The organism is Schaedlerella sp., from assembly GCF_056796775.1.
Genome location: NZ_JBQIKP010000015.1, coordinates 1 through 57,671, shown reverse-complemented (window position 1 = coordinate 57,671; position 57,671 = coordinate 1). Strand labels below are relative to the sequence as shown.

The window sequence follows — 57,671 nt, the reverse complement described above, 5'->3', positions numbered from 1 at the left end:
TTTACGAATGGATAAGTGGGTTGGATGCTCCAAGGAGCATCCAACCGCACAGATGGAAAGGTTTTCCGGCCCCGTGCTTTCAAGGTCTCGACGGCATCTGGAACCCGGCAAGCGCCTTGTTCAAATAGTCATTAAAAGGCTTCATGATCCGAAAAAGCTCTGCCGCTTTTGCGACAACCCCTTCCGCATCCTTCCATTCCTCGTCCTTCAGCGGATATTCCAGATACCAGCTCTTATACTTTAAATATTCCGCCTGGGGATGCTCCTTCTCATATCCCGCGGGAACCCTCTTCAACACCGTTCCCTTTACCGTAAAATGCTGTTCAAATTCCGGCTCATGGATCACCCGTTCCCATTCCCCGCCGTTTTGCGCGATATAATCCCGTACCATTGCGGTCGCGTCCTTAAACATATCCGCAAACAGCCCGCCGCCTAAAAAGGATTGATCACCGGGCTTGATCATCAGATAATACCCGACCGGAACCGGCAGCTTGCCCTTAGAGGAGATATGGGCGCGGAACGCAGGGTTATAAGGCGATTTGTCATGGCTGAAACGGGTATCCCTGACAAGCTTAAACGTCAGGTCCTTGGGATCATTCTGTAAAATGCTGCTGTCAAACTTTCCGATCTCCAGCATCAATGCCTGCAGGAAATGTTCAAATTCGGCATTGGCCTTTTTATAGTCGTCCTTGTTCGCGTGATACCATTCACGGTTGTTATTCATGCTCAATGCCGATAAGTAATCCATGATCAACTGTGTATTCATCATCTTTCGTCTCCTTTATAAGCTATGTATCTGTATTTTTTTATGGTTTCTGGACCACGGAAAGCTGTGTGGAATCTAAAAATTCCTGTATTAGATTTCTCGTGCGTTCCGGAGAACGGTAGGGCTTGCAGAATGAAAAATCCTGAGACAGGCCGTCAATTTCTTCCATCGCATTTTTTACGTCCACGATAGTCTGGACAGGGATTTCCGAGGCTGCCGTATAATCCAGCTGCAGCGGGTGGATCCGGTGGTTTTGGATCGCGTAATTCACCCGGTCTTTGCATTTGCATCTGCCGCCGCCGTATTCTCCGCAATACTGCCCAAGAAAGTCCGCCATTTTTCTGCGCGCCCGGGAAAGCCGCTGGCGATACGCCTCCGGGGTCATTTCCAGAATCTCCCCCGCAATGCGGCTGTCCAGCTGGAACATGGTCCCCAATATGAAAATGCATCTGCTTTCCGGATCAAGGCACTGCAGCATTACATTGGTACAGGACATTTTCAGCTCCTCCGCCAGCAGTTCTTTTTCCACATTCTGCGTCAGATCCGGCACATCCTGTAATTTTCCGTTTTCGATATCATCTCCATAATACTCGAAGCTCAGCGGAAAACGGGCGAACATGTGCTTTTTATAATTTTTCAGATGATTCACCGCGATGCGGAACACCCAAGTTGTAAATGCGCTGTCACCCCGAAAAGAAGACAGATGCGTGATCATTTTCAGCAGAATGTCCTGCGCGGCATCCTCCGCGTCCGCAAAGGTGCCGAGCATCCGCAGGGATAGATTAAATACCATGTCCTGTACGCCCGCAACAAGCGTTTCCAGGGCTTTCTTATCACCGGCAGTCGCCTGACCGACCAATGCCTGCATTTCCTGATTCGTTTTTTTATCCATAGATTTTTACCTCCTCTTTCATTAGACAACGCACGTTCTCCTGTGTGACAAAAAATATGAAAAAACTTAAAAATGATTCCAAACGTACAGTTAGAATTTATTTGACATGAGTATATTTTAACATAGGATTCAGATTTTTTCCTGACAAATATTCCGTTCGTTCCCGCAAAGCTGATGTTTCGTTCCATTTGTCTTAAAAACACATCTGTCCGGCCGATACCATAATTGAGAGATCAAAAAAGAAAGGAGAAGTTTTGAAATGGGTTATTTTGAAATGGATTATTCAGGTGTAGGCAGTGTTTTGCCGAATCTTGCCCGGAATACCGGCGGAACGCGGGGAACACAAGAATATGGAGCCAGTATCACGGGACTGCCGCATGGCACGGCCGTGCCTGTACAAAGCTTTTCGGATATGCTTCAAACGGCAGGAGAGACAAAAGAGGCGTCAAGGTCAGACATGTATCAGCAGTATCTAAAACAGAGGTACGGCAATGTAATGATCCAAAGTGTTGGGAAAGACCAGAGCAGCATGGACAAGATCGGGGCGGCTACGTCAGGGACCGGGAACGTCGTGATCGCGCCGAATATCCTGGAGCAGATGGCAGATGATCCGAAAAAGGCATCCTACTATGAAGCACAGATCCGGCATTATTTTGATTCGCTGCCTCAGTGCAAAGCGCAGCTTTCACTTATGGGACATGAGATTCATTCCTCCGGTATCGTGATCCACCCGGACGGCACCGTAACGCACTATGTCAGCGGCGATCTGAAACCGGAGGTAAGGGCCAGGATCGAGGCTCAGATGAAAGCCGAGGCGGAGGAGAAGGCCAAACGTAAGCGGATGTACCAGAAACGCAGTGAGGAAACGGCCGGGCTGCGCCGCCAGGAAATGGAACTGGCTTACAGGAAACAGAGTATGCTGGGAGATATTTTGATATAAGAGAAATGCCGTTACATGTCACATTTCGGCTGATCAGATCTGCGAAGCGCTTATTTTTTTACAGATTGATATGCCTTCGTTTTTCTGTTATGATAGAGACGATCCGCTTGCCCAAAGAGTTCATTTCCTTTTGACGGTTGGATCATACATGGAAATAGCAATGCGGAACCGCAGTGAAATCAACGGAGGTATGCCATGGAATTATACGGACGAAAAAATAAGAGAGAACCGCTTTCCCAGATCAAATTGTCAGATTCGCAGAAAGAAAAGCTGAAAGCTGAGATCCGGACGTTTTATCTGGATGAGCGGGGGGAAGAGATCGGCATGATCGAGCAGATGCAGCTGCTGGAATTATTCGAGCGGAACATGGCGCCGATCATCTACAACAAAGCCCTTGACGACGCAAAAGTGTGGTATACCCAGATGATGGATAATCTGGATTCAGATTACTATGCATTGTATAAGGAAGAATAAGTACTGCGGGCCGGATGCCTGTGAAATATCAAAAAGGGAGACACTATGGAAACAGAATTGGAAACAGAATTGGAAAAAGAACTGATTTTACAGCATGGCCGTCCCGCCGATTGCGGAGGCAGGACAGAGCGGGAGACGGCGGTGTACGACCTGCTGGATTCTCTGCAGATTGAGTACGACAGAGTAGACCACGAGGCAGCATTTACGATGGAAGCATGCGAGGCGATCGACCGGGTCCTGGAACCAGCCGCAATCTGCAAAAACCTTTTCCTGTGCAATGCGCAGAAAACAAAATTCTACCTGCTGATGATCCTGGGAGATAAAAAATTTAAGACCAAGGACATTTCCCATCAGATCAACAGCTCGCGGCTTTCCTTCGCGCCGGAGGAATATATGGAAAAATATCTCGGCATTACGCCAGGTTCCGTCAGCGTGATGGGATTGATGAACGACCAGGACAACCAGGTGTCGCTCCTGATTGATGAGGATGTGATCCGGGAAGAATATGTGGGATGCCATCCCTGCATCAATACGTCCAGCATTCGGATGAAGACGGGGGAGCTTCTGGAAAAAATTCTGCCGGCGGTTCATCATGAGTATAGGGTGGTGAAATTATGACCAGAGCCAGCTTATTTCCGGAAACAGCAGATGGATCACAAAGGTGACTGCCATGAATAGCAGCAGAACAGCCACGCCGTAATTCACGATTTTGGAGCATTTCCTCAAGAAACTTTTTGCATTTTCCAGATCAGAATAAATGGAAGATACCTTTTCATCTGTCAGGTTTTTCTCTCTTACATCCTGAACATCAATATCCTTCACCAGTTCATCCAGAGACATGCCAAAATAGTCGCTTAACAGGACCAGCCTTTGAAAATCAGGATAAGACTGGCCTGCCTCCCATTTCGAGATCGTTTGCCGTGAAACCTGCAGCTCCAGCCCAAGCTCCTCCTGGGATAAGCCCTGTTTTTTTCTCATAGCCAACAGCTTTTCATTAAATTTCATTCTGAAAAATCCTCCTTCATTTTTGGACAGCCTTCCATAAAGCATGACCGGGAGGCTGACTGATGACGTGAGTATATCGTACTTCATGTCAGATGGCAACCAACTATTGTTGGCAATCTGTCAATTCAGGCTGACAAATGTTACTGTGAGCGCCCAGTCAGGGTGTGAACAGTTACTGACATATCGATATAGACTCCTTCCGTACTGTGAATAAATAGTAATAATCTGATTTTCATGTTATAATTTTATTCATACGGAGGAAAATCAAAAGATGAAAACACTATTTAAAATGGATATGAAAAATTACGCGGATTCCGACACCCGCATCCGCAGGCCGTCAGCCCGGGCGGTCATACGGGTGGCGGACGGAAGGCTGGCATTGGTTTACAGCAGAAAACATCAATATTATAAATTCCCGGGCGGCGGAATCCGGGACGGCGAGGACCATGCGGAAGCACTGGCGAGAGAGGTACGGGAGGAAACCGGCCTTCGTATAAGGAGAGATTCCATTCGGGAATACGGCAGCGTGCTCCGTCTTCAAAAAAGCGGAAGGCAGGAAGATACTGTATTTGAGCAGGAAAATTTTTATTATACCTGCTCGGCAGAGACAGCGGCGGGACGACAGAACCTGAATGCATATGAAAAGGAATCCGGATTTGAACTGCAGTATGTACACGCCCGGGAGGCGGCAGCGATGAATAAGGCATGCAAAGTTCAAGATGATTTTGACCTGGTCATGATCGCCAGGGATACGGCCACGTTGGAGATTGTCAGCGGCCTGACCCCGGAGCCTTCCGTTTCCATGGCGGAATTTCTGCTGAAAACCACTGTAAAAACCAATCCGGGCCCGTGGGAGCAGCACAGCAGATATGCGGCAGAGAGCGCCGGACGGATTGCCGAACGCTGTCCGGGGCTGGATCCGGAACGGGCGTATATTTACGGACTGCTCCATGACATTGGCCGCAAATTCGGAATCAGCGGGCTGGCCCATGTATACGACGGGTATCACTATCTGATGGAGCTGGGATATGCAAACGCCGCCCGGATTGCGCTGACACATTCGTTTAATCTGAAAGACATCCGGGATTATATTGGAAAATTCGATATCAACGAATCTGAGCAGGAGGAGATCAGGGCGCTTCTGGCTGGGATAGAATACAATGACTACGACTTTCTGATCCAGCTGTGCGATGCCATTGCGAAGGCCGACGGGATTGTTTCGCTGGAAGAAAGAATGAACGATGTGAAAAGCAGGTACGGATATTACCCGCAGAAAAAATGGGACAGGAACATTTGGCTGAAAACATATTTTGAAGAGAAAATGCAGGAAGAGTTATACCAGGTTGTGGGAGCAGGAGTGTAACTCATGTCACACATTGACGAAGCGTACCCTTTTGTTAAGAATCCGTGCAAAATTGCAAGCGGAAACTGGTAGATATTTTCCGCATTGGATTCTATACTTGTCTGTATGAAGAGCAAACCCGCGCGGCAGGAAAATTTCCCGGCCATACGGCCTGATTTTCAGAAACTGCAAAATTACATTCCCGGCAGAAAGGGTGGATTTCTATGAATTTAGGAAACAGTTTATTTCATGCAAGAAAAAAATGCGGACTCTCCCAGGAGGATGTGGCGGAGAAGCTGGGGGTCAGCCGGCAGACCATCTCAAAATGGGAAACCGGCGAGACGCTCCCCGACATCCGCCAGTCAAAGCAGATGTCGATTTTGTATCACGTGTCACTGGACGACCTGATCGAGTTCGACATGGACGTAAAGGAGATCCAGGATATCATCGACCGGACCAGCGAGGAGACGGAGAAAAAGATTGACTGGACGAAGGCATGGGGAAAGAAATACCCCATTCTGGTCAGATACCAGAAGGAGGTGAACACCCCCAACTACGTCGTCAGACTTGGCACCATGGTAGACGAGCTGAAAGAGGAATACCATTACTCAGACCTGGATGCCTTTCTCGTGTTAAAGGACATTCTGGCCAAGGTATGGCAGAGCAGGAAAAAATAACCAGACAGGAAAAAAATGGCAGGAACAGGAGAAATCTGTTCCTGCTATTTTTTTCTACCGAAAACCTAGGATATGTGTTATAATATAATGAATTGCGCTGAAGCGCAAGCAGGTCATACCCCCTGATTCATGAGAGGAGTTAACATACCCATGTTTAAGAGAACATTTGAAGCCGATATGGAGACTGGAAAACTGCGGCATAAGATATGTAATGTACTGGAAATGGCGGCATTTTTTGGCATCTGCTGTCTCGGCCTGCCTGCATGCGGCCGTAAGGCAGACACGGAAGTCAGGCAGATCCCGGATGAGGCGCCGGCCCTCAATGACCAGAACAGCAAGAGCGGCAGCATGACGGAGATCGTGCGCTTTGACGATGAGCTGGACGGCTACCGGCCTGCAAAGGAAAAGTATAATTTTTATTTTACATATAAAATGGATCATCCCTGGTGGGACGCGGTGGCCATTGGAATTGAGGACGCGGCGAAGCAGTATGAGGCGCAGGGGATCACCATTGATTACGAGTATCTGGCTCCGAGTAACGTTTCTGCTCAGGATCAGATCCAGCGTCTGTCTGACGCTTCCGAGCGGAACTTTGACGTGATCGGCGTGGATGTCGCGGATGTGGATCAGGTCACGCCTGCCATCAACGAGCTGATTAAAGACGGCCGGAAGGTGATGACATTTTCCAGCTCGGACGCGGCAAAGGAGGACGGCTGCGAACGGATCGCCTATGTGGGAAATACGCACAACTATGAGGACGGCTCTGACCTGACAGAAGCCCTCTGCGAAAAGCTGGGATATCAGGGAAAGGTTGCGCTCCTGGTAGGCACTAAGGGCGCTCCCTGCCATGAGGACAGGGCTTTAGGCGCGCAGAATGTGATCGCGAAATACCAGAATATGGAAATTGCGGAAATAGAGTATGATGAAGATTCTGTGGAAAAATCATATCAGTTTGCGCAGAAGATTCTCAAGGAGCATCCGGATCTTGCCGGGTTCATCTGCTGCAATATGTGCAATCCGGTGGGAGCCGCAAGGGCTGTCATCGAAGCCGGGCGGGAGAAGGAGATCGCTATCGTGGGGATGGACCACGACCAGGAAGCCCTGGGATATCTCAGAGACGGGATCATTTACGCGCTGGGAGTTCAGGACTGCTACTCCATCGGTTTTGATACCGTTCAGGTAGCGGTCAAGATCGCGGACGGACATCTTCCCGGGGACGTCTATCCCGAAAAAACAGAGGAGACTACGAAGATCGTTTACCAGGACAGTGCCGCGGCGGTGCTGCAGTCGCTGTATGGAGAGGTTGAGTAAAGGGAATGCATAGAGCGGGACTGCGCACAGACCCGTGCCGATCTGCAGAGGAACGGAACAGGATTTAAGGAGCTTAAGGATGGAACAACAGCGAAAAAAAATGAAGGAGAAACAAAAAAAGCAGACAATTACATTTGCTGTACGGGGAGGCGTATTCATTGCGGCGGTCCTTCTCGTTACGACGTTGTGGGTGTCAAACGGCGCAAGGGTGGGGACCAGTCAGGCCGTCAACCGGGTCAGCGAATTTTATCTGGAAGAGCTGGCGGGACGGAGGGCCCAGGTGGTTTCTGAGGAATTGAAAAGAAATGTGGCCTATATGGAAAATGCGCTCAGTATCATAGAAGACTACAATCTGGAATCCCAGGAGTCTCTGCGCAGCTTTCTCGGAAAGGTCAGAAAGCTTTACGGCGTGGACAAATTTGCCCTGGTAGATCAAAACGGGATCGTTTATACGCAGCACAGCACCACCTCCGGCCTCAGCAGGTACAGCTTTCTCTCGGAAGAACTGACAGAGCCGGTGATCAGCACATTGAATCTTTACGGCGCAAGGAAGCAGGTGGTCCTTGCGATCCCTGCGGAAGGGATTTCTTTCCAGGGAACAGAGATCACCACATGCTTTATCCAGATCAATATCGACCAAATGCTGAGTTCCCTGACATTGCAGTCCCACGGAAATGAGACCTACTGCAACATCTACCACCGCAGCGGAGAGAGCCTGACAAATGACGTATTCGGAAATGAACAGGCAGGGAGCAACCTTTTTTCCGAGGTCATGGATGCGGAAATGACAGAGGAAACCGACTATAAACAGCTGCGGGATGATTTCGAAAACGGCAGGTCGGGGCAGATTTCATTCAACTATCAGGGGCTCACGGAGGATCTCTGCTATGTCCCGGTAGAGGGGACGAACTGGATGCTGACGATCCTGATCCGGGATAATGTCATCAGCGATCAGATCAGCTCCATCAGTTCCGGAATGCTGATGCGCGGCGTGGTGCAGATTGTCATGACCATTCTCTCAATGCTCATATTGTTCCATGTGCTGGCCAGACAGTCCAGAAAGCACGCAAGGATCCTGCTGGAACAGGAAAAGGAAGACGGAAACCGGATCCGGGCGGCCTATGCCCAGATCGAGAGGGAACAGGCGGCTATGGAAAATATCCAGGCCGCAATGGGGTCAGGGCTCTGGAGCATGGAATTTAATGAAAAGGCAGAGATCATTTCCTGCATTTGGTCGGAAAAATTTCGGAACATGCTGGGGTATCAAAATGAGGAGGATTTTCCGAACTGCCTGGAATCCTGGTCAGATCTGCTCCATGAGGAAAATAAGGAAAGCGTACTTAGAGAATACTGGGATACCGTTCTGGATTATACCGGTGAAAAGACCTACGACGTGGAGTACCGCCTTCTAACCCGCCATGCCGGGTGGAGGTGGTTCCATGCGGCGGGCCGTTTGTCAAGACGGGAGGACGGCTCTCCTATCACATTTGTAGGATTATTTGTGGATATTGAAGATGAGAAAAAAATGGAAGAGCGGTTGGAGAAGCAGACTATCGACCTTCAGGACGCGCTTGCGGCGGCCCAGCATGCGAACCGGGCAAAGACCACATTCCTCAATAATATGTCCCACGATATCCGGACGCCGATGAATGCCATCATCGGATTTACGTCCCTTGCCGCGGCGCATATTGACAACATCGAACAGGTCCAGGATTATCTGGCCAAGATCACCACCTCCAGCAACCATTTGCTGAGCCTGATCAATGACGTCCTGGATATGAGCCGGATCGAGAGCGGAAAGGTCAAGATCGAGGAAAAGGAAACCTCCCTTCCGGAGATCATGCACGACCTGAAAACCATCGTACAGGCAGATATTTCATCCAAGCAGCTGGAATTTTTCATTGATACCGCGGATGTGGTCAATGAGCATGTGCTGTGCGACAAGCTCCGGCTGAATCAGGTCCTTCTGAACCTTCTGAGCAATGCCATGAAATTCACGAAGCCCGGCGGTATCGTGAGCGTCCGCATCCTGCAGAAGGGAAATGCGCCCGAGGGATGCGCGTGCTACGAGTTCCAGGTCAAGGATACCGGGATCGGGATGAGCAAAGAATTTCTGGAGCATGTATTTGAGCCGTTTGAGCGGGAGCAGACGAGTACGGTCAGCGGAATCCAGGGCACCGGCCTTGGCATGGCCATCACGAAAAATATCGTGGATATGATGGGCGGGACGATTTCCGTGGACAGCGAGGTGGGAAAAGGCTCCACCTTCTATGTGGATCTGCAGTTCAAGATCTGCTCCGGTTCTGTCAGACAGGAGATTATTCCGGAGCTGAACGGTCTTCGCGCGCTTGTGGTTGACGACGATTTCAATACCTGCTCCAGCGTGACCAAGATGCTGGCAACCATCGGCATGCGTCCGGACTGGACCACCTCCGGCAAGGAGGCCGTGCTCCGCACCCGGCTGGCGGAGGAGCAGAATGACGTGTACTCCGCCTACATCATCGACTGGCTGATGCCGGACATGAACGGAATTGAGGTCGTGCGCCGCATCCGCGGAATTATAGGCGAGGAGACCCCGATCATCATCCTGACCGCTTACGACTGGTCGGATATTGAGGAAGAAGCAAGAAACGCGGGCGTCACTGCCTTCTGCTCCAAGCCGATCTTCCTGTCCGAGCTTCGGGAGGTCCTGGAGTCGCCGTTTACAAACCGGGATGCCGAAGACGCGGCTCCGGAAGAAACGATTTCCTTCGAAGGAAAGAAGATCCTGCTGGTAGAGGACAACGAACTGAATCAGGAGATCGCTGTGGAGATCCTGCAGGAAGCGGGCTTTGTTATGGATGTGGCCGACGACGGCGCGGTGGCGGTTGAAAAGATGAAGTCAGCCGAACCCGGCCGGTACGACCTGATCTTGATGGATATCCAGATGCCGATCATGGACGGGTACGAGGCGACCAGGCGGATCCGCGGGCTGGAAGCCCCGGAGATTGCCGGGATTCCGATCATCGCAATGACAGCGAATGCATTTGAAGAAGATAAGAAGGCTGCGGTGGATGCCGGGATGAACGGGCATATTGCAAAGCCGATCGATGTACCGAAGCTGCTGGAGGCGCTGGGGGAGACATTGAAGTAGAAGATTGAGGATGTGCTGTGCGGAGGCGCAAAAGAATCCTCCAAACAGCAATTTTGACTTTATCGGATTGCCAAAACCAAAAGCGTTTCAGCACATCAGAAAGGAAAACAATCCAAATGAACCAGGAAATCCTATATTTTTTCGACACCCACCCAGGCGCCCTGCCGCTGTACGAGCTTTTTGAACAGAGAATTCTCTCCGAGATTGAAAACGTAAACATTAAAGTACAAAAAACACAGATTTCCTTTTCGAATAAGCACAATTTTGCCTTCGTCTCCTTCCTTCCCGTCCGGAAGGCAAAGGAGCGTCCAAAGGACTATATTGTGATCACCTTCGGTCTGGGTTGCCGCGCGGAATCCATGCGGATCGACGTTGCTTCGGAGCCCTACCCGAACCGCTGGACGCACCACGTCCTCATTTCCGATCCGGAGGAGATTGACGAGGAACTGATGGGCTGGGTGAAGGAAGCCGCCGCTTTTTCCGCCCGCAAGCGCCGGTGAATACACCGGCAGATCAGTTTGACATGGAAAATCTTGCGGAGGTGAAGTGACTATGATATCAGAAAAAAACTGCGGACTAAATCGTGACACGATCAAGTATATTGCGATGCTTACGATGCTGCTGAACCATCTTTCGACGATCTTTTTAGACCGTGGGACATTTCTGGGGGAGCTGTTCCTGGATGTGGGCTATTTTACGGCGCCTGTCATGTGCTGGTTTTTAGCGGAGGGATACCAATACACCCGCTCCAAAAAGAACTATGCGGTCCGGCTCTTTCTGTTTGCTCTTTTATCTGAAATCCCATTCTGCCTTGCGTTTTCCTCTGAGGGCGAGTTCCGATTTGTGGGATTGAACATGCTGTTTACATTATTTTTCTGCTTTTTAATTCTGGCTGCAGAAGAAAAAATTGCAAATCACTTTTTCAGGCTGCTCATACAGATACTGCTTGTTCTGGCTACCGTGATATGCGACTGGCCTCTCCTGGCCGCGATTTATACGATCATGTTTTCCCATGCGCGGCAGTCGAAGAAAAAGGCTGCGGTTTCTTTTGGAGTTGCCGCATTGATCTTCGCAGGCTTCAAGTATGGAAACAACAGCTTTTTGTATCCGGCTGCCGAGGCGGTTTTGCGGACATTTTGCTCCAGTCTGGGCGTGATCGCCGCCGGGGTTGTACTGCTGTGCTTTTACAATGGAAAACGCGCGGAACGAGGACGCACATTTTCAAAATGGTTCTTTTATCTGTTTTACCCTGTGCATCTGCTGATTTTAGCGCTGATCAAACTCTGTTTCGCAGGCTGAAAAAGGTTAGGAAATGGACTCTTCTTCCGATATATAAGTATACACGAAACCACTCAGAGCCAGGAAGCCTCATCTGAAAACGCAGGCTTTCATTACTTTTGCGCCGCCTGCTTGGCGGAGGAATGGAGAGGACTATGCAGAGAACGATTGACTATACTTATTTACTGCAGAATATGCTCGGGACGCCGAAGACAAATCTGGTAAATAACATCCAGCTTTCCCAGATCAACAGCAAGCCGGTTCAGGCACAGCTCAAGGCTGCGGGCATTGATACCAACAGCAAGCAGTACAAAGCCGTGATGAGCCAGATGATGAAGGACGGAAACGGCGCAATGTTTACCAATGTCCACGCGATCAAGAACCTGATGCGCCAGTATGACAAGAACGGCGACTGGATCGATCCGACCACAGGCCTGACCGGACTGCTTCTGACGGATGAAAATATCAACAGCCGGAAGCGCGTCATCCCCATACCGGAGAGCAGCCGGGAGGAGATGTTTGAGTCCACGAAGCGGGAATTTCTGCGGGAAAACGGTGTGCATAACGGGGACACCACAAGGCGGTCGGAGGTGTATACGAACCTGTACCGGAAGATGAAAAAGGATGACCGCCTGGCAGCGGGCTGGACCATGCAGCAGTTTGAACGTCAGTGCAGCCGCGTCTTTGTCGCGGCGGTAAAGGCGGCGGATCCGACCTGGACAGCAGGAAAGCAGATTCCGGCCGGCGCATTGGACGGCATCACGCGACAGGACGTGGAGAATGCCCTGAGATCTGTGGATACGAAAGTATAAGCTGCAATGCAGATTCATCAGCATCAGACGTTTCAATCTCCAGAAATATACCCATTGTTACAGTTCACGGCCTGACCGGCCGCAAACTGTAACGCATACAGCCAGTAACTACCCATTCACATCAAAATTCCTCCCGTTCAGCCAATCGGCTTGTATCCGTATCTTTTTTTTATTATAATAAAATAAAAACCGTAACGGTTCAGAACAGAATAACGTATTCGTCACGTACAAATAAGCGGAGGTATTTTCCAATGATCCGAATTGCGATCTGCGAGGACGAGCAGACTCTGTCAGCCCGGCTGTCCGGCTGGGTATCGTCGATTTTAGACAGACATTCCATAGCATATAGCATAGAAACCTACCAAAACGGCAGTGCCCTTTTGGTGCGGGAACCCTATGACATCCTGCTGCTGGACATCGAGATGGAACCCATGAACGGTCTGGAGCTGGCTGGGAAGCTGCGCGCGCGGGGGGATGAGAGCCGCCTGGTATTCATCACGGCGCACGCACAGTACGCGGTTGACGCATACGATGTACACCCGTTTCATTATCTGATAAAACCTGTAGATATCGAAAAGCTGGAGAAGATACTCCTGCAGCTTCACGCTTCCCTATGCGAAGAGCGCAGCCGCGCGGTCATCGTCCGTCAGGGAACGGCTGTCCGGCGGGTTCCCCTGGAGCAGATCCTGTATTTAGAAGTCCTGGACCGAAAGATCTATCTGCACACTTCGGAAGAAACCGTCCCGTTTTACGGAAAGCTGGAAGACCTGGAACCGGCGCTGACCAGCCCGTCGCCGGCATCCGGCTCCACAGCCTTTACACTGCAGTACAGCAAAGCGCCGAATACTGCAGAAGCAATACCGCAACCAGGCAGTACGGTATCCGGCTTTGCGGCTTCCGCGAAGCACGCATCCTCAAAGGCCGCCGCGGTTCCCGCTCTCCCCGGAACATTTTTCCGATGCCATCGCAGCTACATTGTAAATCTGCGCCATGTCCAGTATTATGACAAAAACGAGATCCGCTTGGACAGCGAGGAACGCATCCCCTTATCCAAGCGCAGATACAAATCTTTCGGTCTGGCGTTTATGCATTATTTAAAAGAAAGCGGTGATGTACTTTGAGCGCATGGATCTGGCCTCTCGCCTGGACTTACTCATTGGGACTCCTGGATATTTTTCTGGAATACCGTTTCCTGAAAAATATGTTCGGCGCGAAATACCGTTTTGCATTTGTGTGGCTTTACCTGGGTTCGTTCCTTTACGGTCATTTGAATCAGACCTTTGTGCTGGCGGGCACCACCCTGGAAAATTTCATTTATCTTTCTCTCTGCGGGCTTGTGCTGAATATGCTGCTGTTCCATGGGAATACGGTCAAAAAGATTTTTTTCACGATATGGATGTACTGTGCTCCGGAGCTGGCGTTCTGCGCGATCTTTCCATTGCTCCACGCGGCGGCGGTGATAAACGGAGCAGGGTATTGTTCGGACGCGGCATTGGATTTTGCCGGCTTTGCCGCCCGCCTGGCGCAGTACCTGATGATGGAAATCCTGCTGCGGAGGATCCACCTGCTCCGCCGGGATTTTTCAGAGCGGGATGCTTTTTACCTCATGTATATCATCCTATTCATCTATGCGGCGGTAATCATGATACTGGATATATTTACCGGAATCGGGGAATGGAAGGAAGGAACCCTTTTACCGACGGCGGTGTGCTGCAGCCTGATCGCCGCGGCAGGGACGGGTCTCCATCTGTTCTGCGTCATTATGCTGGAACGCCGCCTTCTGGAACGGCTGGCACAGCAGCAATATGAAATGCTGAGCCGGCATCTGGAGAACTCCGGGGAACAGTACGACCAGATGATCAAAATGAGGCACGACATGAAAAATCATGGGCTATGTCTTGCGCAGCTTCTGGAAGACGGAAAAGCAGAGGAAGCGCTGCATTACCTCACGGAGCTGGACATCCGGATGGAGGAGGGAGAAGCCCTTGTGCGGACCGGATCCGTTTATGCGGACGCGCTGCTGAATCCCAAATACCGCCAGGCACGGAAGCTGGGAATCGACATTTCCATCCGAATGTCCGTGCCGGGGGAGGAGCAGATCCGGGCCGCGGATCTCTGCTGCATTCTGGCAAACGCACTGGATAACGCGGTGGAAGCCTGCCAGCGCGGGATCCGGGCGGGAGCGCCTGCCGGATGGATCCGAATGCGGTCGCAGATGCATCCCAACTACTGGGTGCTGGAGATCCGCAACAGCATCCACGAACCGGTGCCTGTGGAGCACGGAAAAATACGGTCCTCCAAGCGGCTGCACTTCACGCGCAGGCCGGTGTATGGGGTGGGTCTGCAGAACATCAGGGAGGCTGTGGAGCGGTATGAGGGCGTGATGGAAGTAGAGAGCGGGACGGAATTTTCGCTGAATATCATGCTGCCTGTGTAACGGTTAAATTTTATATCGTGTAATTGCTTTCCAATTCTTTGGAAAACCCATCATATCAAGCAAAAGAGATTCGCTGATTCTTTGGCTGCCCTTTAGATATTTTTCGATCTGTATGATCAATTGCCTTTTAAATATTGCCCCAGTTCGTGTTCATTTACATGTGAAAAGCAGCGGCTGATTTTTCCTTGAATCTGTGTATTCCCTGTTGATTCTTGCGTGAGCAGTTATAGTTTAAAACATTCAGATAGCTGCTCTGCAATTCACCGTGTTGTTCGCAAAATGCATAGGATAGCAGGCTTCGTACTTTCATTTCAATCTGGCAAAGATATTTGAGAAAAAGTTCACGAAGTTGATCATCAAACTGATACAACGCATATACATCCTCAAATGTGGTGTTTTTTATATAGACACGGGTCATTTTATCACGGAATGGATGCTTATATCCTCCGATCAAATTGAAATATCCTAAATCTTGCAGCTTTTCCTATACGATAGTAATAAAAAAAGAGGGCCCGCAGGTCCTCTCTCGGTCTCAGTCCTCGCAAGTATCTGAAACCTAATCGCTGATTGTATTTTACTACTCAGCCTATGCTCTGCCAAGAACAAACTGCATTTTGCATATGATCTTGAACATGAGTGAAATGGCTGTGGATAGTTAACAATCAATATTTAACTTTTTGATGATTTCTATCTTTTCCCATGTCAGGTCAATCCATCTCACTGCCCCGCTACCTCATTCAAAAATGTCTGTACAAATGGAAGCGCGGCCCCAATCGTGACATTATGCCGGGGCATCTTGCTGATACGGAGAAAATCCTGGGCCTCTGCAAACGGCGTCAGCTTCCGGATCCTTTCATACAGCGCTTCCAGATCTTCCTCCCGCAGATACTGCGCCAGATATCCCCCCAGGATAAAATCCGTATCATAGATCAGATGGAGCAGGTTCACCGCCTGCGCCAGATTGTCAAGAAATCCGTCCCACCGTTCCAGGAAGGAAGGCTCCTTTCTTCTGACCCCTTCAAAAAATTCATCCGGACTTTCCGGGCCTCTTAAAAGCGCGCTCAGAGAACAGAGCGTATCCATACACCCCCGTCTGCCGCAGTAGCAGAGCGCCCCGCCGGGATCGAGCTGAATGTGCTCGATGGTGGAGTTGTGCCCGTGCTTCCCGGTCAGAATTTCTCCTTTGGAAATGATCGCCGCTCCGAGATGTCTGCTCAGAGAGAGGTAAAACGCGTCTGTCAGCTCCCGCGACACCCACATTTCCGATACGGCAGCGCTGTCCGCGTCGTGGATAAATGCGCAGGGATAAGGAAGATATCGTGTAAAGTTCTCAATAGAAAGCCCGGTGCAGGAGAGAATCTCACCGTACAGGACAGTCTGCCGGTCCGGAGAGATCAATGCCTGCATGGCAAATCCGATCCCAAGGAGCTGTTCATCCGCCGCACCGATGGAATCCTTAAATTCCAGTATTTTATCACATACCGTCTTAAAATAAGACTCTTCATATTCATACGTAATCTCATAAACGGTCCGGTCAAGCTTTTCACCGTACAGATCGACCGCGATCATCTTCACTTCTTCTTTCAAGATTTCCACACCAATGCTGACCCGGTAGTCAGCCGTAATGGAATAGGCGGCGGCCTTTCTTCCTACATATTCGGTATCGATCTGACCGCTCTTGCAGATCAGCCCTTCCTGCTCCATGGCATTCAGGTTGGTCGTGACCGTTGGCCGGCTCAGCCGCAGGTCATAGGAAATGTCCTGCTGAGATACCTTATGATTCTGATAAATATAATGATAGATCAGGCTTCGGTTGTTCTGCTTGATCTGATTGGGGGTAATGCTCTTTTTCATGATGGAACCTCTAAACAATAATTAACTGTACGGTTGAATGATCTAAAGATCATCCAACCTGCGCATCCATTCGCAAAATCCGTGCTATCGCACTTTTGCGTCTGCTGATGCAGCCGCATTTTGCTCATTCATGCGTAGGTTGCTGATCCCAAATATCGGTTTTATTGCAATGAATTGCATAAAACCGATATTTCGAACCGCAACCGTACAGTTGAAAAATAATACAGATCGGTTATAAATTTAATTTGTAAACCGATTTAACAAAATAACATTATAGCACAGAATGATATAAAAAAGCTACTGTGCATCTTGCATAATTTTAGGGTCAAAAAGTTGTGAACTATCACGAGTTGACTTTTGGAAATTTGAGGATTATTATGTAACTACAATTTGATAAATCATTTTACAAAATTAATTAAAAGAAAAGGAGAAGAATCATGGGAATTATTGAAAAAATGAAACTGGACGGGAAAAAAGGATTTGTAACAGGAGCGGCAAGAGGGATTGGAAAGAGTACGGCAACGGCATTTGCAGAAGCAGGCGCAGACGTGGCGATCGTGGATCTGGATATTGCGGAGGCAGAAAAGACCGCAGCAGAGCTGGCGGAAAAGACGGGCCGTAAGGTCATCGCGATCCGCACGGACTGCACGGATCCGGAGCAGGTGGACGCCATGGTAGAGCAGGTTGCGCGGGAATTGGGAGGACTGGATTTCTGCCACAACAATGCGGGCATCTGTATCAACGCGCCGGCGGAGGAAATGACCTATGCGCAGTGGAGCAAGGTGATCAACATCAACCTGAACGGAATCTTCCTGACCGATATCGCGGCAGGAAAATACATGCTGGCTCATGGCGGCGGCTCCATCATCAATACGGCGTCTATGTCCGCCCATATCGTCAATGTACCTCAGCCCCAGTGTGCGTATAACGCATCCAAGGCAGCAGTGATCCAGCTGACAAAATCCCTTGCCATTGAATGGGCGAAGCGGGGCGTGCGGGTCAACAGCATCAGCCCGGGATACATCGGGACAGAGCTGACCCTGAACTCACCGACCCTGATCCCTCTGATCGAAAAGTGGAATGAGATGGCGCCCCTGGGAAGGCTGGGAACTCCGGATGAACTGCAGTCCATCTGCGTATACCTGGCAGGCGACACCAGCACCTTTACAACCGGCTCTGATTTCGTGATCGACGGAGCGTTCACCTGCTTCTAAATACGAAGGAGTGATATGGATTTCCGGAAGCGGACGGCAGAACAGAAGCGGACGGGCAACGGGCATGCAGTACATCCGCTTCCGGAATCATATATTGGAAAGTGAGGAAAACATGGATAAAAAAGAAATGATCATTCGCGGAAAAACCGCATTGGGCATTGAACTGGGCTCTACCAGGATCAAAGGTGTCCTGATAGACCTGCAGGGAAATGTCCTTGCGGTCGGCATCCACGACTGGGAAAATTCCTTCATCGACAACATCTGGACTTACAGCCTGGAAGAGATTCACGCAGGGGCGCGAAAATGCTACAGCTCTTTACGGAAAGCTGTAGAAGACGCATACGGTGTTGTCCCGGAGACATACGGCGCCATTGGAGTCAGCGCCATGATGCACGGGTACATGGCTCTGGATAAGGACGGGAATCAGATCGCGCCCTTCCAGACCTGGAGAAATACCAATACACAGCAGGCGGCGGACGAGCTGACAGAGCTGTTTGATTTTAACATCCCGCTTCGCTGGAGTGTGGCCCATCTGTACCAGAGGATCCTAGATGGAGAAGAGCATGTGAAAGCTCTGGATTATGTAGGAACCTTAAGCGCCTACATCCATTGGAAACTGACAGGGAAAAAAGTGATCGGCATCGGCGACGCGTCCGGAATGTTCCCGATCGATTCAGATACCCGCACATATGACAACTCCATGGTGGAAAAATTCAATCGGCTGGTGGAGCCGCACGGGTATTCCTGGAAGCTTGAGGACATTTTCCCAAAAGTCCTCGTTGCCGGAGAAAATGCCGGAGAGCTGACAGAAGAGGGCGCCGCGTTCTTAGATGAATCCGGTAGCTTAAAGGCAGGGATTATGCTGTGCCCGCCGGAAGGAGATGCCGGAACAGGTATGACAGCGACCAACTCTGTTGCGCCCCGTACCGGAAATGTATCCGCAGGCACCAGTACATTTGCCATGATCGTATTGGAAAAGAAGCTTCGCAAAGTATACCGCGAGATTGATATGGTCACCACTCCCACCGGATTTCCCTGTGCCATGTCCCATGCGAATAACGGCACATCCGACTTAAATGCCTGGGTAGGACTGTTCGGGGAATTTGCGGAGCTGATGGGGATCCAGACAAGCACCAGAGAGCTGTTTGAAAAGCTGTACACGGAATCCCTGAAAGGAGACCCGATCTGCGGCGGGCTTCTGGCCTACGGCTATTATTCCGGAGAAAATATCACCATGCTGAATGAAGGAAGGCTGGCATTCCTACGTACCGCGGAAAGCAATTTTAACCTGGCGAACTTTATGAGGGTTCATCTGTACACCTCGCTGGGAGCCGTAAAAATGGGCCTGGATATCCTGATGGAGGATGAAAAGGTCAAGGTGGAACGGATCATGGGCCACGGCGGATTTTTTAAGACAAAAGGAGTCGGCCAGCGGTATCTGGCGGCAGCGGTAGGCGCCCCGGTCACGGTGATGGATACGGCAAGCGAAGGCGGCGCCTGGGGGATCGCTCTGCTGGCGGCATACCTGGCGGATAAAAGACCCGGAGAAAAGCTGGAGGATTACCTGGAAAACCGGATTTTCAAGGAATTGTCCGGAGAAACGATAGCACCGTATGCAAGAGACGCGGCAGGCTTTGAGCTCTTTATGGAACGGTACAAAGCGGGGCTTGCGGTGGAGAAGGCAGCCATCGAAGCTATAGACTGGTAAGCCATTACAAAACAGGAGGAAAAACCATGGGAAAATGGGGAAAGCGTATTGGATACGGTATCGGGGATCTGGGGTGTAATCTGGTGTTCAGCACCATGGCCTCGTATCTGATGGTATTTTATACGGATGTATTTGGGATTTCGGCAGCAGCGGCGGGCACGATGATGCTCGTTACAAAATTTATAGATGCATTTACAGACACCGGTATGGGCCTGATCGTGGACCGGACTCATACAAAATGGGGACAGGGAAGGCCGTACTTTCTGTTTGGGGCAGTGCCCTTTGCAATATTTACATTTATGACCTTTCTGATCCCGGACTTCGGGAGCAGCGGAAAATTGATCTGGGCCTATGTGACCTACTGTCTGCTCTGTACTGCGTACACGGTGGTCAATATCCCGCTGAATACTATCGTGCCGAGGCTGACTTCGGATATCCATGAAAGGGATATTCTGGTATCCACAAGAATGGTGTGCGCCATGCTGGGAACTGCGGTGGTCATGACCATCACTGCCCCGCTGGTAGAATTTTTTGGAAATGGAGACCAGGCCAGGGGATATCTGGTAACAATGACTGTCTACGGGATTGCTGCAATGTGCATTTTCTTCATGACCTTTGCAAGCACAAAGGAGGTGGTTCCGCCGACTGTTACCCAGCAGCATTCCTCCCTGAAAGAAGATTTCAAAGGCTTGACCGGGCAGGCGTGGATCCTGTTTTTACTGAACCTGTTTTACTTCTCGCTCTATGTAGTCAGGAGCACCACAGTGATCTACTATTTCCAGTATAACCTGAACCGTCCGGAATGGCTGTCCCTGGTGGGCATCCTGGGAATCCTCTCGGGCCTGCCCATGCTGCTGGTCCTTCCGGCTCTGGAAAAGCGGTTCAGCAAACGGAACCTGATGTTTTTCAGTATTTTTCTGTACATTGCAGGCGACATGCTGATCTTCGCGGGAAGAAATTCTGCTGCCTGCCTGCTGATCGGACTGGTGATCACCGGGCTTGGGATCTACGGCATTTTCGGGATCACATTTGCCATGCAGCCGGACGTGATCGACTACTCGGAGTATCAAAAGAACGCCAGTGTTGCGGGACTGATCGCCGCCTTCCAGGGATTTTTTGTGAAGGGCGGAATGGGGCTGACCAGCTTTGTTATCGGGGCATTTCTGGATAAGGGCGGCTATGTCGCGAATGCGGTCCAGACGGAAAAGGCGCTCTCATACATCGAAATCTGTTTTATCTGGATTCCGATCGTCCTGTGCGTGCTGATCGCGGTGCTTACATATTACTATAAGCTGGACGGCCTGCGGGATGAAATGACACGGGAACTGGAATCACGGCGGGAAAAAGCGCGTTAAATAAATCAATGCGGCTATGGGAAAGTTCTGGATTTTTGTGTGGCTGTTTGTTATAGTTAGAATGTACGAAGTGCTGTGATATGAGAGAACTCAGTGAAATATATGGAGGAAAGACAAAATGGACCATGCAGGCGCGATTTTCGATATGGACGGAGTGCTGTTTGACACGGAACGGGTCTATCAGCAGACCTGGCATGAACTGGCCGGAGAACGGCAGATCAATCTTGGCAGCGGATTTTTAAAGGCGATCACAGGCACGAATGGGGAACGTATGCGCAGGGTAGTGGAGGAATACTATCAGGTTTCGGACGGACTTGCCGTGATGGAAGAATGCATGAAAAGAATGCGTGAAAAGCTGGCGGCCCACATTCCTGTCAAGGACGGGGTGCCTGAGATCCTACATTTTTTCCGGGAGCAGGGCGTGCGCATGGCGGTGGCCAGCAGCAGCCTCCCCGGGCAGATCGAAGCCAACCTGCGGGGAGCGGGGATCCGGGATTACTTCGATGCAGTGGTCAGCGGGACGGAGGTGGAGTGCGGAAAGCCGGCTCCGGATATCTTCCTGCGCGCGGCGGAACGGATCGGGTGCAGAGCAGAGGACTGCTTTGCATTCGAGGACAGCGAAAACGGAGTCCGGGCAGGACACGCGGCAGGCTGCATCACGGTCATGGTTCCCGACATGATCGACCCCTCCGAAACGATCCGGCCATATTGCGCCTGGATCTGCAGAGATTTTTTTGAAGTACGCGGGAAAATAGACAGGATCCGCAGTCATTTCTCCGTATAGTTACAGGTCACACCTTGACCAGGCGTGCCCTGTAACTCAGGCCGTCATTTAAAATTGCCTACGGCAATGGACGGCCTGAATCCCAGCTTTTATGTGCATCCTCCTGACCAATCAGCGTAGTGATTGGTCAGTGTGTGACATGTAACTCCGTATAACCAAAAAATGAAGAGAAACCAGAATATTCCTTGACAACTTGTACTGCATTTGCTAGTATTAGTCTAAAGAAATATTCGACTGGGTTGTTACTCAAGGCAGGCAAAACCAGATTTTAAAGAGATAAATTTGTTTTATGTCTTTAAAATCTGGTTTTATTTTTCCTAAAAAGCGACGGTGCAAAGAACCATCGGAATCGTTTGGGGATGAGGGAAGAATGAGAGGGAAGGATCATGAAAAACTGGATCAAAAAGCACCCGCGGGCGGCATTTTGGACAGGGGCGGTTTTATTTTGCCTGATGTTTCTGATGTACTGGATGCGGCAGAACAGTATCGCGGCAGCGGTGGAAGGAACGCTGACGGATGAGCCCAGGGATGGCGCCTCGGTCATCTCTGATTTTTATACGATGCAGCTCACCGGAAAAGAGGCGGAGGCATACGGACTGCTCCGGGAACGGCTGGATCAAAAGCAGGGCGGCATCGTGGAGTTTCCCGAGAAGCTCAGCGGCGAAGAATATCTGCGCGTGACAACGGCCCTGGAGGATGAGGGTTACGATTATTTTTACGGATTTGTGGATATCCCCATGACGGAAAATGGTGTTTACGTCAAACATGGCGGGACAGACCTGGCGAATGTCACGGAAAAAAAGATTGCCAAGGCGATCCTCTTCCTCTCCTGCGCGGAGGGGATCCAGATGTCCGGGGAATATGCGGACGATGGCAGGGTCATGAACCTGGAAGAGGTGGGGCAGGCTCTGGCGGTGAACGAGAAGGCAGAGGAGGAAAAGATCGAAGAGATCCGGCAGCAGACAGAGGAGATCCTTTCCAAGGCGATGGAAGATCTCCCGGAAGAATACGGGGAAAAGCGGACCGCCGATTATTTTCTGGACTGGCTGGATGAAAACCTGACCGTTACCTCCGGGACAGACGGGGAAACGGCCAGCTATTCCGGGATGAAGGATGTATTCGAGGGCATTTACATATACAATAATCTGTCTGCGGTCACAAGGGACAAGGCGACGGCGCTTGGATCCGCGAAAATATTGTCGGAGCTTTTCAACCGTGCCGGGATGGAATCCCACATTGTGCGGGGAATCTGGGGCAGAAGCCAGTTCCGCCAGGAGGGATATGTGCTCACGGCTGTGGAGATGAACGGACAGACCATTTATATCGATGCCAGCGGCGCAAAGAGAGGGGAGCTGGGCGATCAGCGTTATCTGAGGGAGCAGGAGGCGAAAAACCATATGAAATTCGTGGAATATTTCGACTATACCCCCTGATGCGGGCGGATGGCCATAGCAGGATGCCCCTGGGCGAGCTCCGTGAAAACGCGAATGGCTATAATGGGATTTTGTTGAAATGAAAATTTGTAATAATTGCACAAAGCATTAAGAAAATATAAAAAGAATAATTAAAAAATAAAGCAAAAATAACCAAAAGATAAATAAAAAATAAAAAAAGATTGACATTCTGCACAAAGGTGTTATAATAGACTAAGAAATTAAACATAGACAGCAGATGGATTGTTACTGTTTGGCAGGCAAAACCAGATTTTATAAACGAGGATTTCAGGGCGTTTTATAAAATCTGGTTTTTTTGTTTCCTGAGAGCATCTGTGGTCTATTCAAATTCATAGAAAGGTTCAGAGCCGTGGTCTGTTTTTGCTTGGTGGTTTTACAAGGGGGAGCAAGGAGCGCATGATTATTGAAAAGATTATAAATAACAATATTATTTCGTCCTATGACGATACGGGGACAGAGCTGGTGATCATGGGGCGCGGGATTGGGTTCGGCACGAAGCCGGGAAAGAAAGTGCCGGAGTCCAAGATCGAAAAGGTCTTTGAGATTAAAAGCGCGAGCGTGGCGAAAAAGCTGAAAGAGCTGCTTGCCAATATGCCGATGGAGCATGTGGAAATATCCAACGATATCATTTCCTATGCGAAGAACAATTTAAAGCTGAAGCTGAACCAGAGCATTTATGTCACACTTACGGATCACATTAATTTTACACTGGAAAGGTATATGCAGAAAATTCAGCCGAAAAACGCGCTGCTGTGGGAGATTAAGCGTTTTTACCCGCAGGAGTTTCAGCTCGGGCAGTATGCGGTACAGCTGATCGGATTGAAGCTGGGGATCCACCTTCCGGAGGATGAAGCGGGATTTATCGCGCTGCATTTTGTTAATGCGGAATATGGTACGGATATTCGGGACGCCCTGAAATTTCCGAACCTTTTGAAAGAAATCCTGGATATCGTGAAAGCAGAAATGAACATTGAGCTGGACGAGGATTCCCTCCATTATGAGCGGTTTGTTACACATGTCAAGTTTTTACTGCAGCGTATCTACAGAAAAGAACTGCTTTCGGACGAGGAGCAGGAGCTTGAGTTCATGATGCGGAAAAAATATCCGAAAGAATATATCTGCAGTGAGATGGTGGCAGAATATATAGAAAAGGCAACAGGCAGTAAAATATCCGGTGAGGAGGTCATGTACCTGTCCATCCATATCCGGAGGGTTACAATGTCAGAAGAAGAGGAGGAAAAAGATGTTTGATTTTTTGAAGAAGAAAACAGAGACATTTACACTTGGGGCGCCTGTAAAAGGAAAAGCAGTTCCTCTGCAGGAGGTCAATGACCCCACGTTCAGCGACGGGCTGCTGGGAAAAGGCGTGGCAGTCGTTCCGGCTGAGGGAAAGGTATTTGCTCCGGCAGACGGCGAGATCGCGATAGTATTCGAGACGCTGCATGCGGTGAGTATGAACGCTGATTTCGGGGCGGAGATTTTGATCCATGTGGGGCTGGACACCGTTACAATGAAGGGCGAAGGCTTTACGGGCCATGTGAAGGCCGGGGATAAGGTGAAAAAAGGAGACCTTCTCCTGGAAATGGATCTGGAAAAGATTCAAGCAGCCGGATACGATACGGTGACGCCCATGCTGATCTGCAATACGGATGCATACGCAGATGTGGAAGGGCTTTCCGGAAAGGATGTGAATCCGGGAGACGACATTCTTGTGATCAAGAAGAATTAATATAAGAACTGTCCAGAAGAGGACAGAGGCATGGTATTTTTGCCGGCGGAAATGCCGGTATAAAATAGATAAAGGGATTTCATAAGGAATATGAGGTAGAAGGAGGATAATGTATGAAGTATTTACAGAGATTAGGAAAATCCTTGATGCTCCCGGTAGCGTGTCTCCCGGTAGCGGCGATCCTGCAGGGGTTTGGTTACTGGATCGACCCCACAGGCTGGGGCGCAAACAGTGTGATTGCGGCATTCCTGCTGAAAGCCGGCGGTGTATTGATTGACCAGATGGCAATCCTGTTCGCGATCGGTGTCGCGGTAGGTATGGCGGATGACAATGACGGAACAGCAGGTCTTGCAGGTCTCGTATCCTGGCTGATGGTTACGACGATCCTGTCACCGGGCGTGATCTCGATGCTGACCAAGGTAGCGGTAGAGGAAGTCGATCCGGCATTTTCCAAGACTCAGACACAGTTTATCGGTATCATGTGCGGCTTGATCGCGGCATCATGCTACAATAAGTTCAAGAGCACGAAGCTTCCGGACGCGTTTTCATTCTTCAGCGGAAAGCGCTGTGTGGCGATCATAACATCGGCAGTGTCCATTTTTGCTTCATTGATTCTGTTCTTTGTATGGCCGGTCATTTACAATGCGCTGATCGCGTTCGGTGAATTTATCATGAGCCTGGGAGCAGTAGGCGCAGGTCTGTACGGATTCTTCAACAGACTGTTGATTCCATTCGGTCTGCACCATGCGCTGAACTCCGTATTCTGGTTTGACGTGGCGGGCATCAACGACATCGGCAAGTTCTGGGGAAGCATCGAAGGCGGTGTGATCGGACAGACAGGTATGTATATGTCCGGTTTCTTCCCGGTTATGATGTTTGGTCTTCCGGCAGCGGCACTGGCAATGTATCATACAGCAAAAGACAGCAAGAAGCAGATCGCTGCAGGTTTGTTATTCTCCGCGGCGCTGGCATCGTTCTTTAACGGCGTTACGGAACCGTTGGAATTTTCCTTCATGTTCCTTGCACCGGTTCTGTATTTGATCCATGCTGTATTGACAGGTATTTCCCTGGCAGTTGTATCTCTGCTTCCGGCACGCGCGGGCTTTAACTTCAGTGCAGGTCTGATTGACTGGATTTTGAGCTTTAAGGCTCCGTTCGCTGTAAATCCGCTGTTACTGCCGGCAATCGGCCTGGTAGTTGCTGTGATTTACTATGTACTGTTCCGGATCGTGATCGTGAAGTTTGACCTGAAGACACCCGGAAGAGAAGAAGATGATGACGAGACAGCCGTTCAGCTTGCAAACGACGATTTTACAGAAGTAGCAAGGATCGTCCTGGAAGGCGTAGGCGGAAAAGGCAATGTAGCCAGCATTGATAACTGTATCACAAGACTTCGTCTGGAAATCAAAGACTACACGGCAGTGGACGAAAAGAAGATCAAATCCGCAGGTGTAGCAGGAGTGATCCGGCCGAGCAAGACAGCGGTACAGGTTATCATCGGTACGAAGGTACAGTTCGTAGCAGACGAATTTAAGAAGCTTTGCAAATAAAACAGTATCATTTCACTAAGAATCCCTTTTTCAAAAAAGGCCGCGCGAGAGCGCGGTCTTTTTTGGTTGACATCTGTACACCGCGAATGTAGGATATAGGATATGGAAGACGGCGGACAGCCGTTTGCGGTGCAGGCCGTTTCAAGAGGTATACCCAAGGGCACCCCATCATGGCCATTCGGCCGTTTTACAAGGTATACCCAAGGGCACCCCATCATGGCCATTCGGCCGTTTCAAGAGGTATAGCTCCTTACATTTCGGAGGGAAAAGCATGGAGAGAAAAAAGAGAACGAAGCGGAAAAACAGAGGGAAAAGGTTTTCGCGTGCCGCTGCCATCGGACTGACGTTTGCCGTAACAGGCATTGCGGCCTGCGCGGGTGTATATTTCGTAAAAAAGGACGGCAGGGAGACTCCGGAGGAGCTCCTTAGCCGATATATGGCTCTGATCGGGAAGCAGGATTATGAGGGAATGTATGAGATGACAGACCCTGAAAATTCCGCATATAAGGATCAGGAAGCTTTTATTCAGCGCAATTCCGCAATTTATGAAGGCATAGAAGCTGAAAACATCCAGGTTGAGATCCAGGATTATGACGGGGAAAAGAATGCGGTCATGTACGAGATGTCCCTGGATACGGCTGCGGGTAAGATCCGCTTTGAAAATGAAATGCACTTTACGGATACAGAGGACGGATATCAGATCCTCTGGCACGACGGTCTGATCTTCCCGGGACTTTCGGATTCGGACAAGGTGCGGATCGATACTGCTCCTGCGGCGCGGGGAAAGATCTTTGACCGCAATGACCGGATGCTTGCAGGGCCGGGAACCGCGTCGTCGGTGGGCATCGTGCCGGGGAAGCTGGAAAATGAAGAGAGCGCCCTGCGGCAGCTATCCGAGCTTCTGGATACCGATCCGGAGACGATCCAAAACCGCCTGGGAGCGGCCTGGGTAAAGGAGGATTCCTTTGTTCCTGTCAAAACCATCCCGAAGGTCAGCGAGCTTGACCTGATGGCCCTGGAGCCAGACGAAAAGGCGCTTCAGGAAAAGGCGCGGCAGGATGCTCTGCTTGCGGTCCCGGGGGTGATGATCACTGATACGGAGGTGCGGACATACCCCTTTGGCCCCGCCGCCGGACATCTGACAGGCTATGTGGGCAATGTGACTGCCGAGGATCTGGAGGAGCATGCGGGCGAGGGCTACAATGAAAACAGTGTGATCGGCAGGAGCGGGCTGGAAGGATTGTTTGAAAAGGAGTTAAAAGGCCGGGACGGATGCAGCATTTATATAGAAGACAAGGACGGCGCGCAGAAGTCCGTGCTGGCAAGCCGCCCGGTGGAGCATGGCCGGGACATCACCCTGACCATCGACGCGCATCTCCAGGAATCTTTGTACCGGCAGTTCCAGGAGGATCCGGGCTGTTCCGCTGCCATGAATCCGTATACCGGGGAGGTTCTGGCGCTGGTGAGTACACCGTCCTTCGACAGCAATGATTTTATTCTGGGACTGTCGGACGCGCAGTGGAACGCGCTCAACGAAGAAGAACGGAAACCGCTGCTGAACCGTTTCCGGCAGGTCTGGTGTCCCGGCTCCACGTTCAAACCGGTCATTGCGGCCATCGGCTTGAAGTCCGGTACGGTGGATCCGCAGGAGGATTTTGGAAATGTAGGGCTGAGCTGGCAGAAGGATACTTCCTGGGGGGACTATTTTGTGACGACCCTTCATGCATACGAACCGGTGACCATGGAAAACGCGCTGATCTATTCGGACAACATTTATTTTGCCAAGGCCGCTTTGAAGATCAGCGCCCAGACACTGGAAGCTTCCTTGAAGGAGCTGGGATTCGGCGAGGAGCTGCCTTTCGAGATCGTGATGCCTTCTTCGCGGTTTTCCAATACGGAGCATATTGAGAGTGAGATCCAGCTGGCGGACAGCGGCTACGGACAGGGGCAGATCCTGGTCAATCCGCTGCACCTGGCCAGTCTGTATACGGCATTTTGCAATGGAGGAAATGCGTTGAAGCCATATCTGGCGCGCAGCGGGGAAAGCGGGACGGAGTTCTGGCTGCCCGGGATTTTTCCGGCGGATACTGCGGCGCAGGTTCTGGAGGGTATGAAAAAGGCCGTGAACAGCCCCGAGGGAACAGGCTATGCGGCGCATCGGGAGGACATTGTGCTGGCCGGAAAAACCGGGACCGCGGAGATCAAGGCGTCCGTGGAAGATACCGAAGGGACGGAGATCGGATGGTTTGCGGTATTGACCGCCGAAAAGGAGGCCAGGACTCCGGTTCTGATCGTGAGCATGGTGGAAAATGTGAAAGAGATTGGCGGCAGCGGGTATGTGGTCAATAAAGATAAGATTGTATTGGATGAATATTTGGGGAGCGGGCAGTAGTAAGAAGCTGAGGGGATGGTGCCCTTTTTGTAGGAATGCATCAGGGCAGTTCAATAAGACACCATACAGAAAGCCTGCCACTGGCAGCCTTTCTGCATACGATGGTATAAAAAGGGCTGCTGTGCCCGAGTTTTTTCACCTCCGGCGCGGCAGCCCTCAGTTAGCCTTCAGATTTTCTGCAACTCCCTATGCGGCTTACAGCCTTTTTTCCAGAATGCGGAATACGATAATTCCCGTCACATACTGGAAGACAAAAAGCAGAAATACCATTCCGATGATCCAGCTGTCTGTGCGGAAAAGAGCAAGCGCCCAGGCAAGAAAAAGCAAAACAAAAACCATGATCTGATAAGTGATATGGCCGGATTTCATCCGCAGAAACTGCTTCCGCTCATCTATGCTGTTGATGCGGGCTTCTTCTTTTTTGACTTCATATTCCTCGTGCCTCTTCGGACTTTTCCAGTACAGAAGACGGAGAGCATGGACAGCCTCACCGCATGCCAGCCCGAATCCTGCCATAAGGATCAGTTTCGAGTAGTAGCCAAAGTTCGTTGTCAATCCAATTCCGACCAGAATCATTCCGACTGTGAGGCTGATCAAATATGGTCTCAGTTCTTTCTTATTGTTCATATGATTCCCTCCTTCTCTGCGTGCGATCCATGTATCATTTCTTTATGCGATTTTTGAATGGAAAGTACGCTTTACATATTTTTATTATAGCAAATATACATAGAATGTCAAGTAAACTTTCCGGAGAATTATATTTTTTCGTTACTATTCACAGTCGGATAAAAAATGGCAGTCGGGTTCTTCAAGCGAAGCTTGTAAGAAGCCGATTGACAGTTTTTATCTGACTGGAATCAGTCACTTCACCCACATAAGCAAAAAATCAAGATGCGAAGCATCGGCAGACGGCTTTGCCGACTGTTTTTGCGCATGTGAGTGAAATGACTGTGAATAGTAACATTTTTTCATTGATATGGCTGAAAATATATGATAGCCTTAAGTTATACTGAGCGCGGGATAAATCTGCCGTAAGTATAGATAAATGGCAGTAAAAAGCTGCAGAAGCAGATTTTTACCATATGCGGTAAAGGGGAATGTATAGATTATGGCAAGAGGAAAAAGTGAAGAATATATTTTAAAGAGTAAAATAGAACAATTACTCACAAAGGAATATGCATGCGCCACGGAAGAATTACACGGAACAGAGACCATTTTTTCCATCCGTACAGACGCAAAGCAGCCATACATTCAGATCCTGGCATACAGGCATTGCGTCGTGGTCTGCGCCTCCGAAGATCTCCACGGAACAATCAAAGGGCTTTTAGCAGGAAAGAGCCGGGATGAAATCTTCGAGCTGCCCTATGTCTATGGACAGACGATACATTATATCCCGGATCTGAGCCTTGCGAAGGCGCCTCTGACGCCGCCGGACTTCGAGTGCGAATTTCTATTCGAACAGGAGGTCGTATCGCTGCGGGGGCTGACCGGATTTGGAAATTCTCTGGAATTTGAGGCTGACGGCTCTACGCCCACCCGGGCGGTCTGCATCGCAAAGGACAACGGAAAGATCATTGGCGCGGCGGGTGCCGCAGGCTCTTCTGTAGAAGGCTTATGGGAGGTTGGAGTGGATGTGCTGGAAGGCCGCAGAAATGCCGGAGTAGGGACCCGGCTGGTCCGGCGGCTGACCAGGGAACTGCTGGAACGAAATATCCTTCCCTATTACTCTGCGTCCGTAACCAATCTGGGTTCGCAGATGGTCGCATCCCGGTGCGGTTATATCCCGGCCTGGGTGGACACATTCGGAACGACGCTGGACGGAAGCTCCGTATATCACGAGATCGTCAGCGGAATGGAGCTTCCGCGGGGGCTTGCTGAAAAGGAAGCGCGCCGGAACACAGCGAAAGGAATGACAGAATTTATGAAAAAAGTAATCGTGATAGGCTCGCCGGGAGCCGGAAAGAGTACATTTGCCAGGAAACTGCAGAACATCACCGGCCTGCCGCTGTTTTATCTGGACATGATCTACCACAGAGCGGATAAAACTACCTGTTCTGCGGAAGAATTTGATGAAAAGCTAAAGGGGATTCTGGAGCGGGACCAGTGGATCATCGACGGCAACTACGCAAGGACACTGCCTCTGCGCCTGAAACTGTGCGATACTGTATTCTGGCTGGATTACCCGCTGGAGGTATGCCTGCAGGGAATCGAGTCACGCTTCGGCAAGCCGCGCTGTGATATGCCCTGGATCGAGACGGAATGGGATGAAGAGTTTCTCGAATTTGTAAAAAACTTTCACTTGGAATGCCGGCCGGAAATACAGCGCCTTCTTCGGGAATATCCCGAAAAGGAGATCATCATATTTCACTCCAGGGAGGCTGCGGAAGAGTTTTTGGAAAAAGAAAGGGCGTAATTTCATGAAAAAGAGGTTTAACATTGCGGGAACCTGCATTCCGCAAAAACATTACATGGCGGATACATCCGAAAAGCTCAGCCGTATGATCAGACTGATCGAACAGGAATCCTATTTTACGATCAACCGCGCGCGCCAGTATGGAAAGACGACTACACTTATGCTGCTCTGGAGCCGATTGAAAGAAAAATATGTTGTGATCAACATTAGCTTTGAGGGAATGGGAATGGACGCATTCGGATCAGAGGATGCATTTGTCAGGAGATTTTGCGGGCGGGTCGAGAAAAATCTCCGGCTTTCCGGTTACAGCGAAGCGAAGCAGAACATCTGGAAATGCACGGCCGGGAAAGAAAATCTGGATACCCTGCGGGACCGGATCACGGATTTTTGCGGACAGCAGGAAGAAGTCCTTCTATTTATTGACGAAGTAGATAAAAGCTCAGACAACCAGATGTTTTTGAACTTTCTGGGACTTTTAAGGGAATTATATCTGGAGCGCGCCATGGGGACGGTCACCTTTAAAAGTGTGATCCTGGCTGGGGTCTATGATGTGAAAAATCTGAAATTGAAATTGCGGCCGGATGAGGAAAGAAAGTATAATTCTCCATGGAATATCGCGGTAGATTTTCCCATTGATATGAGCCTTTCCGTGCCGGAAATATCGTCCATGATACGGGAATATGAAGAGGAGCAGGAATTTACGATTGACGCGGAGGATGTAGCCTGTGAAATCCGCCGTTATACATCAGGCTACCCATTTCTTGTCAGTCTGATCTGTCTGTGGATGGACGAGCGCGTTTCCGGGGAACTGTCCCTGAAGGACTGCTGGACGCCGCGGGGAGTCCGTGCGGCGGCGCGGGAGATCCTTAAGGGTACAAATCCCCTGTTTGACGATATGATCAAGAACCTGGAAAATAATCCGAAATTCCGGAGCTTTGTGGAGGGCATTCTTTTTCACGGAAACCAGATTCCGTACAAGGTGTCAAACACGGAGATCAATCTGGGCGTGACATTTGGTATTATTGGGGAAAAAGAGGGACTCTGCAAGATCTCCAATATTATGTTTGAAACATATATATACGATCATTTTATTGCAGACCAGGTGATTGGGAAACAGGTACTTTCCACATCCAGGACGCAGTTTGTTGATGAAAACGGTGATTTGGAAATGGATGCTATCCTGGAAAAATTCCAGGACTTGATGAAAGCGGAATACCGCCGGGAGTATATTGTTGAGTTAAAATTGTGGTCCGGTCCCAAAAAGCATGAGGAGGGACTGCGGCAGCTATTGAATTATATGGAAAGCAGGGGACAGAAGAAAGGTTGGCTTTTGACATTCTGCTTTTTGAAAAATCGGGAAAAAAGAATTGAAGAATATACAAGGACAGAGAACTGCCTCGGAGACAAGTCGATCTATTCTGTGGTGGTATAAAATGCGCAGATTCAATCAATACATCAACAAAAACATTGGAAGGAAGCTTACCTTCCTGATGGTTCCCGTCCTCTGCATCGTCATGACAGTAACCATCCTGCTTACGAGCTGGACATACACCCGGCGTCTTGTAAAAAATATCGAAGAGGGAAGTCAGTATATTACAGAAACTTTTAAGCTGAACATGGATTTCTGTACATCGGACGTAAAGGCGCTGTTGAATACCCTTTCCATGGATGAAAATGTGATCCGGCTGGTGACCATGGAACAGGACAGCTTGGACTACGGAGAATTTCTATCCTGCCAGAGGGAATTGAAGAAGCGCTTCGGTTCTATGACCTCCATGAAAAGCTACATCCAGGATGTATTCGTGCTGGGAAATAACGGATACCAGTACAATTATCTGCAGAATATCCGCGGGAGCCTCATGGAAACCGACTGGTTTCAAGAATGTGTGGACAAAGAGAAAAAGGGTTTCCAGTATATCCTGCCCCACGATGTGGACTACTATGAGACGGGAAAGACTCCGGCCAGCCAGGCCATTTCCGTAGTGCTGCCCATCCGGTCCGGCAACGAGACAGTGGGGTATACGCTGTGCGACATTCGGATGAACAAGGCCGCTGTCCTGCCGGAAAGTATCCACAAGGATGCCAATATGAATGCCTACCTGGTCAACGGTTCTACAAAGGAGTACTACGATTTTCAGACGAAGCAGAACCACACGGAAGGGACAGCGGAATTTATCCGTTATCTGGGAGACAAAAAGAGCGATTCACTGAGGGCGGATGACCATTTTATCATTTACTCAAAAATGGAAAGCAGCGACTGGTATATTGCGGCGGTCTACCTGTACAAGGACATCATTGCGTCGGCCGTGTCGGCGCGGCGGATTGGTTTTATTATGTTGCTCCTGGGCTGCGGGGCGGTGGCGGTGCTGTCACGGGTGATCGCGGGCTCTGTGAAACGGCCGATTGACGAGATCATCTGCAGGATCCAACAGGTGGAGCAGGAGAATTTTGAGCCTGTGGAGGTGACCGGGGTTACGGGCCAGCCGGGGGAGCTCGTGCTGATCCGCGGCCGGTTTGAGGAAATGATCCGGCGGATCAACGAGCTGGTACATAAGGTCTATCTGGGGGAGATCTACCGGAAAAACATGGAATACGAAAATCTTGTCAACCAGGTGAATCCTCATTTTATATTCAATGTACTGCAGCTGATCCAGGCCAAAGCAGTATTGAGCGAGAATTACGAAATTGAGGAGATCGTTGTATCGCTCAGCCGGATGATGCGTTATACGATGAGCAACAAGGATAAGATCGTAACTCTTAAGGAGGAGTGCAGTCATGTGGAAAGCTATCTGGAATTGTACAAACAGCGTTACAGCCATAAGTTTTCCTATGAGATTCATCTGGAAAAAGAATTGGAGCTGCATCCGATCTTAAAGTTTGTCATACAGCCGCTGGCGGAAAACTGTATGAAGCATGGCTTTAAAAAGCTGAAACGGGAAGGCCGTGTTGTCATTGATGTTTCCCGGCTGGAGGAACAGATCCGCATCAGGGTCGAGGACGATGGAAACGGGATTGAGGCCGGAAGGCTGGAAGAACTGAGGAATTATATCTCAGATACCGAAGACCGGCAGTTCTCGTCTATCGGACTGAAAAATACGTTCCAAAGGCTGAAGCTGACTTATGGAGATAAAGCGGAGATGAAGATCGAAAGTGTGGAAAACCAGTATACGAAAGTATGCATCACAGTACCGCGGGAGGAGATCCATGTATAAGATCATGTTTGTAGATGACGAGGAGCAGAACCTGTTCCTGATGGAAAAGATCATTGACTGGGAGGAAAATGGTTTCCGGGTCTGCGGGATTGCGCTGGACGGTCCGGAGGGAATCCAGGTATTTGAAGAAATAGAGCCGGACGTGGTGTTTGTAGATATCCGCATGGACGAGATGAGTGGGCTGGAGATGATCGAAAAGCTGCAGCAGAGAAAAAAGAAAGCGGTTTACGTGATCGTCACTGCATATGACGAATTTTCCTATGCAAAGAAAGCAATCTCCCTGGGAGTAAAGGATTATCTTTTAAAGCCGGTTTCCAGAAAGGAGCTGCTGGATATGGTACGACAGATCCGGGAAGAGCTGGATACGGAACGTAAAAAAGAGGATGACAGCCGGTTTTTAAGCAGGCAGTATGAAAACGGCATATTCGAAAAAGCATTTACCGCTCTGGAAACAGGATGTCTTGAGAAACGGGACATTTCCGCGATGCCGGAGCCGAATGCGGCAATACTGAGATCAGATACCGCAATATTGAAATGGAATGCCGCGGAACCGGATTCCGGAATACCGGAAGCGGATACTGCGGCTCAGGAGCTGGACTCCGTGATCCGGGGACGCGCGCTGCGTTCCTATGAAATGTATTCGCCAACGGAGGAGCCCGGGGATCTGCTCCGTCTGGTGGAGGACTGGGAGATCGAATACTGTTTTCCGGGCTATGACTGCGTCTGTTTTATATCGGAGGAAGAAAAAAAAGATGCCGTCCTGGAATCCTTTGAGGATCTGAAAAGCCATCACATCAGGAAGAAATATATCCTGCAGGTCAACCGGACATTTTCGAATGCAGAGGAACTGATCCGGGGGTACTGCGGAGATTTCCGGCGCCGCGGATGTTGCTTTTATGAGCGGCAGAGCAGAGCATTCTTCTGCAGTGAAGCGAAGGCCGGGGAAGGACAGACATATCTTCCTTATGGGGAGGAGGTGGAAAAGCCCCTGCGCCGGCTGATCTACAATGGAGCGCCGGAGGACGCGACAGAGCTTGTACGTCGGATAGCGGGATATGCAAAAGAGCAGGGGAGCGCTCCCGGCGGGCTGGCCGATGAGATGATCGAACTGCTGTTCCTGGTGAAAAACGAGCTTACCAAGCTGTACAAGGACCGGGCCTTTCTGATCCTGCGGCATCAGAATGTATGGGATCTGCATAAGCTTCGGACCGAAGCGAAGCTTGTCTCCCGGATGGAGGAACTACTTCGGGAAACCGGAACCGCTGTGAAAAATATGATAGAAAATAAAGGAAATTATTCACTGATGGGCAGGACCGCGGAGTATATCAGGGCACATTTCGCGGATCCGGAATTTTCCGCGGGAGAGGTTGCCGAGACCGTGCACCTGAGTAGAAATTATTTTCTGAAAGTATTCAAGGAAGAAATTGGAATCGCTTTTCTGGATTATGTAACAGGAATGAGGATGGAAAAGGCCAAGCAGATGCTGAAGGAAACGGAGGAGACCGTGTATGCCGTCAGCAGAGCGGTGGGCTATGAGAGCCAGTATCATTTCAGCCGGAAATTCAAACAACTGTACGGAATCTCTCCCAACGAATACCGAAGTCTGTAAGGAACGGTTGAGAAAAGAGCGGCAGAATGAAAACATCATCAGGCAGATTGAACGGGCTTCGCCTGCGGAAATCTGCCTGATGTTTTTTCTTATGGAATCTTTTTATGAGAGTGATTTTGAGCAACGATTCGTGATTTTCGGCATTTCCGAAGGAGGAAAATTTCAGTAGTATATACTCATAAAAAACAAAAGGGAGGAACTACACATGATGAAAAAAGGAATGGTGGCTTTGCTGTGTGCGGGAATGGTGTTGAGTCTGGCGGCGTGCGGAGGCAGCGGGGATGACGCAAAAGGCGAAAAAGGCGGAAGCTCAAAAAATACCGTGACACTGCTCTCCTGGTATACGGAGGAGCAGATGATGCCTCTGAAAGAGGGCTTTGAAGCGGCCAATTCAGATCTGGAGCTGGAGGTGCAGTTTGTACCGCCGACAGAGCAGTATATTCAGAAGCTGACCCTGCTGATGAACGGGAATGAACCTACGGATCTGTTCTTTATGTGCCCGGAGGTTCGGGAGGACGTGGTTGCGACAGACTTTGCGGAGGATCTTTCCGACATGCCGATCATGGAGAAGCTGAGCGACAACGCAAAAAGGACGCTGGGCGCGGACGGCAAGGTATACGGCCTATCCATGGATTCCTGGGCAAGCTTTATGTTCTACAACAAAGAGATCTTTGAACAGGCGAAGATTGAGAAAACACCGGAGACCTGGGATGAGCTGGTGGAGGATATGGCGAAGATCAAGGAGCTTGGTATCGACCCGATGACCGCGCAGTCCGAGGACGCGGGGAGACTGCTTCTGGGACTATTTGCGTCCAATGAGGCGTCAAAGGATCCGAATGTGGAAGCGGCGCTTGCGGACGGCAGTAAAAAATTTTCCGAGCTGTACAAGGAATCCATGGACGCATGGTATGAGGATGTGATCGAACCGAAATACCTGGGACAGTCCTGCTTAAGCCTGACCAATGACCAGCAGATCGAAATGTTTGTAAACGGGCAGGCGGCCATGATGATCGGCGGGCCTTGGAGCCTTCCGGATTTTGAGGCAAAGAACCCGGATCTGGAATTTGGAACCTTCGGGATTCCCGGATTTGACGGCGAGGTGATGCTGCAGGGCGCGGCGAATGTAGGGATCGGTATTGCAAAGGAAGCAAAAAATAAAGAAGGCGCGGAGAAATTTATGGAATATCTGTCCTCCGAGGACGGGGTTCAGTGCTGGGCCGGCATGTTCGACAATTTTATGAACGCGGCGGATGCGGAGTATACGGTAGCTCCATGTCTGGAGGCATTCAAGACAGATGTGGCGGAAGGCAGAGTGTACTGGCAGACTGTAGAATGGCCGTCTTCCTCCTCCATCCTGGAGGCATATACATCCGCCTGCCAGAGCGTGATCGCAGGGACATCCACACCGGAGGAGGCTCTGGAAGCGGTAGACGACAAGTTTGAGGTCATCTTATCAAATTAGTATATAGACTGGAAAGGGATGAGCAGTTATGAAATTAAAAAAAGAATTACCGTACCTGTGTTTTATACTTCCCGCGTTTCTGGTCTATACCGTGCTGATGCTGTATCCGATGCTCCAGGCGGTAGGGCTGTCATTTACGGACTGGAAGGGCGTTACCTTTGAGAATCTTCATTTTGTGGGGCTGAAAAATTATCTGGATGTTTTTTCGGATAAGCAGATCATTATTTCCATCACCAATACGGTGGTTTATGCCATTGCCGTGCCGATCGCGGTGACGATCCTGGCAATCCCGCTGTCGGTTGCCCTGAATTCCAAAATGAAGACCAGCAACATCCAGAGAGCGGCGTTTTTCTTCCCGTCGGTTCCGAGTGCGCTGGTGCTGGGATTTTTATGGTCCTATATTATGTCACCTCTGGATTATGGACTGCTGAACCGAATGGTCACGGGACTGGGCTTTGACCCGGTCCTCTGGCTGGCGGATCCAAAGATGGCGATGGTATCAGTCATCGTAGTGACCGTGTGGAGCCAGCTTGGCTGGCATGCCTGCATCTACCTGGCACAGCTGCAGAGCGTTTCTGAGGACCTGTACGAGGCGGCCCGGATCGACGGCGCAAATACACTGCAGCTATTTTTCAGAATCACAGTGCCGCAGCTAAAGCCGGCCATGGTCACCAGCGTGATGCTGCTGATGATCTCTTCCCTGAAGGTGTTTGATCTCCCGTTCGCTCTGACAGGCGGCGGGCCGGGATACGCCACGACCATGATATCCCAGGTAATCATTCAGAGAGGTTTTGTAGATAAAATGTATGGAAGATCCATGGCAGCGGCGATCGTATTCTTCTTATTTGTAGCATTTATTACGGTAATCCAGCAGAAAGCGGGGGCAGAAAAAGAATGAGCGCTAAAAAAGTCAGAAATATAGCAGGCGAGATTGCGATGCTTGCATTGTGTATCGTGATACTGATTCCGTTTTACTATCTTGCAGTCAATACATTCAAGACACCTCAGGAAATGTCCGGCTCGCCGCTGGCGCTTCCCCGGAGCGTGACCTTTGAAAATTACGCGAAGGCATTTGAAAACATGGATTTTGCGCGCAGCTTTAGCAATTCCCTGATCATTACCGTGGTCTCGGTAACGCTGATCGTGCTTTTCGGAGCGATGGCGGCCTATCCCATCGCGCGCAGAAAACACAAGATGTATAAAGGACTCCTGGCCTATTTCCTGCTGGGGTATATGGTTCCGGCTCAGACCATCATGATCCCTCTGTATCTTCTGCTGCAGAAAATGCATCTTCTGAACAATATTGTGGGGCTGATCCTGGTATACTCGAGCTGGTGCAATTTTGCGATGTTCCTGTATCAGGGATTTTTTAAAGGGCTTCCGATGGATATTGAAGAGGCTGCCATGATCGATGGCTGCGGCCCGTGGAAATGCTTCTGGCTCGTGGTATTTCCTTTGCTGAAGCCGATCACCACAACGATCATCATCTTTGAGGTTATGTGGGTGTGGAATGATTTCCTCTACCCGTACCTGTTCCTCAGCTCCAACAAGTCCTTTACCCTGGTCATGCAGGTGTATAAAGGCGTGGGACAGTTCAGCAACGACTGGTCTATGATGCTCTCAACCATGGTTCTGGTATTGATTCCGGTGGTGATCTTCTACCTGATCATGCAGAAGCATATCGTAGCCGGGATCACAAGCGGGGCCGTGAAGGGATGATACAGCAAATGAATATCAGAAACAAAGGAGATTTTATATGAATATCATACCAAATGCCCCATTATTCCGGGATCCGATCTACGACGGGGCCGCTGATCCTACGATCCTGTGGAATCCCATGGAACAGGCGTGGTGGATCTTTTATACCAATCGCCGCGCGTTTTCTCCGGGAGTCGGGGTGAGCTATATGCACGGTTCCGACATCGGGATCGCCAGCTCCGATGACGGAGGAAAAAACTGGATCTACCGGGGAAACGCCCAGGGGCTGGATTTTGAGCCGGGGAGAAATACCTGGTGGGCGCCGGAGGTAATCGAGCGCAAAGGAACATTTCACATGTATGTATCCTATGTGCGCGGGATTCCGTTCAGCTGGGAATATCCAAGAAAAATACTCCATTATACGAGTAAGGATCTGTGGAACTGGACATTTGCCGGAGAACCGAAGCTGGCCTCGGACCGGGTGATTGATGCCTGTATCATCCGGCTGCCTGACGGACGCTGGAAGATGTGGTACAAAAATGAGGCAGATCAGGGATTTACTTACAGCGCGCTCAGCACGGATCTGTATCATTGGACCCCCGGCGGCGCGGAGATTACGGATTGTCCCCACGAGGGGCCCAATGTATTTTTCTTCCGGGAAAGATACTGGATGCTCACAGATCCCTGGCATGGGCTTGGGGTGTATGTCAGTGAAGACGCGGTACATTGGAAGAGATGCTCCAATATCCTGCGGGAACCGGGACTGCGCCGGGATGACAGCGGGATCGGAGCGCATGCGGACGTACTGGTGCATAAAGGACGCGCATATATCTTTTATTTTACACACCCGGAGGTCACAGAGGAAGAAAGAAATGATCCGGACTTTGTATGGGAATACCGGCATCGGCGCTCCTCCTTGCAGGCTGCGGAGCTGATCTGCAAGGGTGGGGAACTGGTCTGCGACAGAAATCATGTGGAGATGGATCTGGAGGGGATGTGAAATACGGCGCTCTTTTCCCTTCAAGGAAAAACAGAGCTCTAAAATTATAAAGTATCCGGCGAAACGCGCCAGTGACGCGTTTCGCCGGATGGATCAGTTCCAATTTATCTGCAGCTGTCTCTTCTTTTCCGCGCAATCGGAAAGATAGAGATTGATAAGTGTCTGGTATGGAATACCAGAAAACTTAGACTGTGATTTGAAATAATCTATCGTATCCGCATCAATATTTATGGTGATCTGTTTCTTGAGCTTATTCGTATATGGATTCTTACGAGCCTTGCTGAAATCATATTCTTCCTTCATGACCGCGCCTCCTATGCTTCGCGATAATATCTCGTTTCTGTAGTAGTTGCTTTTCTTGCAGATATAATACGTATAATAGAATCAGATTCCCGATAACAATGACATACCACAAGCAGATTCGTCTTCTTATTAATTTCGTTTTTCTTAGTATCCCATTCAAATTGTATATGCTCCATAATTAAATTATAATTATATGTCAATCCTGTTTTTATTCTGGGAGGTGGACGAATCGGCCAAAATGTATTATCATGAAAGAAAACCGTTGAGCATGAAAACACTCGTTACATGTCACACCCCGACCAATCACCACGCTGATTGGTCGGAAGGATGCACATAAAAGCTGCTATTCAGGCCGCCCATTGCCGAAGGCAATTTTAAATGGCGGCCTGAGTTACAGGGCACACCTGGTCAAGGCGTGACATGTAACAAACACTCGCCGAAATGCAGAAAGGACGAAAACCATGGAACGACACACATTTGCGATGAAAGTAAAAAAGGGACAGATGGACGAATACCGCAGAAGGCTGGGCGGGATCTGGCCGGAGCTGACCGCGTTTCTGGACTGGAATCAAGTGAAGAATTTCAGTATCTGGAATGCCAAGGATCTGATCTTCGGGTATTACGAAACTGCCGGGAACAGGGTGCTTCCCGCAGAAGAGGAGCCAGCCGTCAGGGAATGGACCGAAAGGATGGAAGAGACCTTTGACTGGATCTCCGCGCCGGGAGAGCCCATGCGGCTGATGTACCAGGATTTCGGCATCGTGAGGGAGAGCAAGGAGCTGATCCGCCACAGGATGTTCATGACCCGGTTAAAGCCGGGATGCGAGGAGGAGTACAAGAAACGGCACGACGGGCTGATCGCGAAACGGGGGGATGCCATTACCCAGGGACCGGACAGCAATTTCAGCATCTGGTGCGCGGGCGGCTACATCTTCGGATATGATGAGATCGATACGACCATGGAGAAGGAGCCCACCGAAGCAGATAAGGCATTTACCGTAGAATGGGAAACCCGCCAGCTGGAGATCATGGACTGGATCACCAATGATGTGGACTGGCTGACGGGAGAACACCATGCGGCGAGCGTACGGCTGGCGTGGCATGGGTAGAATGAACCGACCCGATGCAAGCATGTGGAGGATTAGCTCCTCGAGGGGAAAACGCATTCCAGAATTCCCCTGAGGCACCTGTACCGGAGCTTTCAGGCCCGTTCCAGACCATGTATCCAGTCTGATTTAAAGTAATAGACCAGAAATGTCAAAGAGCTGAGAGCCCATGTGAGAGGATAAGCCCAGAAAATCATTTTCATTTCCGGAATGATCCGGACCGCAATCGTAATATAGCTGATCCGAACCACACACCAGAAGACCAGCATAATGATCATAGGTACAGCAGATTTACCGGCTCCCCGCAGGATTCCCGCCATGCAGTGGGAGAATGCGAGAAGGAAGAAGAAAAATGTCTCCGTGCGCGCCTGCGCTGTTCCGATGGCGATGACTTCCGGGGTGCTGTTGAAGGCGGTGATCAGCCAGGGGATACAGACATAGATCAACAGCCCGATCAGCTCCGCGACCGCGACTGTACAGAAAATGCCGAATGCGGCGCCCCGCCTGGCGCGGTCATATTTCTTCGCGCCCAGGTTCTGGCTGATGAAGGTGGTGAGGGCCAGTGAAAAGCAGGTGATCGGCAGGAACACGAACCCCTGGATCTTGGAGTAGGCGCCGCATCCGGCAACGGCCATCTGTCCGAACTGGTTGATATTGGCCTGTACAAATACATTTGCAACGGAGATAATGGAATTCTGGAAGCCGGCCGGGATTCCATTTTCCAGGATCTGCTTTAAAATTTCTTTATTTAATTTCATGTCTCTCAGTTCCAGACGGATATCCTCCGGGCTTTTCATCAGCTGGCGCAGACACAGGAATGCGCTGACAAACTGAGAGATCACGGTAGCCAGCGCGGCCGCCCCTACCCCAAAATGAAATCCGCCGATCAGGATCAGGTCCAGAAGGATATTGATGACGGAGGAGATCACAAGATAGATCAGCGGGTGACGGCTGTCCCCTACGGACTGAAGGATCCCGACGAAAAAGTTATACATCACGAATGCCAGTGATCCGGAAAAATAGATTCGGAAATATGTAATGGAGCTGGGCAGAACCTCGGCCGGAGTTCCCATGAGCACCAGGATCTGCGGCGCGGCAAAGAGACCGATGAAGGTCAGGATCAGACCGCAGATCATACCGAAGGCCGCGGTAGTATGGATGGACAGCCGGAGCTGTTCCGCATTCCGCGCGCCGAAATGTTTGGCAATGACAACACCGGCTCCGATGGCGATCCCGTTGAAAAAGCCGACCATCAGAAAAATCAGGCTGCCGGAGGAACTCACAGCGGCCAGAGCGGCATTTCCGATAAAATTGCCGACGATCAGAGAATCAGCCGTATTATAAAGCTGCTGAAAAAGATTTCCCCAAAAAAGGGGAAACGCAAATGCAACAATACGTTTCCCGATAGAACCATCAGTCATAAGTGTAAAAGAAGAATCTGACATGACGGGAACCCTCCGCTTCAAAAATTTAATGGTAATTGCAATTCAATAAGTATAGGATATCAGCGGGAGAAAATCAAGAGATTCCATGATTTTTCCTGTATTCCCCCGGACTGGGAAAGCTTTCGGTGTTGTACTGTGCCTTTTCGGAACAGTCCGGATTGATATTCCCATGTCAAGCGGAGAGCGTATGGCTTTGTAAAAAGTATCCCGGCGCATGATACTATAAGATAGAAAGGAATTGATCAATATGAAAATGGATAACAGATACCGCAGAGATCATGAGATGGCATATTTTTCCGATGAAAGCGTGTTGGCGGAGCAATTGGTTACGAAGAAGGCCATCCGTGAATACAATACGGTGATGCCCTTTGAAACAGAAAAGGGGATGGAGTGTCTGAACCGAACCGGAATGAAACACGGTAAAAATGTATATTTCGAGCCACCCTTCCATTGCGAATACGGCAGCCATATTGAGGTGGGAGAGAACTTTTATGCCAACACCGGATGCGTCATGCTGGATGTGGCAAAGATCACGATCGGAAAAAATGTGATGTTTGGCCCAAATGTTTCCATCTATACGGCAGGGCATCCGATCCATCCGGAAAGCAGAAATTCCGGATACGAATACGGCATCGCTGTGACTCTTGGTGACAATGTGTGGATCGGGGGAAGCTGTGTGATCCTTCCGGGCGTCAGGATCGGAAATAACACAGTGATCGGAGCGGGCAGCGTGGTGACGAAGGACATTCCCGACAACGTGTGCGCCGCGGGAAATCCCTGCAGGGTGATCCGCGGGATCACGGAGGCGGACAGGCGGTTTTACTATAAGGACCGTAGATTTGACGATGAGGTGTGGGAGAAGATTTGCAAGGCTTCGGAATAGGAGCGGCATAGGAAAAAGTCTTAAATCTGAGTGCGAGTCCGGATATAATTGTAAAAATAGCACCAGTTTAGAACACGGCTTAAGAAAAGCCGCGCCTGTTTATGAACAAGGTGGACCGCGATCCAGATCTGAATGAGACTCTTTTTACCGTGCTGTTTACAGGAAAAATATAGCCTATAATTACGATAACCAGGCGGCCTCCGCATGCTTATCGCTTCGTACGGCAGCAAAACCGATACCAAGCGCCATGATAAAGGGAACCGTCATGGGCCCGGTGGTCACTCCGCCGGAGTCAAACGCGACTGCGACAAAATCCTTTGGAACAAACAATGTCAGAACCGCTACAAGGATATAAAAAAAGATCAAAAGCGTGGATAATGATTTTGAAAACAGCATTCGGAGCATTGCCACAACCAGAAAAAAACCGACTCCGCAGGCAACGGCCAGTATCAATGTATAGTTGGGGATGGACGGAACCTGCTCCGCCAGCACCTGCAGGTCCGGCTCGGAGATAGTGATGACAAATCCCAGCAGAAAGCACAGGAACAGGATCGTTCCCAGGTGCATCGTCTTTGCCATTTTTGTACCCACCTTTTCCCCCATGGGGGTCATGGACAATTCCGCTCCCAGTGTAAAAAACATCATACCGACGATGAGCAGCACTGCCCCGAATAAAAACAGGAGCAGGATGCTGGGCGGAATGGGCGCAATGGTAAAGCTCAAGAGCAGCACGATCCCGATGATCGGCGCGACCGCTTTTAAGGCTTCCTTTAATTTGTCAGAAAATCTGGTCTGGTAATAATTCATGAAACAGTCCTTTCTATAAGTTGTGATTCTTGTGCCTTGCCGCAGAATATCCGGCCGGCAAAACGGCTTTTCCACGGCTGATTTTATTCGAGAAAAAATAACTCGCCATCTGGCTTTTTTTAGTATTATAAATGTTCTATGTATATTTTACAACCATTTCCACCCAATGATTGACAGGCATGATGAGAAATATTATGATACATGATAACAGGCAGCGGATGAAATGATATCTGTATAGCTGGATGCTCCAAACAGTCTCAAATCCGTTCATACAGGTGGAATAATTCGAAATCTTTGAAAAGCGAGGTGTATCGGATGAATGGCAAAATTTACGAATATGATTCTCAGATTTACAGCGCGGATAAAAAGGGCGGCGCTTACGTGATATTTCCTTATGATATCCGGGAAGAGTTCGGCAGGGGGAGGGTCAAGGTGCATGCCTCCTTTGACGGAGAGCCATACGACGGCAGCATTGTAAATATGGGGGTCAGGCACGAGGACGGCAGCATTTGCTATATCATCGGCCTGCGGAAGGATATCCGTGCCCGGATCGCAAAGGAGCCGGGCGACAGCGTGCATGTGACGATACAAGAAAGGGGAGATTGATATGTGGACATGCCCAAAATGCGGGCGCGGTTTTAAAAATACGAACCAGAGCCATTACTGCGGAAAGGCTCCGGAAACGATTGACGAGTATATCTCCGAACAGGCAGAGTATGCACAGCCGTATCTGCGGGAGATCCGGGAGACGATCCGAAAGGCGCTGCCCGAGGCGGAGGAACGCATCTCATGGAGTATGCCGACCTTCTGGAAAAAATATAACATCATCCAGTTTGCCGCGGCCAAAAAGCACGTCGGCCTCTACCCGGGCCCGGAGGCAGTGGAGAGATTCGGCGGACAGCTGAAAGACTACAAGACCAGCAAGGGTACGATCCAGCTTCCATATGACAAGCCCCATCCGCTGGAACTGATCGGTGAGATCGCCAGATGGTGCTATGAAGGGGAAGGAACAGATTAAAATCGCGGTAAGGATTCTCTAGAAAAGAATCCGGCGGATGGTGCCGGGCGCGCAGGCCCGCCGGTGATTTGCGGCCGGACGCATAAGGAACAGGAATAAACCAGTGATCCGGCTGTGATTGATGTGAGGAAAAATAGAATGGAAAATAGTAAAGTATACGGAATGAATTTTACAAAAATATACCAGCTCCTTCTCAATAAGGCGATGAAAAAAGGGAGAACAAAGGAAGAGGCGGATGAGGTCATCCGGTGGCTGACCGGATATAGCCAGGCGGAGTTGGAAAGCATGCAGGGACAAAACATTTCCTACGGAGATTTTTTCCGGAACGCTCCGAAGCCTAACGAAAACAGACATTTGATCAAGGGCGCGGTCTGCGGGGTCAGGGTGGAAAATATCGAGGATCCGCTGATGCGTGAGATCCGGTATCTGGACAAGCTGATTGATGAGCTGGCAAAAGGAAAAACCATGGATAAGATACTGAGAAAATAAATGGAAGAGCCTTTTTGTCCGGCTTGAAATACAATATGAAATGTAGTACACTTATTGATACCCAAGGGCGCCTCATGATCTGCGCCCTTGCAGACCGGGCGGATTCCGTCAGGGTTTATCTGGTTAATCCGGGTTAGGTTATGTTGCAGAAAACAAGATACAGAAGAAGGAGAGAATGTATGAAGCAGGATATGATTGTCATTTTGGACCTGGGCAGTACGGAGAATACGGAGGTTGCCCGTAAAATCCGCGACATGGGTGTGTACACGGAGATCCACCCCCATGACATTTCCCTGGAAGAACTCCAAAAGCTGGAAAATGTGAAAGGGATCATATTAAACGGCGGGGTAAACCGGATTGTGGACGGCTCACCCGTTGAGATCAGCCCCGAGCTTTATGAGTGCGGTTGCCCTATGATGTCCATTGACCACCCCACGGCGAAATGCGATAAAAAATGGGACGCAATGCCGGCGGATGAGGCTATGCGGGAATTTGTCTTTGAAACATGCCGGGCTCAGGCAAATTGGAACATGAAGAATTTTATCGAGGACCAGGTGGAACAGATCCGCAGGCAGGTGGGCGATAGAAAAGTCCTGCTGGCGCTTTCCGGCGGCGTGGATTCCTCGGTTGTTGCTGCTATGCTGATCCGTGCCATCGGCGATCAGCTTACATGTGTTCATGTCAATCACGGCCTGATGCGGAAGGATGAGTCCGAAAGCGTGATTGAGGTGTTCCGAAATCAGCTTCATGCCAACCTGATCTATGTAGACGGTACCGAGCGGTTTTTAGGAAAGCTGGAGGGCGTTTCCGACCCGGAACAAAAGCGCAAGATCATCGGCAGCGAGTTCATCCGCGTATTCGAGGAAGAAGCCAGAAAGCTGGAGGGAATTGATTTCCTGGGACAGGGGACCATTTACCCGGACATCATCGAAAGCGGGACCAAGACCGCGAAGATGGTAAAATCCCACCACAACGTAGGCGGCCTTCCGGAAGATCTGCAGTTTGAGCTTGTGGAGCCCTTAAAGCAGCTCTTCAAGGACGAAGTACGTGCCTGCGGGATGGAGCTGGGGCTTCCTGCTTCCATGGTTTACCGTCAGCCGTTCCCCGGCCCTGGCCTCGGAGTTCGCTGTCTGGGCGCAATCACCAGAGACCGGCTGGCGGCAGTGCGGGAATCCGACGCTATCCTCCGGGAAGAATTTGCAAATGCGGGACTGGACAAAAAGGTATGGCAGTATTTTACCGTAGTTCCGGATTTTAAGTCAGTGGGCGTCAAAAATAACGCCAGATGCTTTGAGTACATGGTGATCATCCGCGCCATCAATACGGTGGACGCAATGAGCGCAACCATCGAACGGATCGACTGGGATGTGCTGCAGAAGATCACGGACAGGATTCTGGCAGAGGTGGAGAATGTGAATCGGGTATGCTATGATATGTCTCCCAAGCCGCCTTCAACGATAGAGTTCGAATAAACAAAAATGCTTAGTAAATCCAGCGTTTATGCGGGTTTGCGGACTTTGGAAAGGTCTTTTGATAACAAATTGATAACAGTCGTTTGAGTGCGATTATTCTTGTTGCCGAATGGTTTGGTGGTGGGAGAATGATTTGCAAGAGGTTTGGACGGCTGGCATAAATCCATATTAGAAACGCCCTTAGCTGTGGGTAGGAACTCATGGCTAAGGGCGTTTTTTGTCGTGCTTTTTAATTGATGAATGGGGGTGATAATTAAAGTGTTTTTTCCATAATGTAATTCGTCAAGGGGATATTTGACCTGATTACCTGCTGTTCCTTAATTGTATTATATCCCCTGTGAAGAAAAAACGGCTTTGCAGTGATGGAAGCATGTGTGGTTATTTTGCTTATTCCAAAAGCGTGTTCCAGTTTATCGCAGATAGCGGTGGCAATCCCTTGGCTTTGATAGTCCTTGTGGACATACAGCCTGTCGAGATAGCCTGTCCTGTCAATATCGCCAAACCCTGCTATGATGCCGCCTTTTATGGCGACAAGCGTAAAATGCTCGGATAATGATTGATTCCATTCATTTATGTTTACATTGCCAGTTGCCCAGACATTTAACTGTTCGTCTGTATAGTCTTTGGCATTTATGGAATGGACGGTCTGATAAAACAGCTCCGCTAAATATTTACAGTCCGAGGGGCGGTATTCTCTGATAATCACGTTTTTTACACCTTCCAATCTGGCTTGGTTAGTCTGGCAGCTTATCTTTGAACGCTTCAACTAAGGCATCGCTCAATTCCTTAGAGGGGGCTTTCGCCCAATGCTGCATGGTGTCAAACTTTGGGTAATTGTACCGCCACTGGTCGTAATCTTCTTTGCTGATTTCCTCGGCAGAGAGTTTTGCAGCCTGTTCCTGCCAAGCGGTAAGCATTTGCAGTAACTCGGCGGCATCCTTATTTTTGTCTTTGTTGACTTTTAAGCAGATTTCACCGTCTGATTCGCTGACGGTAAGACCGTAAATGTCCTCAAGGGCAAATAAGGTGTGCATAAGACCGATGTAGCTGTCAATGTCGGGTATGTCCAGAGCCTGCGGCGCAACGTCAAGAGCCTGCGCCAGTGCAGCCGTCAAGTCTGCCTTTGGCTTGCGTGAGCCAGTTTCATACTGTGCCAGACGCACGTCTGCGCTCCGTTCGGGAAAACCGACAAGCATACCAAGGTATTTCTGTGTCATGCCCCGCATGATGCGGAAAAAATGTATTCTTTCGCCAATCGCCATAATGTTTCACTCCTTGTTCGTATGTTTATAAGGAGTATAGCATATATGCTTAGAAAAAGTCAAGAATAAGCGAAACAAAAAAGTTTAATATTTTCTTGCAAACCTATTGACAGTAGCAAAAATGTTTAGTATTATGAATTAAGCAAAAACGCTTAGAAAGAGAAAGGAGAGGTTGTATGGACAATAAATTTATCCGTGTGGACGAGGTGGCGCAAGAGCTTTCCATATCGAAGCCTTACGCCTACAAGCTCATTAAAAAGTTGAATGACGAGCTGAAGGAGCAGGGATTTATCACGATTGCAGGGAGAGTCAACCGCCAGTATTTCCAAGAAAGGTTTTACGGGGCAGGAGAAAAACAGGGAAGGGAGATGGAATAAATGCCAGTATTTAAGAACGAGGGCAACGGCACATGGTATGTGATGGCTCGGTATGTGAACTGGAAAGGAGAACGGAAACAGAAGTGTAAGCGTGGATTTGCCACAAAACGGGAGGCGCAGGAGTGGGAACGGAAATTCCAGTTGCAAAATTCTGCTGACCTTGACATGGACTTTGAAGCCTTTACGGAGCTTTATGCGAATGATGTCAAGAACCGACTGAAAGAGAACACTTGGCTGACAAAGGAGCATATCATTCGGACGAAGATTCTCCCATATTTTGGAAAGATGAAAATTAGCGGGATTGGCACAAAGGAAATCATTGCATGGCAGAATGAGCTGCTTGCCTACCGTGATGAAAAACGTAATCCCTATTCGCAGACGTATCTGAAAACAGTTCACAATCAGCTTTCAGCGATATTCAACCATGCGGTACGGTATTATGACCTCCGATCCAATCCTGCGGCAAAGGCGGGCAATATGGGGAGCGAGGAACACAAAGAAATGCTGTTCTGGACGAAAGAGGAATATAAGAGGTTTGCGGATGAAATGATGGACAAGCCAGTTTCTTTTTACGCCTTTGAAATGCTTTACTGGTGCGGAATCCGAGAGGGAGAATTATTAGCCTTGACCGCCGCTGATTTCAATTTTGATAGGGAAACAGTCACGATTAACAAATCCTACCAACGTCTACGTGGGGAAGATGTGATTACCTCTCCGAAAACGAAAAAGAGCAACCGCACAATTAAGATGCCAAAGTTTCTCTGTGAGGAAATGCAGGAGTATATCGGTATGCTGTATGGCTTAAAAAAGAAAGACCGTATCTTTACGGTAACAAAAAGCTATCTCCATCACGAGATGGACAGAGGCGCAAAAGCCGCTGGCGTAAAACGCATACGGATTCACGATTTGCGCCACAGCCACATCAGTTTATTGATTGACATGGGGTTCTCGGCGGTGGCGATTGCCGACCGTGTGGGGCATGAGAGCATTGAAATCACTTACCGTTATGCACACCTGTTTCCGTCAAAGCAGGCAGAAATGGCAGACAGGCTTGACGATTTAGGAAAGGGGGATTTTTGATATGTCGGCAAAGAATTTAGACAACTGTAACCGTTGGAGGAACAAGACCGTCGCTTTTCGGGTATCTCCCGAAGAAAGTGAGCGGATTGACAAAGCGGTGCGGCTTTCGGGGCTTACCAAGCAGGACTATATCACAAGGCGACTCTTATGCCAGGACGTGGTGGTGCAGGGAAATCCGAGGGTGTATAAGGCTCTCCGCAATGAGCTTTCCGCCGTCCTTGCAGAATTGCAGAGGATTGAAGCGGGCGGCGTAAATGAAGAACTGCTTGACACAATCGAACTGATTGCCGTTATCCTCGGCGGTCTGAAAGGAGAGTGTGAAGATGGCGAATAAAAAAGAAATGGCTACCCCAAATGTATCTGTTAGCGCAGATACGGAGCAGCCAATTCAAAAATGTACTGACCATAGTATATCCAACTATGACGAAAATATCAATAGTTTTGAGGAAATGCAGAGGGAAATGCTGCGACAGCTAGACCCGTCCTATCTGAAAACCGTATCTATGGCGGCACTTTATGATACGGTATTTGATATACAGCCGCCGCTGATTGATGGTCTGCTCCAAAGGGGAACCTACCTTTTCGTAGGCTCTCCAAAGGTGGGGAAAAGTTTTATGATGGCTCAGATTGCCTACCATATCAGCATTGGAATGCCGTTGTGGGAATACAAGGTGCGGAAAGCGACGGTTTTATATTTTGCGCTTGAAGATGATTACCCACGTCTGCAGAAACGGCTGTTCCAGATGTTCGGTGCAGAAGAAACAGGCAACCTATATTTTGCAACAGAGTGTAAAACGGTCAATGGCGGTTTGGAAGAACAAATCAGAGGGTTTATGCAGGAACATCCCGAAACTGGTTTAATAATCATAGACACCTTAAAGCGTGTCCGTGAAGCTGGCGGTGCAGATTACAGTTACGCAAGCGACTATGACATTGTGGCAAGGCTCAAAGCATTGGCAGACAGTTACAAAGTTACGATGCTCATTGTCCATCACACCCGAAAGCAGAAAGCGGAAGATATTTTTGATATGATTTCGGGAACAAATGGACTGATGGGTGCAGCAGACGGAGCATTTGTTCTCAGCAAGGAAAAGCGAATTTCCAATAACGCCACGCTTGATGTGGCAGGCAGAGACCAGCAGGATATGAAAGTCCATCTTGTGAGAGATGCCGAGCGTTTGGTGTGGAACTTTGAAAAGTCGGAAACAGAGCTGTGGAAAGAGCCGCCAGAGCCTTTACTTGAAAAAATAGCAGCTACTCTTTTTTCGGAGAGTGATAGTTGGGAGGGGACAGCTTCGGAGCTTTGTGAAAGGCTCGGCGTGGATATAAAACCGAATGTGCTTTCCCTTAGGCTTAGCATCAACGCAAGCAAGCTGTTCCGTGATTACGGTATCCGCTATCAGAACAGCCGTACCCACAATGGCAGAAAGGTTTCCCTTTGGAAAGAGATTAATGGGGAAGCGTGACAAACGGTGTCAAAGGTGACAATGTTTATGAGCGCAGGGGCGTTGTCTAAAACATTGTCACCATCGTCACACATTGACACTGTTTGAAGTTTGGCGGAGAGTGCAGAGAGTGCCTTTTCAAAGGCGGCTCTGTCTCGTCTGCCGACTCGGTCGGTTCGCAGCTTGTGTGCCACTGGCACACGCTCACCCCTCGGAGAGCGCAAAACCCGCCTGCGGGTTGCATTTTTGTTGGCACAGCCGACAAAAGTGCTTTTGCGTTACTTTCGGGAAAGTAACAAAGCCTACCAGCCGAAAAGAAAGGGCGTGATTTTATAAGACGGACGATTAGTGCAATGGTGGGGAAAGGCTCGGTCAACCATAACAGCCGAAAATTTAAGGCTGAAAATGTGGATGGAGAGCGTTCACGCTTTAATGTAGACTATTGCAATGAGAATATAAAGAAAGTGTATCATAAGCTATTTGATGAAGCATTGCAGAGATATAACGAGAAACAGACAAGGACAGACCGACGCATTGCCGATTATTACGAGAAGATACGGAACTCAAAGCAGGAAAAACCGTTCCATGAACTGATTTTGCAAATTGGCGATAAGGAAAATATGAGCGCAGGAAGTGAAAACGGACAGCTTGCAAGGCAGATTTTAGATGAATATTATCATGGATTCCAAGAACGAAACCCTAATCTCTATGTATTTTCTGCTCATATCCATATGGACGAAGCAACGCCGCATCTGCATATTGATTTCGTTCCGTTCACGACTGGCAGCAAGCGTGGGCTTGATACAAGGGTATCACTGAAACAGGCGTTAGCGGCGCAGGGATTCAAAGGCGGCTCCCGTGGCGATACGGAGTGGAGCCAGTGGGTACAGTCCGAAAAAGAGAGTCTTGCCGCTGTGATGGGGCGGCATGGCATTGAATGGGAGCATAAGGGGACACATGAGAAACATTTATCCGTTCTTGATTATAAAAAGCAGGAGCGGGAAAAAGAGGTCGTCCAGCTTGAGGGGCAGATTTCGGAGAAAAAAGAGGAATTTCAAGCATTGTCGAATAGGGTGGCGAATTACGACAAAGGTATGAATAACCTAAAAACACTGGAACAGGCGTTTGACACTTCTCCAGAGTACCAGTTGGCAGAGCCGCAGGGATTCATGTCTGCGAAGTCATATAGAAACAAAGTGGCAGAGCCTTTGGTGCAAAAGCTGAAATCACTTGTTAGAACGGCTCTTATAAGGTGCTTTGAAGCGTGGGACGGCTACTATCGGCTGAATGCCACAAATAGCAATCTCCACCGTGAAAATGAAGGGTTAAGGAAAACCAATGAGAAACTGGCGAGGGAGAATGAAAACCTCCGTGCGGAAAACAAAGATTATAAGCTTCTCCGTAAGGCATTTGGAAGTAAGCAGATAGACAATCTTTTAGGGCAGGCAAAAGCGGTACAGCAGTCTAAGCAGCGTGGGAAACGTTTTAGAAGCAATCAAGAGGAAAGGTAGGAAAAACACTATGGAAAACAGGATTTATGACGAAAAAAACAGTCTTTGGTATGCAAAGAAAGGCGACTATTACCTCCCAGAGCTTGCATTACCTCCCGAAGAACAAAAGCTGATTGGTATTTGGGGACAGCGGGATTTGCGGTATCTTAAAGAGCATAAACAGTTCGTTTACCTCAATCTGCTGACAAGCGGCAGGCTGAATGAATACCTTGCAAACGTAGATGAACAGGCAGAGGATATGTTTTCTCGGCTGGTAAAGGAATATGCCGAAAGGCAGGGAGTGACGGAACGGTTAAAGGCAGAAAATCAGCTTTTATGGGTTCAAAAAATGAATAATATTCGGGCTTGTGTGAGGGAGGTTGTGGAGGGCGAGTGTATCTATTCGTAGTGATAAGTGGCACTCCTGCGATATGTGGGAGTGCCGTTCAATTAAGCAAAAGTAGTTCGGGGAATTGAAAAATCTCATAAATTCGTGTATACTTAAAAAAATTAGACTGAGAAATCGGAATTTGGGGAAATGACATGGATAAGAAAACAGAAGAATCAAGAATTGCGTACAATAAAATAGCATTTGAATATGATACATCAAGAGAAGGACAATATACCAGTTTTCACATTAACGAACTATCTAATATAATAGATTTGAGCGAAGGTGATATTGTTCTTGATGTTGCATGTGGAAATGGAACTCTTTTGAGGGAATTATCGAAAAAAGCAAAAATACAAGCAAATGGAATAGATGTATCAGAAAACATGATTCATGCCGCAAAAATGCGTTATCCTAATATGAATTTTGAGGTAAAGTCTTGTTATCCACTTGAATGGAAAGATGAAAGTATTGATATTATAACGATATGTTGCGCATTTCATCATTTTGATAATCCGCAAGGATTTGTAAATGAATGTAAAAGAGTCTTAAAGAGGAATGGTACAGTGTATATAGCTGACCCTAACTTTGGAGCAGTACTTAGATTTCTCGCAAATAAATTTTGGTTGCCTTTTTCAAAAAGTGGAGATGTGAGGATATATAGCAAAAAAGAGTTAGAGGTTATTTTTTATAATTCTGAATTTAAAACCGTACAGGTTTATAGAAAGGATAGAGGGGTGTTTCTTAAAGCTAAAAAGTAGCAATAAATTCCGAATTTGTAAAGGAGCAAACTATGTCAGTCAATATAGCAGAAACATTTGAGTTATTGCTAGATAAAAATAATAATGTTGCATACAAGGCATTACAGTTGTTACAAAAAGAAAGTGAAGAAAGAAATTGTGTTTATCCTTACATGCACAGGTTGAGTGATATGCTTGATAGTGAAAATTCCTATATTCGCACAAGAGGTCTTACATTACTTGCCTATAATGCAAAATGGGATAAAGATAACAAAATTGATGAAATCATTGATAAATATTTAAAACACATAACAGATATTAAGCCTATTACAGCAAGACAATGTATTAAATTGTTGCCAATTATTGCGGAATATAAGCCAGAATTGAAGAATGATATTCTTTCTGCACTTCATAAGGCAAATATATCTATTTATGGCGATAGTATGCAATCGTTGGTTCATAAGGATATTCAAAAGGTATTGAATGAAATACAAAATTTGTAAAAACGTAACTTTTTGTTTATCGGTAAGTTGCATACGAAGAAAAGTCGGGATTGAGGAACGTATGATATGAAGATAATAAACAGAGACATAGATAGCGGAAAACCCTTTGACTGGGGGAAAACATCTTTTGATTATGCGAAATTCCGTGACATTTATCCGCAGGAGTTTTATCAAAAAATTGTTGGTCGTAAATTATGCTTAGATGGACAATCTATCCTTGATATCGGAACAGGGACGGGGGTTCTTCCTAGAAATATGTACCAGTATGGGGCGAAGTGGACAGCTGCGGATATTTCGGAAAACCAAATCGAACAAGCGAAAATTCTTTCAAAGGGTATGGATATAAATTATCATGTTGTATCAACAGAGGATATCAGTTTTTCGGACAACTCTTTTGATGTAATTACAGCGTGCCAGTGCTTTTGGTATTTCGACCATGAGACTGTTATGCCTAAGTTTTATCGTATGCTGAAACAAGGGGGAAGTATTCTTGTATTATATATGGCATGGCTGCCATTTGAGGATGAAATTGCAGGAGCCAGTGAAAAACTTGTTTTAAAATATAATCCAAAGTGGAGTGGCGCAGGGGAAACGAAACATCCGATAGACATACCAGATTGTTATAAAGAAAACTTTGAGCTTGTATATCATGAAGAATTTAATCTGGAAATACTATTTACCCGTGAAAGCTGGAATGGGAGAATGAAGGCTTGCCGTGGAATTGGTGCTTCGCTTACCGAGAAAGAGATTTCGATGTGGGAGCAAGAGCATATGACACTCCTTGAACAAATTGCGCCGAATGAATTTGATATTTTGCATTATATTGCTATTGCAGAACTTAAAAAGCATTAAATTTCGTTTGTTGAATTGATATATATGAGGTTTTATATAAACATGGATTATAAAATTCGAGAAATTAGAAAAAATGAATATCCAATATTATCTGATTTTCTGTACGAAGCAATTTTTATTCCAGAGGGCATGGACAAGCCGCCAAAATCTATTATCGAACGGCCAGAGCTGCAAGTATATATTAAGGATTTTGGAAAAGCGGATGATTGGTGTTTCGTTGTGGAAATAAAAGAGAAGATTGTAGGCGCAGTATGGGTTCGTATTATGAATGATTATGGGCATATTGATGATGAAACGCCCTCATTTGCTATTTCACTGTATGAGGAATATAGGAATATGGGCATTGGTACAGCACTTATGAGAGATATGCTTGAATTTTTAAAGAATAAAGGCTATAAGCGGACGTCTCTTTCTGTACAGAAGGTAAATTATGCAGTTCGTATGTATCAGAAAGTAGGTTTTGAAGTCATTGACGAAAATGAAGAAGAATGCATCATGGTTTGTCGGTTGTGATGGGGAGGGAGGGTATGTGTAAATGACTGGTAATTTAGATGAAAAAGCGGTAAAGGAAGTTTTAAAAAGGATTATTAAGAATAATAACAACATTCCGTATAAGGCTAAAGCAGAGATAAAAGCGATAATAGAATTGGAACACAATCCAGAAAAATTGCTGCAAGAGTGCCTGCTGTATATGCTGTCATATAAGGGATAATCTGTGTTAAAGGAAGTAGTTGGAGATAATGAAGAATATGAAAATAGATGCCAATGGAACAGAAATCAGAGTAATGGGTGATGTCGTAAATGAAGAAGCTTATATTTCTTTAACGGATATTGCCAAATATAAAAATCCAGACAATGCTTTTATCGTGGTTGCGAACTGGATGCGTAATCATTCCACAATCTCATTTTTGGGTTTGTGGGAACAGATTCATAATCCCAATTTTAAACCTATCGAATTCGATAGGTTTAAAGCGGAGTCGGGAGATAATGCATTTACATTGACGCCGCAACAGTGGATAAAAGCAACAGACGCAATCGGTATTATATCAAAATCAGGACGATACGGAGGTACATATGCCCATACAGATATAGCCTTTGAATTTGCGTCTTGGATTTCACCAGAATTTAAACTCTATATTATCAAGGACTACTAGCGGTTAAAGAAAGAAGAATCAAACCGATTAGCGATTGGGTGGGATGCCAAGAGGGAACTATCAAAAATAAATTACCGTATTCATACAGATGCAGTAAAGGAATTTCTGATAACACCGACACTATCCCCGCAGGAAATGGCATATACATACGCATCCGAAGCAGATAATCTTAATATGGCGTTGTTTGGCAAGACAGCGGCACAATGGAGAAACGAAAAGGGGATAAGCGGAAAAACACCTAATATAAGAGATTTTGCTTCGGCAGAGGAATTAGTTGTACTTATCAATTTGGAAGATACCAATGCTGATTTGATAAGACAAGGGTTATCTAACATTGAACGATTAAAGATATTAAG

The 57,671-nt window shown here is 48.6% G+C and carries 56 protein-coding genes and 2 pseudogenes; 47 read left to right on the top strand and 11 right to left on the bottom strand.

All coding sequences use genetic code 11. The features are described 5' to 3' along the window. Positions 1 to 79: 79 nt before the first annotated feature. Positions 80 to 766, bottom strand: coding sequence for a DUF2461 domain-containing protein (locus ACTOY7_RS09170; RefSeq protein ID WP_482670745.1), 687 nt, complete (start codon positions 764 to 766; stop codon positions 80 to 82). Positions 767 to 806: 40 nt separating this feature from the next. After that, positions 807 to 1,658 carry an RNA polymerase sigma factor gene (locus ACTOY7_RS09165; RefSeq protein WP_160282552.1) on the bottom strand — a complete coding sequence of 284 codons (852 nt, stop codon included), beginning with the start codon at positions 1,656 to 1,658 and terminating at the stop codon, positions 807 to 809. Positions 1,659 to 1,917: 259 nt separating this feature from the next. On the opposite strand from ACTOY7_RS09165, the gene ACTOY7_RS09160 reads away from it, so the two are divergent. The 3 genes from ACTOY7_RS09160 (at position 1,918) to ACTOY7_RS09150 (ending at position 3,690) form a co-directional block, all read left to right on the top strand. After that, positions 1,918 to 2,598 (top strand): DUF6033 family protein, encoded by a 681-nt coding sequence (locus ACTOY7_RS09160; protein ID WP_160282553.1) that lies wholly within the window; start codon positions 1,918 to 1,920, stop codon positions 2,596 to 2,598. Between the two features lie 195 nt (positions 2,599 to 2,793). Beyond that, on the top strand, positions 2,794 to 3,072 hold the full coding sequence (locus ACTOY7_RS09155) for a DUF2164 domain-containing protein (protein ID WP_160282554.1): 279 nt from the start codon (positions 2,794 to 2,796) through the stop codon (positions 3,070 to 3,072). Between the two features lie 45 nt (positions 3,073 to 3,117). After that, a complete protein-coding gene (locus ACTOY7_RS09150) occupies positions 3,118 to 3,690 on the top strand; it encodes a prolyl-tRNA synthetase associated domain-containing protein (protein WP_482670734.1) in 573 nt (190 codons plus the stop codon). Here ACTOY7_RS09150 and ACTOY7_RS09145 read toward each other — a convergent pair. Next, on the bottom strand, positions 3,685 to 4,077 hold the full coding sequence (locus ACTOY7_RS09145; RefSeq protein WP_300826166.1) for a helix-turn-helix domain-containing protein: 393 nt from the start codon (positions 4,075 to 4,077) through the stop codon (positions 3,685 to 3,687). The genes ACTOY7_RS09150 and ACTOY7_RS09145 overlap by 6 nt on opposite strands. 271 nt (positions 4,078 to 4,348) lie before the next feature. On the opposite strand from ACTOY7_RS09145, the gene ACTOY7_RS09140 reads away from it, so the two are divergent. The 9 genes from ACTOY7_RS09140 (at position 4,349) to ACTOY7_RS09100 (ending at position 15,067) form a co-directional block, all read left to right on the top strand. After that, positions 4,349 to 5,440 carry an NUDIX domain-containing protein gene (locus ACTOY7_RS09140; protein ID WP_482670733.1) on the top strand — a complete coding sequence of 364 codons (1,092 nt, stop codon included), beginning with the start codon at positions 4,349 to 4,351 and terminating at the stop codon, positions 5,438 to 5,440. Positions 5,441 to 5,643: 203 nt separating this feature from the next. Then, complete coding sequence (locus ACTOY7_RS09135) at positions 5,644 to 6,096, top strand: helix-turn-helix transcriptional regulator (RefSeq protein ID WP_482670732.1); 453 nt, start codon at positions 5,644 to 5,646, stop codon at positions 6,094 to 6,096. Positions 6,097 to 6,246: 150 nt separating this feature from the next. Continuing rightward, positions 6,247 to 7,407, top strand: coding sequence for a substrate-binding domain-containing protein (locus tag ACTOY7_RS09130; RefSeq protein ID WP_300885707.1), 1,161 nt, complete (start codon positions 6,247 to 6,249; stop codon positions 7,405 to 7,407). 79 nt (positions 7,408 to 7,486) lie between these two features. Continuing rightward, positions 7,487 to 10,540, top strand: a complete 3,054-nt coding sequence (locus tag ACTOY7_RS09125; protein ID WP_482670731.1) for a hybrid sensor histidine kinase/response regulator — start codon at positions 7,487 to 7,489, stop codon at positions 10,538 to 10,540. A gap of 116 nt (positions 10,541 to 10,656) precedes the next feature. Continuing rightward, positions 10,657 to 11,040: a DUF5655 domain-containing protein gene (locus ACTOY7_RS09120; protein WP_160284379.1), complete on the top strand. Its 384-nt coding sequence runs from the start codon at positions 10,657 to 10,659 to the stop codon at positions 11,038 to 11,040. Between the two features lie 52 nt (positions 11,041 to 11,092). Then, entirely contained in the window at positions 11,093 to 11,839 is a 747-nt protein-coding gene (locus ACTOY7_RS09115) for a TraX family protein (RefSeq protein WP_482670730.1), read from the top strand. A 134-nt stretch (positions 11,840 to 11,973) separates the two neighbouring features. Next, complete coding sequence (locus tag ACTOY7_RS09110) at positions 11,974 to 12,630, top strand: DUF3879 family protein (protein WP_300885703.1); 657 nt, start codon at positions 11,974 to 11,976, stop codon at positions 12,628 to 12,630. Positions 12,631 to 12,881: 251 nt separating this feature from the next. Then, complete coding sequence (locus ACTOY7_RS09105) at positions 12,882 to 13,751, top strand: LytR/AlgR family response regulator transcription factor (protein ID WP_394684062.1); 870 nt, start codon at positions 12,882 to 12,884, stop codon at positions 13,749 to 13,751. After that, a complete protein-coding gene (locus ACTOY7_RS09100; protein ID WP_394684061.1) occupies positions 13,748 to 15,067 on the top strand; it encodes a sensor histidine kinase in 1,320 nt (439 codons plus the stop codon). The genes ACTOY7_RS09105 and ACTOY7_RS09100 overlap by 4 nt, the downstream gene beginning before the upstream one ends. Before the next feature lie 154 nt (positions 15,068 to 15,221). Here the strand turns inward: ACTOY7_RS09100 and ACTOY7_RS09095 are convergent, their stop codons facing one another. Both ACTOY7_RS09095 and ACTOY7_RS09090 read right to left on the bottom strand, forming a co-directional pair. Further along, positions 15,222 to 15,521, bottom strand: coding sequence for an Abi family protein (locus tag ACTOY7_RS09095; protein ID WP_160284374.1), 300 nt, complete (start codon positions 15,519 to 15,521; stop codon positions 15,222 to 15,224). 263 nt (positions 15,522 to 15,784) lie between these two features. Next, on the bottom strand, positions 15,785 to 16,921 hold the full coding sequence (locus ACTOY7_RS09090; protein WP_160284373.1) for an ROK family transcriptional regulator: 1,137 nt from the start codon (positions 16,919 to 16,921) through the stop codon (positions 15,785 to 15,787). 437 nt (positions 16,922 to 17,358) lie between these two features. Between ACTOY7_RS09090 and ACTOY7_RS09085 the strand changes: the two genes are divergently transcribed. From ACTOY7_RS09085 to ACTOY7_RS09045, 9 genes are all read left to right on the top strand, one after another. Continuing rightward, the gene (locus tag ACTOY7_RS09085; RefSeq protein ID WP_160284372.1) at positions 17,359 to 18,135 is read left to right on the top strand and encodes an SDR family oxidoreductase; all 777 of its coding nucleotides are present in this window, start codon (positions 17,359 to 17,361) and stop codon (positions 18,133 to 18,135) included. A gap of 112 nt (positions 18,136 to 18,247) precedes the next feature. Further along, a complete protein-coding gene (locus tag ACTOY7_RS09080; RefSeq protein ID WP_482670729.1) occupies positions 18,248 to 19,843 on the top strand; it encodes a xylulokinase in 1,596 nt (531 codons plus the stop codon). Between the two features lie 26 nt (positions 19,844 to 19,869). Then, positions 19,870 to 21,198: an MFS transporter gene (locus ACTOY7_RS09075; RefSeq protein WP_482670728.1), complete on the top strand. Its 1,329-nt coding sequence runs from the start codon at positions 19,870 to 19,872 to the stop codon at positions 21,196 to 21,198. Positions 21,199 to 21,316: 118 nt separating this feature from the next. Beyond that, positions 21,317 to 21,982 (top strand): HAD family hydrolase, encoded by a 666-nt coding sequence (locus tag ACTOY7_RS09070; protein WP_482670727.1) that lies wholly within the window; start codon positions 21,317 to 21,319, stop codon positions 21,980 to 21,982. Positions 21,983 to 22,368: 386 nt separating this feature from the next. Then, positions 22,369 to 23,415, top strand: a complete 1,047-nt coding sequence (locus ACTOY7_RS09065) for a hypothetical protein (RefSeq protein WP_160284368.1) — start codon at positions 22,369 to 22,371, stop codon at positions 23,413 to 23,415. 417 nt (positions 23,416 to 23,832) lie between these two features. Continuing rightward, entirely contained in the window at positions 23,833 to 24,687 is an 855-nt protein-coding gene (licT, locus tag ACTOY7_RS09060; RefSeq protein ID WP_016297861.1) for a BglG family transcription antiterminator LicT, read from the top strand. Next, positions 24,680 to 25,165, top strand: coding sequence for a PTS sugar transporter subunit IIA (locus ACTOY7_RS09055; protein ID WP_300885891.1), 486 nt, complete (start codon positions 24,680 to 24,682; stop codon positions 25,163 to 25,165). Before licT ends, ACTOY7_RS09055 begins: the two co-directional genes overlap by 8 nt. 113 nt (positions 25,166 to 25,278) lie before the next feature. Beyond that, the gene (gene nagE / locus ACTOY7_RS09050) at positions 25,279 to 26,715 is read left to right on the top strand and encodes an N-acetylglucosamine-specific PTS transporter subunit IIBC (RefSeq protein ID WP_160284366.1); all 1,437 of its coding nucleotides are present in this window, start codon (positions 25,279 to 25,281) and stop codon (positions 26,713 to 26,715) included. Between the two features lie 271 nt (positions 26,716 to 26,986). Beyond that, positions 26,987 to 29,107, top strand: coding sequence for a penicillin-binding transpeptidase domain-containing protein (locus ACTOY7_RS09045; protein ID WP_482670726.1), 2,121 nt, complete (start codon positions 26,987 to 26,989; stop codon positions 29,105 to 29,107). 195 nt (positions 29,108 to 29,302) lie between these two features. Here ACTOY7_RS09045 and ACTOY7_RS09040 read toward each other — a convergent pair whose 3' ends face one another. After that, positions 29,303 to 29,734 carry a hypothetical protein gene (locus tag ACTOY7_RS09040; protein ID WP_482670725.1) on the bottom strand — a complete coding sequence of 144 codons (432 nt, stop codon included), beginning with the start codon at positions 29,732 to 29,734 and terminating at the stop codon, positions 29,303 to 29,305. Positions 29,735 to 30,215: 481 nt separating this feature from the next. Between ACTOY7_RS09040 and ACTOY7_RS09035 the strand changes: the two genes are divergently transcribed. The 8 genes from ACTOY7_RS09035 to ACTOY7_RS09000 all read left to right on the top strand — a co-directional run bounded on the left by ACTOY7_RS09035 (position 30,216) and on the right by ACTOY7_RS09000 (position 40,501). After that, positions 30,216 to 31,520 carry a GNAT family N-acetyltransferase gene (locus tag ACTOY7_RS09035; RefSeq protein WP_482670724.1) on the top strand — a complete coding sequence of 435 codons (1,305 nt, stop codon included), beginning with the start codon at positions 30,216 to 30,218 and terminating at the stop codon, positions 31,518 to 31,520. 4 nt (positions 31,521 to 31,524) lie between these two features. Continuing rightward, a complete protein-coding gene (locus ACTOY7_RS09030; RefSeq protein ID WP_482670723.1) occupies positions 31,525 to 32,952 on the top strand; it encodes an AAA-like domain-containing protein in 1,428 nt (475 codons plus the stop codon). 1 nt (position 32,953) lies between these two features. Beyond that, positions 32,954 to 34,732 (top strand): cache domain-containing sensor histidine kinase, encoded by a 1,779-nt coding sequence (locus tag ACTOY7_RS09025; protein WP_160284305.1) that lies wholly within the window; start codon positions 32,954 to 32,956, stop codon positions 34,730 to 34,732. Then, entirely contained in the window at positions 34,725 to 36,341 is a 1,617-nt protein-coding gene (locus tag ACTOY7_RS09020) for a response regulator transcription factor (protein WP_482670722.1), read from the top strand. The genes ACTOY7_RS09025 and ACTOY7_RS09020 overlap by 8 nt, the downstream gene beginning before the upstream one ends. 205 nt (positions 36,342 to 36,546) lie before the next feature. Further along, the gene (locus ACTOY7_RS09015) at positions 36,547 to 37,803 is read left to right on the top strand and encodes an ABC transporter substrate-binding protein (RefSeq protein ID WP_160284303.1); all 1,257 of its coding nucleotides are present in this window, start codon (positions 36,547 to 36,549) and stop codon (positions 37,801 to 37,803) included. Positions 37,804 to 37,831: 28 nt separating this feature from the next. After that, the gene (locus ACTOY7_RS09010; protein WP_300824897.1) at positions 37,832 to 38,701 is read left to right on the top strand and encodes a carbohydrate ABC transporter permease; all 870 of its coding nucleotides are present in this window, start codon (positions 37,832 to 37,834) and stop codon (positions 38,699 to 38,701) included. Then, positions 38,698 to 39,522 (top strand): carbohydrate ABC transporter permease, encoded by an 825-nt coding sequence (locus ACTOY7_RS09005; RefSeq protein WP_482670721.1) that lies wholly within the window; start codon positions 38,698 to 38,700, stop codon positions 39,520 to 39,522. Before ACTOY7_RS09010 ends, ACTOY7_RS09005 begins: the two co-directional genes overlap by 4 nt. A gap of 37 nt (positions 39,523 to 39,559) precedes the next feature. Beyond that, complete coding sequence (locus ACTOY7_RS09000) at positions 39,560 to 40,501, top strand: glycoside hydrolase family protein (RefSeq protein ID WP_482670720.1); 942 nt, start codon at positions 39,560 to 39,562, stop codon at positions 40,499 to 40,501. A 93-nt stretch (positions 40,502 to 40,594) separates the two neighbouring features. On the opposite strand, the gene ACTOY7_RS08995 is transcribed toward ACTOY7_RS09000, so the two are convergent. Further along, on the bottom strand, positions 40,595 to 40,804 hold the full coding sequence (locus ACTOY7_RS08995; protein WP_300824900.1) for a BrnA antitoxin family protein: 210 nt from the start codon (positions 40,802 to 40,804) through the stop codon (positions 40,595 to 40,597). Positions 40,805 to 41,265: 461 nt separating this feature from the next. Between ACTOY7_RS08995 and ACTOY7_RS08990 the strand changes: the two genes are divergently transcribed. After that, positions 41,266 to 41,913, top strand: coding sequence for an L-rhamnose mutarotase (locus tag ACTOY7_RS08990; protein WP_482670719.1), 648 nt, complete (start codon positions 41,266 to 41,268; stop codon positions 41,911 to 41,913). Positions 41,914 to 42,005: 92 nt separating this feature from the next. On the opposite strand, the gene ACTOY7_RS08985 is transcribed toward ACTOY7_RS08990, so the two are convergent. After that, entirely contained in the window at positions 42,006 to 43,355 is a 1,350-nt protein-coding gene (locus tag ACTOY7_RS08985; protein ID WP_482670718.1) for an MATE family efflux transporter, read from the bottom strand. A 247-nt stretch (positions 43,356 to 43,602) separates the two neighbouring features. On the opposite strand from ACTOY7_RS08985, the gene ACTOY7_RS08980 reads away from it, so the two are divergent. Then, complete coding sequence (locus ACTOY7_RS08980; protein ID WP_482670717.1) at positions 43,603 to 44,238, top strand: sugar O-acetyltransferase; 636 nt, start codon at positions 43,603 to 43,605, stop codon at positions 44,236 to 44,238. 198 nt (positions 44,239 to 44,436) lie between these two features. Here ACTOY7_RS08980 and ACTOY7_RS08975 read toward each other — a convergent pair. Continuing rightward, a pseudogene (locus ACTOY7_RS08975) lies at positions 44,437 to 45,045 on the bottom strand (DUF1538 domain-containing protein); the annotation flags it as partial. A 315-nt stretch (positions 45,046 to 45,360) separates the two neighbouring features. On the opposite strand from ACTOY7_RS08975, the gene ACTOY7_RS08970 reads away from it, so the two are divergent. The 4 genes from ACTOY7_RS08970 (at position 45,361) to guaA (ending at position 48,024) form a co-directional block, all read left to right on the top strand. Further along, positions 45,361 to 45,651, top strand: coding sequence for a DUF1905 domain-containing protein (locus ACTOY7_RS08970; protein WP_160284311.1), 291 nt, complete (start codon positions 45,361 to 45,363; stop codon positions 45,649 to 45,651). 1 nt (position 45,652) lies between these two features. Beyond that, positions 45,653 to 46,063: an iron chaperone gene (locus tag ACTOY7_RS08965; protein WP_482670716.1), complete on the top strand. Its 411-nt coding sequence runs from the start codon at positions 45,653 to 45,655 to the stop codon at positions 46,061 to 46,063. 138 nt (positions 46,064 to 46,201) lie between these two features. Continuing rightward, the gene (locus ACTOY7_RS08960; protein WP_482670715.1) at positions 46,202 to 46,552 is read left to right on the top strand and encodes a DUF2200 domain-containing protein; all 351 of its coding nucleotides are present in this window, start codon (positions 46,202 to 46,204) and stop codon (positions 46,550 to 46,552) included. Between the two features lie 179 nt (positions 46,553 to 46,731). Beyond that, positions 46,732 to 48,024 carry a glutamine-hydrolyzing GMP synthase gene (guaA, locus tag ACTOY7_RS08955; protein WP_160284290.1) on the top strand — a complete coding sequence of 431 codons (1,293 nt, stop codon included), beginning with the start codon at positions 46,732 to 46,734 and terminating at the stop codon, positions 48,022 to 48,024. A 253-nt stretch (positions 48,025 to 48,277) separates the two neighbouring features. Here the strand turns inward: guaA and ACTOY7_RS08950 are convergent, their stop codons facing one another. Further along, the gene (locus ACTOY7_RS08950) at positions 48,278 to 48,730 is read right to left on the bottom strand and encodes a GNAT family N-acetyltransferase (protein WP_482670714.1); all 453 of its coding nucleotides are present in this window, start codon (positions 48,728 to 48,730) and stop codon (positions 48,278 to 48,280) included. 28 nt (positions 48,731 to 48,758) lie between these two features. After that, positions 48,759 to 49,286, bottom strand: a complete 528-nt coding sequence (locus tag ACTOY7_RS08945; RefSeq protein ID WP_482672670.1) for a helix-turn-helix domain-containing protein — start codon at positions 49,284 to 49,286, stop codon at positions 48,759 to 48,761. 176 nt (positions 49,287 to 49,462) lie between these two features. On the opposite strand from ACTOY7_RS08945, the gene ACTOY7_RS08940 reads away from it, so the two are divergent. The 12 genes and pseudogenes from ACTOY7_RS08940 to ACTOY7_RS08885 form a co-directional block, all read left to right on the top strand. Further along, on the top strand, positions 49,463 to 49,663 hold the full coding sequence (locus tag ACTOY7_RS08940; RefSeq protein WP_120390802.1) for a helix-turn-helix transcriptional regulator: 201 nt from the start codon (positions 49,463 to 49,465) through the stop codon (positions 49,661 to 49,663). Continuing rightward, a complete protein-coding gene (locus ACTOY7_RS08935) occupies positions 49,664 to 50,743 on the top strand; it encodes a site-specific integrase (protein ID WP_482672464.1) in 1,080 nt (359 codons plus the stop codon). A gap of 1 nt (position 50,744) precedes the next feature. Then, on the top strand, positions 50,745 to 51,077 hold the full coding sequence (locus ACTOY7_RS08930) for a plasmid mobilization protein (RefSeq protein WP_268766769.1): 333 nt from the start codon (positions 50,745 to 50,747) through the stop codon (positions 51,075 to 51,077). Further along, a complete protein-coding gene (locus ACTOY7_RS08925; RefSeq protein ID WP_482672669.1) occupies positions 51,067 to 52,209 on the top strand; it encodes an AAA family ATPase in 1,143 nt (380 codons plus the stop codon). The genes ACTOY7_RS08930 and ACTOY7_RS08925 overlap by 11 nt, the downstream gene beginning before the upstream one ends. Before the next feature lie 332 nt (positions 52,210 to 52,541). Beyond that, positions 52,542 to 53,699, top strand: coding sequence for a plasmid recombination protein (locus tag ACTOY7_RS08920; RefSeq protein WP_482672668.1), 1,158 nt, complete (start codon positions 52,542 to 52,544; stop codon positions 53,697 to 53,699). Between the two features lie 10 nt (positions 53,700 to 53,709). After that, positions 53,710 to 54,087, top strand: coding sequence for a TnpV protein (locus ACTOY7_RS08915; RefSeq protein WP_004078022.1), 378 nt, complete (start codon positions 53,710 to 53,712; stop codon positions 54,085 to 54,087). Positions 54,088 to 54,221: 134 nt separating this feature from the next. Continuing rightward, complete coding sequence (locus ACTOY7_RS08910; RefSeq protein ID WP_016304101.1) at positions 54,222 to 54,827, top strand: class I SAM-dependent methyltransferase; 606 nt, start codon at positions 54,222 to 54,224, stop codon at positions 54,825 to 54,827. A gap of 32 nt (positions 54,828 to 54,859) precedes the next feature. Beyond that, entirely contained in the window at positions 54,860 to 55,309 is a 450-nt protein-coding gene (locus tag ACTOY7_RS08905; RefSeq protein ID WP_004078014.1) for a HEAT-like fold family protein, read from the top strand. Positions 55,310 to 55,375: 66 nt separating this feature from the next. After that, positions 55,376 to 56,161, top strand: coding sequence for a class I SAM-dependent methyltransferase (locus ACTOY7_RS08900; RefSeq protein WP_482672667.1), 786 nt, complete (start codon positions 55,376 to 55,378; stop codon positions 56,159 to 56,161). A 42-nt stretch (positions 56,162 to 56,203) separates the two neighbouring features. Further along, positions 56,204 to 56,674, top strand: coding sequence for a GNAT family N-acetyltransferase (locus ACTOY7_RS08895; protein WP_004078010.1), 471 nt, complete (start codon positions 56,204 to 56,206; stop codon positions 56,672 to 56,674). Positions 56,675 to 56,696: 22 nt separating this feature from the next. Then, on the top strand, positions 56,697 to 56,873 hold the full coding sequence (locus ACTOY7_RS08890; RefSeq protein WP_004078008.1) for a hypothetical protein: 177 nt from the start codon (positions 56,697 to 56,699) through the stop codon (positions 56,871 to 56,873). A gap of 28 nt (positions 56,874 to 56,901) precedes the next feature. Next, positions 56,902 to 57,671, top strand: a pseudogene (locus ACTOY7_RS08885) (KilA-N domain-containing protein); the annotation flags it as partial.

Bases quoted from the DNA above. Each gene is read 5' to 3' on its own strand.
- ACTOY7_RS09170 (WP_482670745.1), bottom strand. From the start codon at position 766: ATGAATACACAGTTGATCATGGATTACTTATCGGCATTGAGCATGAAT.
- ACTOY7_RS09165 (WP_160282552.1), bottom strand. From the start codon at position 1,658: ATGGATAAAAAAACGAATCAGGAAATGCAGGCATTGGTCGGTCAGGCG.
- ACTOY7_RS09160 (WP_160282553.1), top strand. From the start codon at position 1,918: ATGGGTTATTTTGAAATGGATTATTCAGGTGTAGGCAGTGTTTTGCCG.
- ACTOY7_RS09155 (WP_160282554.1), top strand. From the start codon at position 2,794: ATGGAATTATACGGACGAAAAAATAAGAGAGAACCGCTTTCCCAGATC.
- ACTOY7_RS09150 (WP_482670734.1), top strand. From the start codon at position 3,118: ATGGAAACAGAATTGGAAACAGAATTGGAAAAAGAACTGATTTTACAG.
- ACTOY7_RS09145 (WP_300826166.1), bottom strand. From the start codon at position 4,077: ATGAAATTTAATGAAAAGCTGTTGGCTATGAGAAAAAAACAGGGCTTA.
- ACTOY7_RS09140 (WP_482670733.1), top strand. From the start codon at position 4,349: ATGAAAACACTATTTAAAATGGATATGAAAAATTACGCGGATTCCGAC.
- ACTOY7_RS09135 (WP_482670732.1), top strand. From the start codon at position 5,644: ATGAATTTAGGAAACAGTTTATTTCATGCAAGAAAAAAATGCGGACTC.
- ACTOY7_RS09130 (WP_300885707.1), top strand. From the start codon at position 6,247: ATGTTTAAGAGAACATTTGAAGCCGATATGGAGACTGGAAAACTGCGG.
- ACTOY7_RS09125 (WP_482670731.1), top strand. From the start codon at position 7,487: ATGGAACAACAGCGAAAAAAAATGAAGGAGAAACAAAAAAAGCAGACA.
- ACTOY7_RS09120 (WP_160284379.1), top strand. From the start codon at position 10,657: ATGAACCAGGAAATCCTATATTTTTTCGACACCCACCCAGGCGCCCTG.
- ACTOY7_RS09115 (WP_482670730.1), top strand. From the start codon at position 11,093: ATGATATCAGAAAAAAACTGCGGACTAAATCGTGACACGATCAAGTAT.
- ACTOY7_RS09110 (WP_300885703.1), top strand. From the start codon at position 11,974: ATGCAGAGAACGATTGACTATACTTATTTACTGCAGAATATGCTCGGG.
- ACTOY7_RS09105 (WP_394684062.1), top strand. From the start codon at position 12,882: ATGATCCGAATTGCGATCTGCGAGGACGAGCAGACTCTGTCAGCCCGG.
- ACTOY7_RS09090 (WP_160284373.1), bottom strand. From the start codon at position 16,921: ATGAAAAAGAGCATTACCCCCAATCAGATCAAGCAGAACAACCGAAGC.
- ACTOY7_RS09085 (WP_160284372.1), top strand. From the start codon at position 17,359: ATGGGAATTATTGAAAAAATGAAACTGGACGGGAAAAAAGGATTTGTA.
- ACTOY7_RS09080 (WP_482670729.1), top strand. From the start codon at position 18,248: ATGGATAAAAAAGAAATGATCATTCGCGGAAAAACCGCATTGGGCATT.
- ACTOY7_RS09075 (WP_482670728.1), top strand. From the start codon at position 19,870: ATGGGAAAATGGGGAAAGCGTATTGGATACGGTATCGGGGATCTGGGG.
- ACTOY7_RS09070 (WP_482670727.1), top strand. From the start codon at position 21,317: ATGGACCATGCAGGCGCGATTTTCGATATGGACGGAGTGCTGTTTGAC.
- ACTOY7_RS09065 (WP_160284368.1), top strand. From the start codon at position 22,369: ATGAAAAACTGGATCAAAAAGCACCCGCGGGCGGCATTTTGGACAGGG.
- licT (WP_016297861.1), top strand. From the start codon at position 23,833: ATGATTATTGAAAAGATTATAAATAACAATATTATTTCGTCCTATGAC.
- ACTOY7_RS09055 (WP_300885891.1), top strand. From the start codon at position 24,680: ATGTTTGATTTTTTGAAGAAGAAAACAGAGACATTTACACTTGGGGCG.
- nagE (WP_160284366.1), top strand. From the start codon at position 25,279: ATGAAGTATTTACAGAGATTAGGAAAATCCTTGATGCTCCCGGTAGCG.
- ACTOY7_RS09045 (WP_482670726.1), top strand. From the start codon at position 26,987: ATGGAGAGAAAAAAGAGAACGAAGCGGAAAAACAGAGGGAAAAGGTTT.
- ACTOY7_RS09040 (WP_482670725.1), bottom strand. From the start codon at position 29,734: ATGAACAATAAGAAAGAACTGAGACCATATTTGATCAGCCTCACAGTC.
- ACTOY7_RS09035 (WP_482670724.1), top strand. From the start codon at position 30,216: ATGGCAAGAGGAAAAAGTGAAGAATATATTTTAAAGAGTAAAATAGAA.
- ACTOY7_RS09030 (WP_482670723.1), top strand. From the start codon at position 31,525: ATGAAAAAGAGGTTTAACATTGCGGGAACCTGCATTCCGCAAAAACAT.
- ACTOY7_RS09025 (WP_160284305.1), top strand. From the start codon at position 32,954: ATGCGCAGATTCAATCAATACATCAACAAAAACATTGGAAGGAAGCTT.
- ACTOY7_RS09020 (WP_482670722.1), top strand. From the start codon at position 34,725: ATGTATAAGATCATGTTTGTAGATGACGAGGAGCAGAACCTGTTCCTG.
- ACTOY7_RS09015 (WP_160284303.1), top strand. From the start codon at position 36,547: ATGATGAAAAAAGGAATGGTGGCTTTGCTGTGTGCGGGAATGGTGTTG.
- ACTOY7_RS09010 (WP_300824897.1), top strand. From the start codon at position 37,832: ATGAAATTAAAAAAAGAATTACCGTACCTGTGTTTTATACTTCCCGCG.
- ACTOY7_RS09005 (WP_482670721.1), top strand. From the start codon at position 38,698: ATGAGCGCTAAAAAAGTCAGAAATATAGCAGGCGAGATTGCGATGCTT.
- ACTOY7_RS09000 (WP_482670720.1), top strand. From the start codon at position 39,560: ATGAATATCATACCAAATGCCCCATTATTCCGGGATCCGATCTACGAC.
- ACTOY7_RS08995 (WP_300824900.1), bottom strand. From the start codon at position 40,804: ATGAAGGAAGAATATGATTTCAGCAAGGCTCGTAAGAATCCATATACG.
- ACTOY7_RS08990 (WP_482670719.1), top strand. From the start codon at position 41,266: ATGGAACGACACACATTTGCGATGAAAGTAAAAAAGGGACAGATGGAC.
- ACTOY7_RS08985 (WP_482670718.1), bottom strand. From the start codon at position 43,355: ATGTCAGATTCTTCTTTTACACTTATGACTGATGGTTCTATCGGGAAA.
- ACTOY7_RS08980 (WP_482670717.1), top strand. From the start codon at position 43,603: ATGAAAATGGATAACAGATACCGCAGAGATCATGAGATGGCATATTTT.
- ACTOY7_RS08970 (WP_160284311.1), top strand. From the start codon at position 45,361: ATGAATGGCAAAATTTACGAATATGATTCTCAGATTTACAGCGCGGAT.
- ACTOY7_RS08965 (WP_482670716.1), top strand. From the start codon at position 45,653: ATGTGGACATGCCCAAAATGCGGGCGCGGTTTTAAAAATACGAACCAG.
- ACTOY7_RS08960 (WP_482670715.1), top strand. From the start codon at position 46,202: ATGGAAAATAGTAAAGTATACGGAATGAATTTTACAAAAATATACCAG.
- guaA (WP_160284290.1), top strand. From the start codon at position 46,732: ATGAAGCAGGATATGATTGTCATTTTGGACCTGGGCAGTACGGAGAAT.
- ACTOY7_RS08945 (WP_482672670.1), bottom strand. From the start codon at position 49,286: ATGGCGATTGGCGAAAGAATACATTTTTTCCGCATCATGCGGGGCATG.
- ACTOY7_RS08940 (WP_120390802.1), top strand. From the start codon at position 49,463: ATGGACAATAAATTTATCCGTGTGGACGAGGTGGCGCAAGAGCTTTCC.
- ACTOY7_RS08935 (WP_482672464.1), top strand. From the start codon at position 49,664: ATGCCAGTATTTAAGAACGAGGGCAACGGCACATGGTATGTGATGGCT.
- ACTOY7_RS08930 (WP_268766769.1), top strand. From the start codon at position 50,745: ATGTCGGCAAAGAATTTAGACAACTGTAACCGTTGGAGGAACAAGACC.
- ACTOY7_RS08925 (WP_482672669.1), top strand. From the start codon at position 51,067: ATGGCGAATAAAAAAGAAATGGCTACCCCAAATGTATCTGTTAGCGCA.
- ACTOY7_RS08920 (WP_482672668.1), top strand. From the start codon at position 52,542: ATGGTGGGGAAAGGCTCGGTCAACCATAACAGCCGAAAATTTAAGGCT.
- ACTOY7_RS08915 (WP_004078022.1), top strand. From the start codon at position 53,710: ATGGAAAACAGGATTTATGACGAAAAAAACAGTCTTTGGTATGCAAAG.
- ACTOY7_RS08910 (WP_016304101.1), top strand. From the start codon at position 54,222: ATGGATAAGAAAACAGAAGAATCAAGAATTGCGTACAATAAAATAGCA.
- ACTOY7_RS08905 (WP_004078014.1), top strand. From the start codon at position 54,860: ATGTCAGTCAATATAGCAGAAACATTTGAGTTATTGCTAGATAAAAAT.
- ACTOY7_RS08900 (WP_482672667.1), top strand. From the start codon at position 55,376: ATGAAGATAATAAACAGAGACATAGATAGCGGAAAACCCTTTGACTGG.
- ACTOY7_RS08895 (WP_004078010.1), top strand. From the start codon at position 56,204: ATGGATTATAAAATTCGAGAAATTAGAAAAAATGAATATCCAATATTA.
- ACTOY7_RS08890 (WP_004078008.1), top strand. From the start codon at position 56,697: ATGACTGGTAATTTAGATGAAAAAGCGGTAAAGGAAGTTTTAAAAAGG.